Annotated in this window: 58 protein-coding genes and 1 tRNA gene (2 of these 59 running past the window's edge); 29 read left to right on the top strand and 30 right to left on the bottom strand. The window is 56.6% G+C overall.

The window, feature by feature from the left end; translation table 11 throughout:
* A protein-coding gene (glmM, locus tag RUM8411_RS05955; RefSeq protein WP_085821773.1) for a phosphoglucosamine mutase crosses the window boundary here: on the top strand, window positions 1-1,279 show its 3' portion. 65 nt of this gene lie to the left of the window's left edge; 1,279 of the gene's 1,344 nt are visible here — the last part of the coding sequence; its start codon lies beyond the left edge, outside the window; the stop codon is at window positions 1,277-1,279.
* Here the strand turns inward: glmM and RUM8411_RS05950 are convergent.
* Together RUM8411_RS05950 and ilvC are read right to left on the bottom strand one after the other, a co-directional pair.
* Complete coding sequence (locus RUM8411_RS05950; RefSeq protein ID WP_085821772.1) at window positions 1,276-2,178, bottom strand: DMT family transporter; 903 nt, start codon at window positions 2,176-2,178, stop codon at window positions 1,276-1,278. The two genes, glmM and RUM8411_RS05950, sit on opposite strands and share 4 nt — an antisense overlap.
* Before the next feature lie 69 nt (window positions 2,179-2,247).
* Window positions 2,248-3,270: a ketol-acid reductoisomerase gene (ilvC, locus tag RUM8411_RS05945; RefSeq protein WP_085821771.1), complete on the bottom strand. Its 1,023-nt coding sequence runs from the start codon at window positions 3,268-3,270 to the stop codon at window positions 2,248-2,250.
* Window positions 3,271-3,402: 132 nt separating this feature from the next.
* Here ilvC and RUM8411_RS05940 point away from each other — a divergent pair, with 132 nt between their 5' ends.
* Both RUM8411_RS05940 and RUM8411_RS05935 read left to right on the top strand, forming a co-directional pair.
* Window positions 3,403-3,858: an Lrp/AsnC family transcriptional regulator gene (locus RUM8411_RS05940; RefSeq protein WP_085821770.1), complete on the top strand. Its 456-nt coding sequence runs from the start codon at window positions 3,403-3,405 to the stop codon at window positions 3,856-3,858.
* Window positions 3,855-4,313: an Lrp/AsnC family transcriptional regulator gene (locus RUM8411_RS05935; RefSeq protein ID WP_085821769.1), complete on the top strand. Its 459-nt coding sequence runs from the start codon at window positions 3,855-3,857 to the stop codon at window positions 4,311-4,313. The genes RUM8411_RS05940 and RUM8411_RS05935 overlap by 4 nt, the downstream gene beginning before the upstream one ends.
* 6 nt (window positions 4,314-4,319) lie before the next feature.
* Here RUM8411_RS05935 and hutC read toward each other — a convergent pair whose 3' ends face one another.
* A complete protein-coding gene (hutC, locus tag RUM8411_RS05930) occupies window positions 4,320-5,021 on the bottom strand; it encodes a histidine utilization transcriptional repressor HutC (RefSeq protein ID WP_200818538.1) in 702 nt (233 codons plus the stop codon).
* 231 nt (window positions 5,022-5,252) lie between these two features.
* Between hutC and RUM8411_RS05925 the strand changes: the two genes are divergently transcribed.
* Entirely contained in the window at window positions 5,253-6,380 is a 1,128-nt protein-coding gene (locus RUM8411_RS05925) for an aminotransferase class V-fold PLP-dependent enzyme (RefSeq protein WP_085821767.1), read from the top strand.
* Between the two features lie 13 nt (window positions 6,381-6,393).
* Here RUM8411_RS05925 and RUM8411_RS05920 read toward each other — a convergent pair whose 3' ends face one another.
* The 3 genes from RUM8411_RS05920 to RUM8411_RS05910 form a co-directional block, all read right to left on the bottom strand.
* Window positions 6,394-7,590 (bottom strand): UbiH/UbiF family hydroxylase, encoded by a 1,197-nt coding sequence (locus tag RUM8411_RS05920; RefSeq protein ID WP_085822009.1) that lies wholly within the window; start codon window positions 7,588-7,590, stop codon window positions 6,394-6,396.
* 74 nt (window positions 7,591-7,664) lie between these two features.
* Window positions 7,665-7,838, bottom strand: coding sequence for a hypothetical protein (locus RUM8411_RS05915; protein WP_234995138.1), 174 nt, complete (start codon window positions 7,836-7,838; stop codon window positions 7,665-7,667).
* Window positions 7,839-7,995: 157 nt separating this feature from the next.
* Window positions 7,996-8,640 (bottom strand): pyrimidine 5'-nucleotidase, encoded by a 645-nt coding sequence (locus RUM8411_RS05910; protein WP_085821765.1) that lies wholly within the window; start codon window positions 8,638-8,640, stop codon window positions 7,996-7,998.
* Window positions 8,641-8,740: 100 nt separating this feature from the next.
* Between RUM8411_RS05910 and RUM8411_RS05905 the strand changes: the two genes are divergently transcribed.
* The gene (locus RUM8411_RS05905; RefSeq protein ID WP_085821764.1) at window positions 8,741-9,388 is read left to right on the top strand and encodes a GntR family transcriptional regulator; all 648 of its coding nucleotides are present in this window, start codon (window positions 8,741-8,743) and stop codon (window positions 9,386-9,388) included.
* 3 nt (window positions 9,389-9,391) lie between these two features.
* On the opposite strand, the gene RUM8411_RS05900 is transcribed toward RUM8411_RS05905, so the two are convergent.
* Window positions 9,392-11,266, bottom strand: a complete 1,875-nt coding sequence (locus RUM8411_RS05900; protein ID WP_085821763.1) for a glycosyltransferase — start codon at window positions 11,264-11,266, stop codon at window positions 9,392-9,394.
* Between the two features lie 83 nt (window positions 11,267-11,349).
* Window positions 11,350-12,516: a glutamine-hydrolyzing carbamoyl-phosphate synthase small subunit gene (gene carA / locus RUM8411_RS05895; RefSeq protein WP_085822008.1), complete on the bottom strand. Its 1,167-nt coding sequence runs from the start codon at window positions 12,514-12,516 to the stop codon at window positions 11,350-11,352.
* A gap of 183 nt (window positions 12,517-12,699) precedes the next feature.
* Here carA and RUM8411_RS05890 point away from each other — a divergent pair, with 183 nt between their 5' ends.
* Window positions 12,700-13,182, top strand: coding sequence for a GatB/YqeY domain-containing protein (locus RUM8411_RS05890; RefSeq protein WP_085821762.1), 483 nt, complete (start codon window positions 12,700-12,702; stop codon window positions 13,180-13,182).
* A 23-nt stretch (window positions 13,183-13,205) separates the two neighbouring features.
* Here the strand turns inward: RUM8411_RS05890 and RUM8411_RS05885 are convergent, their stop codons facing one another.
* From RUM8411_RS05885 to ctaD, 3 genes are all read right to left on the bottom strand, one after another.
* On the bottom strand, window positions 13,206-13,697 hold the full coding sequence (locus RUM8411_RS05885; RefSeq protein WP_085821761.1) for a DUF2244 domain-containing protein: 492 nt from the start codon (window positions 13,695-13,697) through the stop codon (window positions 13,206-13,208).
* 45 nt (window positions 13,698-13,742) lie between these two features.
* Window positions 13,743-14,342: a 2-hydroxychromene-2-carboxylate isomerase gene (locus tag RUM8411_RS05880; protein WP_085821760.1), complete on the bottom strand. Its 600-nt coding sequence runs from the start codon at window positions 14,340-14,342 to the stop codon at window positions 13,743-13,745.
* 153 nt (window positions 14,343-14,495) lie between these two features.
* Entirely contained in the window at window positions 14,496-16,154 is a 1,659-nt protein-coding gene (gene ctaD, locus RUM8411_RS05875; RefSeq protein ID WP_085821759.1) for a cytochrome c oxidase subunit I, read from the bottom strand.
* Window positions 16,155-16,443: 289 nt separating this feature from the next.
* Here ctaD and RUM8411_RS05870 point away from each other — a divergent pair, with 289 nt between their 5' ends.
* Window positions 16,444-16,863, top strand: coding sequence for an HIT family protein (locus tag RUM8411_RS05870; RefSeq protein WP_085821758.1), 420 nt, complete (start codon window positions 16,444-16,446; stop codon window positions 16,861-16,863).
* Here RUM8411_RS05870 and RUM8411_RS05865 read toward each other — a convergent pair whose 3' ends face one another.
* Entirely contained in the window at window positions 16,864-17,289 is a 426-nt protein-coding gene (locus RUM8411_RS05865) for a MerR family transcriptional regulator (RefSeq protein WP_085821757.1), read from the bottom strand. It abuts the gene before it with no gap.
* Between the two features lie 81 nt (window positions 17,290-17,370).
* Between RUM8411_RS05865 and RUM8411_RS05860 the strand changes: the two genes are divergently transcribed.
* Entirely contained in the window at window positions 17,371-18,315 is a 945-nt protein-coding gene (locus tag RUM8411_RS05860) for a cation diffusion facilitator family transporter (RefSeq protein ID WP_085821756.1), read from the top strand.
* A gap of 323 nt (window positions 18,316-18,638) precedes the next feature.
* Here the strand turns inward: RUM8411_RS05860 and lipB are convergent, their stop codons facing one another.
* Both lipB and RUM8411_RS05850 read right to left on the bottom strand, forming a co-directional pair.
* Window positions 18,639-19,295, bottom strand: a complete 657-nt coding sequence (gene lipB / locus RUM8411_RS05855; protein ID WP_085821755.1) for a lipoyl(octanoyl) transferase LipB — start codon at window positions 19,293-19,295, stop codon at window positions 18,639-18,641.
* A gap of 39 nt (window positions 19,296-19,334) precedes the next feature.
* Window positions 19,335-19,994: a DsbA family oxidoreductase gene (locus RUM8411_RS05850; RefSeq protein ID WP_085821754.1), complete on the bottom strand. Its 660-nt coding sequence runs from the start codon at window positions 19,992-19,994 to the stop codon at window positions 19,335-19,337.
* 143 nt (window positions 19,995-20,137) lie between these two features.
* Here RUM8411_RS05850 and RUM8411_RS05845 point away from each other — a divergent pair.
* Window positions 20,138-20,224: transfer RNA gene (locus tag RUM8411_RS05845), tRNA-Leu, on the top strand.
* A 100-nt stretch (window positions 20,225-20,324) separates the two neighbouring features.
* The gene (locus tag RUM8411_RS05840; RefSeq protein ID WP_085821753.1) at window positions 20,325-21,662 is read left to right on the top strand and encodes a tyrosine-type recombinase/integrase; all 1,338 of its coding nucleotides are present in this window, start codon (window positions 20,325-20,327) and stop codon (window positions 21,660-21,662) included.
* A 98-nt stretch (window positions 21,663-21,760) separates the two neighbouring features.
* Here the strand turns inward: RUM8411_RS05840 and RUM8411_RS05835 are convergent, their stop codons facing one another.
* The 3 genes from RUM8411_RS05835 to radC form a co-directional block, all read right to left on the bottom strand.
* Window positions 21,761-22,225, bottom strand: coding sequence for a hypothetical protein (locus RUM8411_RS05835; RefSeq protein WP_143534833.1), 465 nt, complete (start codon window positions 22,223-22,225; stop codon window positions 21,761-21,763).
* 231 nt (window positions 22,226-22,456) lie between these two features.
* Complete coding sequence (locus RUM8411_RS05825) at window positions 22,457-22,852, bottom strand: thermonuclease family protein (protein ID WP_085821751.1); 396 nt, start codon at window positions 22,850-22,852, stop codon at window positions 22,457-22,459.
* A gap of 49 nt (window positions 22,853-22,901) precedes the next feature.
* Window positions 22,902-23,840 (bottom strand): RadC family protein, encoded by a 939-nt coding sequence (radC, locus tag RUM8411_RS05820; protein ID WP_085821750.1) that lies wholly within the window; start codon window positions 23,838-23,840, stop codon window positions 22,902-22,904.
* 122 nt (window positions 23,841-23,962) lie between these two features.
* Between radC and RUM8411_RS05815 the strand changes: the two genes are divergently transcribed.
* The gene (locus RUM8411_RS05815; protein ID WP_200818537.1) at window positions 23,963-25,345 is read left to right on the top strand and encodes an HNH endonuclease; all 1,383 of its coding nucleotides are present in this window, start codon (window positions 23,963-23,965) and stop codon (window positions 25,343-25,345) included.
* Window positions 25,346-25,455: 110 nt separating this feature from the next.
* On the opposite strand, the gene rnhA is transcribed toward RUM8411_RS05815, so the two are convergent.
* The 5 genes from rnhA to RUM8411_RS05790 form a co-directional block, all read right to left on the bottom strand.
* Window positions 25,456-25,917 carry a ribonuclease HI gene (gene rnhA / locus RUM8411_RS05810; protein WP_085821749.1) on the bottom strand — a complete coding sequence of 154 codons (462 nt, stop codon included), beginning with the start codon at window positions 25,915-25,917 and terminating at the stop codon, window positions 25,456-25,458.
* Window positions 25,914-26,270 (bottom strand): hypothetical protein, encoded by a 357-nt coding sequence (locus RUM8411_RS05805; RefSeq protein WP_085821748.1) that lies wholly within the window; start codon window positions 26,268-26,270, stop codon window positions 25,914-25,916. Before RUM8411_RS05805 ends, rnhA begins: the two co-directional genes overlap by 4 nt.
* A 74-nt stretch (window positions 26,271-26,344) precedes the next feature.
* Complete coding sequence (locus RUM8411_RS22465) at window positions 26,345-26,599, bottom strand: hypothetical protein (protein ID WP_143534832.1); 255 nt, start codon at window positions 26,597-26,599, stop codon at window positions 26,345-26,347.
* Window positions 26,600-27,551: 952 nt separating this feature from the next.
* Window positions 27,552-28,103 carry a recombinase family protein gene (locus tag RUM8411_RS05795; protein WP_085821746.1) on the bottom strand — a complete coding sequence of 184 codons (552 nt, stop codon included), beginning with the start codon at window positions 28,101-28,103 and terminating at the stop codon, window positions 27,552-27,554.
* Between the two features lie 637 nt (window positions 28,104-28,740).
* A complete protein-coding gene (locus RUM8411_RS05790) occupies window positions 28,741-29,640 on the bottom strand; it encodes a DUF3800 domain-containing protein (protein WP_085821745.1) in 900 nt (299 codons plus the stop codon).
* Window positions 29,641-30,033: 393 nt separating this feature from the next.
* Between RUM8411_RS05790 and RUM8411_RS05785 the strand changes: the two genes are divergently transcribed.
* From RUM8411_RS05785 to RUM8411_RS05765, 5 genes are all read left to right on the top strand, one after another.
* Window positions 30,034-31,017 (top strand): glycosyltransferase family 2 protein, encoded by a 984-nt coding sequence (locus RUM8411_RS05785; RefSeq protein WP_085821744.1) that lies wholly within the window; start codon window positions 30,034-30,036, stop codon window positions 31,015-31,017.
* Window positions 31,018-31,022: 5 nt separating this feature from the next.
* On the top strand, window positions 31,023-31,964 hold the full coding sequence (locus RUM8411_RS05780; RefSeq protein ID WP_085821743.1) for a hypothetical protein: 942 nt from the start codon (window positions 31,023-31,025) through the stop codon (window positions 31,962-31,964).
* Window positions 31,961-33,976 (top strand): tetratricopeptide repeat protein, encoded by a 2,016-nt coding sequence (locus RUM8411_RS05775; protein ID WP_085821742.1) that lies wholly within the window; start codon window positions 31,961-31,963, stop codon window positions 33,974-33,976. Before RUM8411_RS05780 ends, RUM8411_RS05775 begins: the two co-directional genes overlap by 4 nt.
* A gap of 113 nt (window positions 33,977-34,089) precedes the next feature.
* Window positions 34,090-35,088, top strand: a complete 999-nt coding sequence (locus RUM8411_RS05770) for a glycosyltransferase family 2 protein (RefSeq protein WP_085821741.1) — start codon at window positions 34,090-34,092, stop codon at window positions 35,086-35,088.
* A 31-nt stretch (window positions 35,089-35,119) separates the two neighbouring features.
* Window positions 35,120-36,103 (top strand): hypothetical protein, encoded by a 984-nt coding sequence (locus RUM8411_RS05765; protein ID WP_085821740.1) that lies wholly within the window; start codon window positions 35,120-35,122, stop codon window positions 36,101-36,103.
* 3 nt (window positions 36,104-36,106) lie between these two features.
* Here the strand turns inward: RUM8411_RS05765 and RUM8411_RS05760 are convergent, their stop codons facing one another.
* The gene (locus RUM8411_RS05760; RefSeq protein WP_085821739.1) at window positions 36,107-36,412 is read right to left on the bottom strand and encodes a DUF6476 family protein; all 306 of its coding nucleotides are present in this window, start codon (window positions 36,410-36,412) and stop codon (window positions 36,107-36,109) included.
* Between RUM8411_RS05760 and RUM8411_RS05755 the strand changes: the two genes are divergently transcribed.
* From RUM8411_RS05755 to RUM8411_RS05735, 5 genes are all read left to right on the top strand, one after another.
* On the top strand, window positions 36,411-37,445 hold the full coding sequence (locus tag RUM8411_RS05755) for an RluA family pseudouridine synthase (protein WP_085821738.1): 1,035 nt from the start codon (window positions 36,411-36,413) through the stop codon (window positions 37,443-37,445). The genes RUM8411_RS05760 and RUM8411_RS05755 overlap by 2 nt on opposite strands.
* Before the next feature lie 146 nt (window positions 37,446-37,591).
* Window positions 37,592-38,488 carry an RNA polymerase sigma factor RpoH gene (gene rpoH / locus RUM8411_RS05750; RefSeq protein WP_085821737.1) on the top strand — a complete coding sequence of 299 codons (897 nt, stop codon included), beginning with the start codon at window positions 37,592-37,594 and terminating at the stop codon, window positions 38,486-38,488.
* A 214-nt stretch (window positions 38,489-38,702) separates the two neighbouring features.
* The gene (locus tag RUM8411_RS05745) at window positions 38,703-39,677 is read left to right on the top strand and encodes a Gfo/Idh/MocA family protein (RefSeq protein WP_085822005.1); all 975 of its coding nucleotides are present in this window, start codon (window positions 38,703-38,705) and stop codon (window positions 39,675-39,677) included.
* 58 nt (window positions 39,678-39,735) lie between these two features.
* The gene (locus tag RUM8411_RS05740; RefSeq protein ID WP_085821736.1) at window positions 39,736-40,005 is read left to right on the top strand and encodes a DksA/TraR family C4-type zinc finger protein; all 270 of its coding nucleotides are present in this window, start codon (window positions 39,736-39,738) and stop codon (window positions 40,003-40,005) included.
* 13 nt (window positions 40,006-40,018) lie between these two features.
* Complete coding sequence (locus RUM8411_RS05735; RefSeq protein WP_085821735.1) at window positions 40,019-40,906, top strand: DMT family transporter; 888 nt, start codon at window positions 40,019-40,021, stop codon at window positions 40,904-40,906.
* On the opposite strand, the gene RUM8411_RS05730 is transcribed toward RUM8411_RS05735, so the two are convergent.
* The 3 genes from RUM8411_RS05730 to RUM8411_RS05720 form a co-directional block, all read right to left on the bottom strand.
* Window positions 40,907-42,727 carry a M3 family oligoendopeptidase gene (locus RUM8411_RS05730; RefSeq protein ID WP_085821734.1) on the bottom strand — a complete coding sequence of 607 codons (1,821 nt, stop codon included), beginning with the start codon at window positions 42,725-42,727 and terminating at the stop codon, window positions 40,907-40,909.
* Between the two features lie 90 nt (window positions 42,728-42,817).
* The gene (locus RUM8411_RS05725; protein ID WP_085821733.1) at window positions 42,818-43,795 is read right to left on the bottom strand and encodes an alpha/beta fold hydrolase; all 978 of its coding nucleotides are present in this window, start codon (window positions 43,793-43,795) and stop codon (window positions 42,818-42,820) included.
* Window positions 43,795-44,085, bottom strand: coding sequence for an SCP2 sterol-binding domain-containing protein (locus tag RUM8411_RS05720; RefSeq protein WP_085821732.1), 291 nt, complete (start codon window positions 44,083-44,085; stop codon window positions 43,795-43,797). The genes RUM8411_RS05725 and RUM8411_RS05720 overlap by 1 nt, the downstream gene beginning before the upstream one ends.
* A 31-nt stretch (window positions 44,086-44,116) precedes the next feature.
* On the opposite strand from RUM8411_RS05720, the gene RUM8411_RS05715 reads away from it, so the two are divergent.
* The 6 genes from RUM8411_RS05715 (at window position 44,117) to RUM8411_RS05690 (ending at window position 50,029) form a co-directional block, all read left to right on the top strand.
* A complete protein-coding gene (locus RUM8411_RS05715; protein ID WP_085821731.1) occupies window positions 44,117-44,725 on the top strand; it encodes a tetratricopeptide repeat protein in 609 nt (202 codons plus the stop codon).
* Between the two features lie 22 nt (window positions 44,726-44,747).
* On the top strand, window positions 44,748-47,561 hold the full coding sequence (locus tag RUM8411_RS05710; RefSeq protein ID WP_085821730.1) for a helicase-related protein: 2,814 nt from the start codon (window positions 44,748-44,750) through the stop codon (window positions 47,559-47,561).
* 6 nt (window positions 47,562-47,567) lie between these two features.
* Window positions 47,568-47,936, top strand: a complete 369-nt coding sequence (locus tag RUM8411_RS05705) for an RNA-binding S4 domain-containing protein (protein WP_085821729.1) — start codon at window positions 47,568-47,570, stop codon at window positions 47,934-47,936.
* Between the two features lie 65 nt (window positions 47,937-48,001).
* Window positions 48,002-48,340, top strand: a complete 339-nt coding sequence (gene fdxA, locus RUM8411_RS05700; RefSeq protein WP_085821728.1) for a ferredoxin FdxA — start codon at window positions 48,002-48,004, stop codon at window positions 48,338-48,340.
* A gap of 283 nt (window positions 48,341-48,623) precedes the next feature.
* Complete coding sequence (locus RUM8411_RS05695; RefSeq protein WP_085821727.1) at window positions 48,624-49,142, top strand: CarD family transcriptional regulator; 519 nt, start codon at window positions 48,624-48,626, stop codon at window positions 49,140-49,142.
* A gap of 116 nt (window positions 49,143-49,258) precedes the next feature.
* On the top strand, window positions 49,259-50,029 hold the full coding sequence (locus tag RUM8411_RS05690) for an ion channel (RefSeq protein ID WP_085821726.1): 771 nt from the start codon (window positions 49,259-49,261) through the stop codon (window positions 50,027-50,029).
* Here RUM8411_RS05690 and cobS read toward each other — a convergent pair.
* Window positions 50,026-50,790, bottom strand: coding sequence for an adenosylcobinamide-GDP ribazoletransferase (cobS, locus tag RUM8411_RS05685; RefSeq protein ID WP_085822004.1), 765 nt, complete (start codon window positions 50,788-50,790; stop codon window positions 50,026-50,028). The two genes, RUM8411_RS05690 and cobS, sit on opposite strands and share 4 nt — an antisense overlap.
* A 79-nt stretch (window positions 50,791-50,869) precedes the next feature.
* Here cobS and cobT point away from each other — a divergent pair, with 79 nt between their 5' ends.
* On the top strand, window positions 50,870-51,883 hold the full coding sequence (gene cobT / locus RUM8411_RS05680) for a nicotinate-nucleotide--dimethylbenzimidazole phosphoribosyltransferase (RefSeq protein WP_085821725.1): 1,014 nt from the start codon (window positions 50,870-50,872) through the stop codon (window positions 51,881-51,883).
* 30 nt (window positions 51,884-51,913) lie between these two features.
* On the opposite strand, the gene RUM8411_RS05675 is transcribed toward cobT, so the two are convergent.
* Together RUM8411_RS05675 and RUM8411_RS05670 are read right to left on the bottom strand one after the other, a co-directional pair.
* Window positions 51,914-53,794 carry a monovalent cation:proton antiporter-2 (CPA2) family protein gene (locus tag RUM8411_RS05675; protein ID WP_085821724.1) on the bottom strand — a complete coding sequence of 627 codons (1,881 nt, stop codon included), beginning with the start codon at window positions 53,792-53,794 and terminating at the stop codon, window positions 51,914-51,916.
* Window positions 53,795-53,813: 19 nt separating this feature from the next.
* Window positions 53,814-54,269, bottom strand: a complete 456-nt coding sequence (locus tag RUM8411_RS05670; RefSeq protein ID WP_085821723.1) for an Lrp/AsnC family transcriptional regulator — start codon at window positions 54,267-54,269, stop codon at window positions 53,814-53,816.
* A 146-nt stretch (window positions 54,270-54,415) separates the two neighbouring features.
* Here RUM8411_RS05670 and hppD point away from each other — a divergent pair, with 146 nt between their 5' ends.
* On the top strand, window positions 54,416-55,513 hold the full coding sequence (hppD, locus tag RUM8411_RS05665) for a 4-hydroxyphenylpyruvate dioxygenase (protein WP_085821722.1): 1,098 nt from the start codon (window positions 54,416-54,418) through the stop codon (window positions 55,511-55,513).
* A gap of 45 nt (window positions 55,514-55,558) precedes the next feature.
* On the opposite strand, the gene RUM8411_RS05660 is transcribed toward hppD, so the two are convergent.
* Window positions 55,559-55,573, bottom strand: partial view of a hypothetical protein gene (locus RUM8411_RS05660; protein WP_085821721.1) — the final stretch only. Its footprint extends 1,911 nt past the window's final position; the window shows 15 of its 1,926 coding nt (coding positions 1,912-1,926); its start codon lies beyond the right edge, outside the window — the gene reads right to left on this strand; its stop codon occupies window positions 55,559-55,561.

Below are 55,573 nucleotides of genomic sequence, written 5' to 3'. Positions count from 1 at the left end.
GATGGCCTTGCGCATCGGGGCCGCTGTTGGCCGTTACTTCCGCCGGGATGCATCCAGCGTGCACCGTGTGGTGATTGGCAAAGATACGCGCCTGTCCGGGTACATGTTAGAGAACGCTCTGACAGCAGGTTTGACCTCGACCGGTATGAACGTGCTGCTACTGGGTCCGGTACCGACCCCGGCAGTGGGTCTGATGACCCGCTCCATGCGGGCGGACTTGGGTGTGATGATCTCGGCCAGTCATAACCCGGCCGAGGATAACGGCATCAAGTTCTTTGGTCCTGACGGTTACAAGCTGTCGGATCAGGCAGAGATCGAGATTGAACGGCTGATCGAAGAGGGCGTCAAACCTGCACAGGCGCAGAATATCGGACGCGCCCGCCGGGTGGACGATGCCCGTTTCCGCTATGGTGAGCGGGTCAAATCCTCGCTGTCGCGCGATCTGCGACTGGATGGGCTGAAAGTGGTGGTCGATTGCGCCAACGGGGCTGCCCACCGCACTGCGCCCGAGGTTCTTTGGGAATTGGGGGCTGAGGTTATCCCGGTTGGCGTCGCGCCAAACGGTAAGAACATTAACCTTAATTGCGGCTCGACCAAGCCTCAGCTGGCCGCAGAAACGGTTGTGGCCCACGGGGCTGACGTTGGCATTTGTCTGGACGGAGACGCCGATCGCGTGGTCATGGTGGACGAGCATGGGCAGGTGGCTGACGGCGATCAGCTGATGGCGTTGCTGGCGACCAGCTGGGCCAAGGCGGACCGTCTGACCGGCGGTGCGTTGGTTGCCACGGTGATGTCCAACCTCGGGCTCGAGCGGCATCTGGCCCGAGTCGGGTTGCGCCTTGAACGGACGGCAGTAGGTGATCGCTATGTCGTTGAGCGGATGCGTGACGGCGGGTTCAATCTGGGCGGAGAGCAATCGGGCCACATCGTCATGAGCGATTATGCGACAACCGGCGATGGCCTGATGGCCGGACTGCATTTCCTGGCCGAGATGGTGCATACGGGCCGCAAAGCCTCTGAACTGTCGGTGCAGTTCGAAACCGTACCTCAACTGTTGAAAAACGTGCGCTACGGCGAAGGGCAGACCCCGCTTGAAGCCGCCAAGGTTCAGGCTGCCATTGCCGATGCCGAGGCGCGTTTGACCGGGCAGGGGCGTCTGCTGATCCGCAAATCAGGGACCGAACCTTTGATCCGCGTGATGGCAGAATGCGAAGACGACGCCCTTTTGACGCAGGTCGTGGATGGCATCGTGGCCGAGGTCGAAGCGGTTGCCGGTTAACGCCCTGTCAACATTTTACGCAGACTGAACCACTGGCTGATCGCCAACCCGGTCAGGATCATCGCCAGTGCGATGTAAAACCGTATGGGCAGAGCCTCGGACAGAATCCACGCGCCGAACACCATCGACCAGATTGGCACCTGGTAGTTGACCAACGTCAGGAATACAGACCCGGCGCTGCGAATGATGGACACGCGCAGCAATGTGGCAAAGGCCGTAGGCACAAGGCCCAAGACCAGAATGGCCAGACCGGGGCGTGTCCCCTCCCAACCGGGGATACCCTCGGTCACCAGCATGATCGGCACAAGGATAACGGCACCAACCACCAGGGTCAGGGCCGCCAAGGTCACCGGGTCGATGGGTGGGCACCGTCGGGTGAAAATCGACGCACAGGAATAGCAGAACGCCGCCCCGATACAGGCCAGTTGCGCCAATGGCTCTGCGCCTGTTCCCAGCTGCGCCAGGCCCGGTCCGATCAGCACCAAGGCACCAGAAAACCCAAGTGACACGCCCAACAGCCTGCGCAGGTTCATGGGTTCGTCCGAGAAAAAATGCGCAAGCGGCAGGACCATCAACGGAATCGCCGCCATCGACAGACCTGCAAAGGCTGACGGAACATATTGCTGCCCCCAGCTTAGCAGTACAAAGGGCAGCGCCGTGGACAGAATACCAATGATAACAATGAACCCCCAAAGCCCGGCAGAGGGGCTGGGCATTCTACGGTGGGTGACTGCCATCAGGCCCAACAGCGTCACCGCACCCAGCGTAGTGCGCGCAGTGGCGACGGTCACCGGTCCGTAGCCTTCTAAAGCCATGGCAACGACCATAAAGGTGCCGCCCCAGATCAGGCCCAGCGTGATAACGCCGCTCCAATCGCGGGAGGTGGGTTGATGGACCATGTGCGCCTCAGATAGCAGGACGAAAAAGGGCGGCCTTTTGGGCCGCCCCTACGCTGACTCCTGTCAGACTTAGTTCTTTTCTTTGTCGACCATTTTACCGGCCGAAATCCATGGCATCATGCCGCGCAACTTGGCGCCGGTTTCTTCGATCATATGCTCATCATTGGCGCGACGTGACGCTTTGATGGTCGGCTGACCCACAGCGTTTTCCAGCATGAAGTCACGGACGAACTTGCCCTGCTGAATGTCGTTCAGCACTTCTTTCATGCGGGCTTTGGTTTCGTCGTATTTCAGGATGCGCGGGCCGGTCACGTACTGGCCGTATTCTGCTGTGTTCGAGATCGAGTAATCCATGTTGGCGATGCCGCCTTCATAGATCAGGTCAACGATCAGCTTTACTTCGTGCAGGCATTCGAAATAGGCCATTTCAGGCGCGTAGCCCGCTTCGACCAGGGTCTCAAAGCCGCAGCGGATCAACTCAACCAGACCGCCACACAGAACGGCCTGTTCGCCGAACAGATCGGTTTCGCATTCTTCGCGGAAGTTGGTCTCGATGATGCCGGAGCGGCCGCCACCGATGGCCGAGCAGTAGGACAGGCCGATTTCCAGCGCCTTACCAGTCGCGTCGCTGTTGACGGCGACCAGACAGGGCACGCCGCCGCCTTTGGCATATTCGCCACGCACGGTGTGGCCGGGGCCTTTGGGGGCCATCATGATGACGTCGACGCCTTCTTTCGGCTCGATCAGGCCAAAGTGAACGTTCAGGCCGTGCGCGAATGCGATGGCTGCGCCGGGCTTGATGTTGTCATGTACGTATTTCTTGTAGGTTTCTGCCTGCAATTCGTCGGGCATGGTGAACATGATGACGTCACACCAGGCCGCCGCTTCTGCGATACCCATGACCTGCAGACCTTCGGCCTCGGCTTTCTTGGTCGAGCCCGAGCCTTCGCGCAGCGCAACGACCAAGTTCTTTGCGCCCGAGTCGCGCAGGTTCAGCGCATGGGCGTGGCCCTGGCTGCCATAGCCCAGGATTGCCACTTTTTTGTCTTTGATCAGGTTGATGTCGCAATCGCGATCGTAATAGACGCGCATGTCGCTGGTCCTTTCTGTTTCGATTGAGCAAGGTTCTACTGCGACTTTCCAAGGAATGCGATGGCACTATCCTTGAAATATCGGCAAGAGTGTGAGTATTTATTCGCGAATTACCGTAGAAGTGAAAAATTCATGCTTGATGATATCGACCGGCGAATCCTGCGCCATTTTCAGGCCGACCCCACTCTGTCGACTTCCGAATTGGCCGAACGCTCTCGGATCAGTGCCAGCGTCTGCTGGCGGCGGATTGAAAAAATGCAGGAGGCGGGTGTCATTCAAGGGCAAGAGGCCGTGATCGACTGGACCGCGCTGGGATATGCGGTCGAAGTTTCGTTGCGCGTGACGCTGGACAAGACTCAACCGCGTGCATTTGACGAGTTTACCGCCGCCGCCCGGCAAGTGGCCGAAGTCATCGAATTGCAGACCTTTCTGGGACGTGTTGACGTCCGCCTGTCGGTGTTGGCCAGGGATATGAAGCATTACCAACAGCTATATCGAGACCGCATTCTGACCTTGCCTCATATCGCTGATATCGAAGCGCTGATGCATATCGCGCGCGTCAAAAGCGACGAGGTTTTGCCCGTATGATAGAGCTTGATGAGATCGACAGGCAAATTCTCCACAACCTCGCCACGGATGCCACGCAAAGCGCTGGGGCGTTGGGGCGAAAGCTGAACTTGTCGCAGCCCGCGACCTGGCGGCGCATCAGGCGGCTGGAAACCGCAGGTATCATCAAAGGTCGCCGCCTGCGCCTGAACGCCGAGGCGCTTGGGTTCGGGGTGACGGTTTTCCTTGGTGTGAAGCTGGCGCGCAAGGGGCAGATCAGTCTGGAAGACTTTGAACGCGCCGTTAGTGCCATTCCCGAAGTCCAGACGGTCGAGCATGTTTTAGGCTTGTATGACTATCGCCTGCGTGTTGTGGCGCGCGACCTGTCAGACTTCGAGCGCGTCTTGCGCCGACGGATCATGACCCTGCCGGGAGCAGGCGATGTTGAAGCCAACGTGTTGCTAAGCGAAGAGCGTTTGCCCGGTCCGATTGGTTAGGGCAGGTCAGTATTTTGTGCGAATGCGGAACCCGGGATGATGTGTCATCCGGGAAAACGTCATCGGTTCACCGTCTTTCCAGGTGATCCGTTCAAGCTGCATCATCGAAGTACCGGCGGTCGTACCCATGAATTCAGCCAATCGGCCATCGGCAGAGATCGCACAAAAAGCCACTTCGGCCTCGGTAAAGGGGGCGGCATTTAAAAGCCACTCGTGGGGGCCGTGGCTGTTGAGGTCGGCATGTTCCACCTCGGGCACGGCTGCAATGTTGATCCAGCGCTCTTCCAGCTGAAAGGGAAGGTTGTCGGCGTAATGCATGCACACGAGGTGCAGTACCCGCGCGTCCGGTGACACGCTGAGTTGTGAGGCCAGCCAACCGGGGCTTGCGACCACGTTGCGTTCCACCAGCGCATATCGATAGATAGAGTTCTGGTTTTCTACGGTTTGCCGCGTCAGCGTAAACTCAAGCTTGGCGTGTTTGCTGGGCTCTTTTTTGACCCGCGTCCCGCTTTTGCGCTTTCGTTCCACAAAACCCTGATCCGCAAGTTCCCTGAGGGCGCGATTCACGGTGGCACGTGCGCAATTGAATTCTTCGGCAAGTTGGGTTTCCGTTGGCAGCAGAGATCCTTGCGGCCAGATACGGGTTTCAATACGTCTTTTGACCTCGTCACGTACAACTTGGAAACTGATCCGCTTATGCGCAGTCACGGGAGGAAAAACCTTTCTTCTACAAAGTGAATGCATCTGTTCAGAAACACGTCAGGGTGTAAAGGGGCGGTGACACTGTTTGGCGTCAACTACCTGAATATTGACGCTTTCAGGAGTTAATATTCTGTTAGGAACCTGTATTCCCTCGCGTCAACTGCGCTGCGGAAAGAGCGTTTGACCATTTCCCCGATTGGGGTCAGAAATCTCTGAGATAGTTTGAAAGGACACATCATGCCGGCGCTTTTGGAGACTATTGATCCCAACGGGCTCGAAGAATTTTCGGTTGTTTTCACGGATCGGTCACTGAACCACATGTCCGCCCAGTTTCAGCAGGTTATGCGGGATGTCTCGGGTATGTTGCGCGATGTGTATCAGGCGGACGGTGTTGCGGTCATTCCTGGCGGCGGCACTTACGGCATGGAAGCTGTCGCCCGGCAGTTTGCGCGCAATGCCAATGTGCTGGTGGTTCGGAACGGGTGGTTTTCCTACCGTTGGAGCCAGATCATCGAATCCGGAGGGTTGACGGCGTCGGCAACGGTTCTGAAGGCGCGGCAGACCGGAAACTCCAGCCCGTCACCATTTGCCCCGGCCCCGATCGAAGAGGTCGTGGCGACGATCCGGGAACAGCGCCCGGATGTTGTCTTTGCCCCGCATGTGGAAACCTCGGCTGGTCTGATACTGCCGGACGCCTATGTGACCGCGATGGCCACCGCCGCGCATGAGGTTGGGGCGTTAATGGTGCTGGACTGCATCGCATCGGGTTGTGCCTGGGTCGATATGAAGGCCACCGGTGTGGACGTTCTGATCTCGGCGCCCCAGAAAGGGTGGAGTGCATCGCCCTGCGCGGGCCTTGTCATGCTTTCTGAGCGTGCCGAGGCGCGGTTGGAGGAGACTACTTCGGACAGCTTTGCCGTTGATTTGAAGAAGTGGCGGCAGATCATGCAGGCCTATGAAAATGGCGGGCATGCGTATCACGCGACCATGCCCACAGATGCGTTGAAGGCATTCCGCGATACGATGGTCGAGACCCGCGATTATGGGTTTGAAAAGCTGCGTGACGCCCAATGGGCGTTGGGCGATGGTGTGCGGGCGATGCTGCGGGACAAAGGCATCGTTTCGGTTGCGGCAGGCGGATTTGGCGCGCCGGGTGTCGTGGTCAGCTATACGGCGGACCCGGATGTTCAGAATGGCAAGAAGTTTGCCGCTTTGGGCATGCAGATCGCAGCAGGTGTGCCGTTGCAATGTGATGAGCCTGAAGGGTTCAGCACCTTCCGCCTTGGTCTGTTCGGTTTGGACAAATTGTATGACGTTGACGGCACTATCGGGCGGCTCAAGCGCGTGCTGGATCAGGTTCTGTGAAACCGTTCGGGCCTTAGCGTACGCCGAGGCCCATTTGCATCAAGGTCTTGCGAACAGCCGGTAGAGAATAGAGCGCATTTAGCCCCATTGCCCGGACGTCCCTTAACGGCCGCGCCTCGATCATCGAGGCGCGGTTCAACAGATCGATGCCTTTGACCCGCATCTCGATCTCGGTATGGCGGGCTTTGTGATAGGCATCGAGCATCTGCGCATCGCCCAGACCTTCAGGACGGGCCTGCGCCAGTTCCAGCAGACTGCTCAGATCGCCCAGCGACATGTTCAATCCCTGGGCTCCAATTGGCGGCACCACATGGGCGGCCTCGGCCATTAGCGCGACTCGCTCGCCAGCCAGACGTTCTGCTGACTGGCTGATGATCGGCCAGATGGTCCGGCGCGAGGCCAGTTTTAACGGTCCGAACAACCCACAGGACCGTTCGGTCATCAGCGCCTCAAACACTTCGGGCTCGGTGTTGAGCAACTCAACCGCGCGGGGTCCGCGCTCCATCCACACAATCGCCGAAGACGGCTGCCCCTGCCAGTCTGGCAGGGGGACCAGGGTGAAGGGCCCGCCCGAGCGGTGAATTTCGGTCGAAACATTGTCATGCGGGATGGGATGTGTGACGGCAAAAGCCAGCGCCTTTTGGCCATAGCGCGTGGTGTGGACATTGATCCCCGCGGCCTCGCGCATGGGCGAATTGCGGCCATCTGCGGCGATCACCAGCTTGCAGTGAATGCGGCTGCCATCGCTCAGGCCCACGCGGGCTTCGGCGGTGCGGGTGAACAGGCTGGCGGTGCCGGTGCCAGGACGGAAATCGACATTCGGCAATTCGGCCAGACGGGCGACCATCTCGCGCCGCAAAAGCCAATTGGGCAGATTCCAGCCAAAGGGCTGGTCCGAGATATCAGCCGCGTTGAAATCACGCACCACGCGCGGTTCCGGCACATCTCCGCCGGCATCCACAATGCGCATGATCTGCAAGGGGGCCGCGTGTGCGTCCAGCCGTTGCCACAGCCCGCATTGCTCTAAAAGCCCATGCGCGGGTTGCAGAAAGGCAGTGGTCCGCAGGTCGGACCCGTCGACATCGCGTTCGGTGATCGGTGGGGTCGGGTCGACGCAGATCACGTCGAACCCGGCGGTGCCAAAAGCCGCTGCAGCGGTCAGTCCGGCGATTCCGCCGCCGGAAATCAGGATGTCACACTGGTCTGCCATGGCGCCTCTTTCGGTTTTGGGCAAACCCTAGAGTGCTTCTGTCTCAAGTGCCAAGTGACATCCTGTCCCGTGTCTCAGCCGCGCGATATCCGCAGCAGGATCAGGAACATCACTGGCACCATGGCCACGGCTGGCATGTACAGACCTGGCAGGCCGAACAAAAGGATCAATACCCCCCACAGAAGGAACAGACCAACAGCCGAGTATGCCCAGTCCCTCGTCGTGACATCTTCTGCATCGCAAAACATTATTCCGAGCATGGGTATTGCAAACAACAGTCGTTGCAACTGAGTTCGGCGTCGGGGAATCACGTTCGCGCACATGGGGGTCTCCTATCCGTTTGTGTTGCGCTGCATACACCAAAATGCTGCAATGCAGCAAAGGCAAGTTGCCGCAGGCGTTAGGTCATTTCAGCCGCGCAAGAAACGCGGCCAGATCGTCGGTGTGGTGATGAATGTGTTCAGCTTGGTGTGGCTCGGGCGCGACGTGGACAGTGCGCATGCCCATCGCGTGCGGAGCGGCCAGGTTGCGGGGATCGTCTTCGAACATCGCAGCTTTGGCCGGGTCAATCCCATCCTGGGCAAAGATCGCCTGAAACGCGGCTTTTTCCGGTTTGGGCAGATAGCCTGCGTGTTCCACCCCATAAATCGCATCGAACAATCCACTGAGGCCTCGCGCTGCAAGCACACGTTCGGCATACGGCGCACTGCCGTTGGTATAGACAATGCGACGTCCGGGCAGGGTCCGGATGTGATCAGCTAGCTCGGCATCGGGGTCCATGTGGCTCATGTCGACCTGGTGAACCGCGTACAGATAGGGGTCAGGGTCTAGATCATGCTCGGCCATCAACCCCGCCAGCGTGGTGCCGTATTGCCGCCAATAAAGGGATCGCAGGCGATCCGCCTCGGCACGGTCGACGCCAATTGCCTGTACCACGTAATCAGTCATCAGCACCTCGATCTGGTCGAACAGGCGCATATGCGGCGGGTACAGCGTGTTGTCGAGGTCGAACACCCATTGGGTGACGTGAGCAAAGGCAGGTTTGACCATGGTATGGGTTTAGGCCGCAACAGCACGGTTTTCAATGCTACACTTGATTGCAATGGCCCGACCCGGATAGACATGTCCGAACGAGGAGACAAACCACCCAATGCCCCAATCCAGACAGCCCAACAAAGACGCCTACAGCCTTATTCTCGAAGCGATTGATGTTGGCGTTTACAAGCCCGGCGACCGTCTGGTCGAAAGCGAATTGGCAGAACGGTTTGGGGTGTCTCGCACGCCAATCCGTGAGGCGCTGCAGCGGCTGGAAACCCAGTCCCTGCTGGAACGGGATGGGCGGTCGTTGATCGTGGCGTCGCTGGACCACAACCAGATGGCCGAGCTTTATGTGGTTCGGCGCGAGTTGGAAGGTTTGGCGGCAAAACTGGCTGCCAAACATGCAACTGAAGAAGAGATCAAGGTACTTCAGGACATGGTCGCGGCTGATGATGCGCTGGTGGACGATCCCTCCGCCCTGTCGCGTGCCAACAGGCGGTTTCATGAGCAGATACACTTAGCCTCGCACAATCGCTATCTGGTGCAGCAGCTCAACCTGGTTCATCGCACAATGGCGTTGATGGCTACCACTTCGCTGGCCGTTCAGGGGCGCGGCGAGATTGCCCAAAGCGAGCATAAGGGCATTGTCGAAGCGATTGCAGCCCGAAATGAAGAGGCCGCCGAACGCGCCCTGAAGGAACATATCTCGGTCGCCTTCATGACCCGCCTGAAACAGGATGCGGTTTTGCGTGAGAAATAAGCGTTAGGGCACCAGCCCTTCGTCACTGGCCTGTCCGTGTTGTGTTTTATCCCAGAAGAACGGATTGGTCGCCAGCTCCCAAAGGGCTTTGTATGCGGCCAAAACCCCCAGAGGAAAGTACAGGGGCATCGTCAGGACCCACGGCAACAGAAACCGCCGCTCGGGCGCGGAAACGACAACTAAGGCCGCTGCGACGTTTGTAACTTCTGCTGCAAGGAACAGAAGGATCAGCCCGGTCAGCATGTTGTAGGGGATGATCACATCCAAAACGCTGGGCAGGCCGAATGCCTTCATCCAAAACAACCAAAGCACCGGGGCCAGTAGGAACTGTCCGACAGTGCCCAGAAAAAAGGCCTGGAACCCCAGAAACCTCAGCAGGCCCAGATCTTTCAGCAGACGCAACGGCGCGCGCATGTGAACCAGATAGGTAACCATGAACCCTTTGAGCCAGCGCGAGCGCTGCCGGACCCAGGGCCAAGCGCGAAAGTTCGCCTCTTCAAAGGTTGTTGTATCAACCATTTCCGTGCGATAACCCGCCCGGCTGAGACAAACCCCAAGATCAGCATCTTCGGTCACGTTATGCGCGTCCCAACCGCCCAATTCCAGCAGCTTGTCCCGGCGGAAGAAAAACGTGGTTCCACCCAAAGGCACGACAAGCCCGAGGCGTGCGATGCCCTGAAGGATGACGCGGAACCAGCTGTTGTATTCGATAGTAAAGCAGCGCGACCGCCAGTTGGTACGCGGGTTGTAATAGTCCAGAACGCCCTGCAGGCACACGACATCTTCATCCGCCTGCGCAAAGTGCCTCGCAACGCGTTCGATCTGATCGGGTTGCGGTGCGTCTTCGGCATCCCAAACGCCCAAAATCTCACCGCGGCAGAAATCCAAGGCATAGTTCATGGCGCGGGGCTTTGTGGTTAGGCCGTTCAGTTCGGGAACCTCAACCATTCTGATCCAGCTTGGCAGGTCAACGGATGCCAGAGTGGATCGGGTCACGTCGTCGGATTCTTCCAGTACCAGAATGACATCCAGCAACGCCTTGGGATAGGTCAATCGCCGCAGCCGATCTATCAATGCGTCCGCGATTTCCCGTTCTTTATAGAGCGGCACCAATATTGAAACGCCGGGCAAGACGTGCGGGGCGTGAACCGCCGCTGAATCCGGGGCAGGGGCAGGCGGCTTCCAGACATGTCCAAGCAGCCCGGCCAAACGCAATGTCATGAACAGAACCAACGTGGTCACAGCTGCAGCGATCAGCACTGTAAATCCGGTCATGGGGACGGCTGCAAATACGCCGACCAGAGCGATCAGCGCAATCTTTGGGCCAGCGTGGGACCGCTTCGTCCAAGACCGACAGCTGTGATCCGGGGTGACACGCGTTTCTGCGGCCTCTGCCAGAGGCCTTGAGAACACGCGGGCAATGGTGCTGTCAATTTGATCCGAGGACGCGAGCACAGGCGCCACCGCATACCCGTTGCCTTCCATTTCGGCGCGGACTGCAGGAAAGAGATCGGGCCGGGCTGTTGCCACCAGGACAATTGGCCCCAGACGCATCCACGGAATGACGTTATGAGCCAGCCAGAACTCAACTGGTTTGAGGTTATACAGATCCTGTGGTGGAGTGCTGCTGTCCAGATCGGCGATCTGCAATCCGCTTTGGTCGGAAAGCGCGGTCAAGACATCCGAACGCCCAACCCAACCCTCTGCCACCAGAATCTCGCCCAGCGGAGCCTTTTGCCAAGATTGCAGAAACAACGCTTCGTCCAGTTGGGCCCGCGAAATCAGGCCGCGGTCAATCAGGCACGCTCCTAACGGCTTGCGGTCCTGCGCAGATGCCGGCGCGGCATGCGCGAATTGCTGCAGATTAAGCTGGACCATAATGAAAGAACCCTGACACGCTTACCAGGCGTCAGGGTTGCTCAATCAGGGTTAACAGCGAGTTAACTCTGTTCAACAGGTGGTTATGCCTGCGCTTTTCTTCCCACCATGGCCTCGGCAAAACGCTCGAACAGATAGAAACTGTCCTGCGGTCCGGGCGACGCTTCGGGGTGGTGTTGCACCGAGTAGACCGGGCGGTTCGTCATGCGAATACCGCAGTTTGACCCGTCAAACAGAGAACGGTGGGTTTCAACAACACCTTCCGGCAAGGACTGCGCGTCGACGGCAAAGCCGTGGTTCATCGAGGTGATCTCGACCTTGCCGGTCTCCATGTCTTTGACCGGGTGGTTCGCGCCGTGGTGTCCGTGGTTCATCTTGACCGTATGACCGCCCAAAGCCAACGCCAGCATCTGGTGCCCAAGGCAGATGCCGAACACCGGCAGATCGGTGCTGTCCAGAACCTCTTTGATCATTGGCACGGCGTATTCCCCAGTGGCCGCAGGATCGCCGGGACCGTTCGAGAGAAACACACCATCGGGCTCGTGGGCCAGCACTTCGGCGGCTGTGGCGGTGGCGGGCAGGACGGTGACGTCGCAACCGGCCGAAGCCAGGCAGCGCAGGATGTTACGCTTGGCGCCGAAATCCACGGCAACAACCTTATGCACCGGGGCCTTTTGCCGGGTATAGCCATCCGGCCAGGCCCACCGCATCTCATCCCAGCGATAGCTTTGGGCGCAGGTGACGTCCTTGGCCAGGTCCATACCTTCCAGACCGGCGAACCCCCGCGCAGCGGCGACCAGAGCTTCGATATCGAAATTGCCGTCAGGGTCATGGGCCAATGCCACGTGCGGCGCGCCCTGTTGGCGGATTGCGCGGGTCAGGCGCCGGGTATCGACACCACCGATTGCGATGCGACCACGACGGGCCAGCCAGGTCTTCAACTCTTCGACCGAGCGCCAGTTCGAGGGCTCGGTCGGGTCCCACTTGACCACCATTCCAGCCGCAACCGGATCACCGGTTTCGTCATCCTCAGGGTTCACGCCGACATTGCCGATATGGGGAAAGGTGAAGGTTACGATCTGTCCGGCATAAGAGGGATCGGTCATGATCTCCTGATACCCAGTCATGGCAGTGTTAAAGCACAGTTCGGCCACTGTCTGGCCGGTTGCGCCGAAGCCCATCCCGTAGAACAGTGTTCCGTCGGCCAATGCCAGACATGCGGTGGGCTTGGACGGGACGTTCTGGGCCATGGCGCGACTCTCCTGCAGGGTAAACCGGCGCATACCTAAGGGGGTTGTGGCGCTGGGTCAAGCCTGTTCAATTTTTAGGCTATTAAGCAAAATCAATGCCTTAGCTGTATCCACCCCCGGTTGTGTCGCGCTTTTTGTTTCGATATGGTCGGGGTTCCTTTGCCATGGGGATGGACAGATCATATGGATATGCGATCAAGGGTGAACTCTGCCCTGAAGCAAGCAATGAAAGACAAAGATGCCGAGCGTTTGTCGACGCTGCGGTTGATCAATGCCGCGATCAAGGACCGCGATATTGCCTCACGCGCCTCTGACAACGAAGAGGCCAAAGGCTGCGGTGATGCTGAGGTTCTTGAAATCCTTGGAAAAATGACCAAGCAGCGCAAGGAAAGCGCGCGCGCCTATGAAGAAGGTAGCCGCTTGGATCTGGCTGAGCGCGAGCTGCGTGAGGTTGACGTCATCGAGGAATTTCTGCCCAAGCAACTTGACGAAGACGAGGTTGCAAAGGCCATTCAGACCGCAATCAGCTCAACCGGCGCGGGTTCGATCCGAGATATGGGCAAGGTCATGGGCGAGCTCAAGACACGCTATACCGGCCAGATGGATTTCGGGAAAGTCGGTCCTATGGTCAAGGATCATCTCTGCTCGGCCACGAACGGCTGCTGACAATCTCTACATAAATGACCAAATTACTGCGCGACCGGTTCGCGCAGTATTTGTTTCAGATCGTCGTATAGGGCGATGCGTTCGTCCTCGGACAGAAACGCGCCGATTTCCACCTTGCGCCCGTCGCCGGTCAGCGTCACATAGTTTGGAACCGGACCGCCGTGTTTGTGCATCTCGGGCCGTGCCCAATAGCGGTTACAGACCCATTCCTGGCGCCCTTTGCGCGGGTCGTGATGCACCAGAGTGGCCTGCGTCGCGTTAAGTGTCAGAACCTCAAACATGCTGCGAGCACGGTAGTTGGCCTGAATTGCCAGCCATAACCCCACCACTGTGATTAACAAAAACGGCAACAACCCCCACAGTAACGCCGATCCCAACACTGCCATCAGCGGGATCAGGCCAAACAGGAACACCGAGAACACGACGCGCATGGCCCAGCGTGGAGGCAGCGAGTTATGCGGCCAAAGGCGCAGTTCCTGCTCCGATTCAGACGTTTGAGTCCATTTGTAAGGCATAGCCAAATAGTAGCGCAGGACCGCAAATTGGCGAAGGGGGAATGATCAAACGACGTGACCCACACGTGCCCAGGACAGCGCGTCATCCAACCGGTCATCACCCCAAAAAACCTCACCCTGAACAACAAAGCTGGGAGCGCCAAAAACGCCGAGTTTTATGGCCTGCTCGGTTTCAGCCTCAAGCGCGGCAACCGTGTCGGGGCTGCGCGCCCGCGCCAGGATCATGCGCGGGTCCTGCTGGCACCTGTGTAAGGCTTCTGAGATCGCGCTTTCACTGCCAGCTTCGACTTTTTCTTCAAACCAGATGCGATACAAGGCTTGGGTAAAGGCTTTGCCCCAGCCGTCGCCCATGCCCAATAAGGCCACCTGATTGGCCAGCACCAGATCCGAGATAGGGTAGGGAGCAGGCAGCTTTGCGTGAATGTGGTACTTTGCAGCCCGGCGTTCGATATCTCGCCACATATAGGCAGATTTGACCGGTTTTCCTGCAAATGGAATGTTGCGTTGTTCGGACATCACACTGCGCACATTGAATGGTCGCCATGCAACCGAGGCGTCGTGTTCCTCGCACCATTCGTCCAGGCGCATGGCCGTCAGAAAACTGTAGGTGCTGCCAATAGAATACCAAAAATCAAAATCGGGCATTTGAAACCTCCGGGATGCCGGATGTGGTGCCGTGCCAGAATAGCTGATTTTTGTGGCTCTGGCGACTTTCTACCCAGACCGTGGTCCGGGGATGCGCTTTTGCAAAGAAAAAACCCCGCCGTAATAGGCGGGGTTTTTTTGGGTTTAACAGGATCAGTGCGCGTGGCCCTTGTCCCAGTCTTCCTGCTTAGGCAGCTGCTCGAACGTATGTTCGGGCGGCGGCGAAGGAAGGGTCCATTCCAGCGTGTCCGCGTATTCATTCCATGGGTTGTTGCGCGTCTCTTTCGCGCCCCGCAGCAGAGCGTAGATCACGATGCCGAAGAACAGCAGGAACGAGGCGAAAGACACAAAAGCACCTATCGACGATACAAAGTTCCACTGGGCGAATGCCTCGGGGTAGTCGATGTAACGGCGCGGCATACCCTGGCGGCCCAGGAAGTGCTGTGGGAAGAAGGTCAGGTTGGCGCCAATGAAGAACAGCCAGAAGTGAACCTTGCCCCAGAACTCGGAGTATTGACGACCCGTCATCTTGCTGAAGTAGAAGTAGACACCTGCGAAGATCGCGAACACAGCACCCAAGCTCATCACATAGTGGAAGTGAGCCACCACATAGTACGTGTCGTGATAGGCGCGGTCGATACCGGCCTGCGACAGCACCACGCCTGTCACACCACCAACGGTGAACAGGAACAGGAAACCAAAGGCGAACAGCATCGGCGTCTTGAACTCAATCGAGCCGCCCCACATCGTCGCGATCCAAGAGAAGACCTTGACCCCTGTTGGCACCGCAATGACCATAGTGGCCAGCATGAAGTAGGCCTGCTGACGAAGCGACAGGCCAACGGTGTACATGTGGTGCGCCCACACGACAAAGCCCAGCACACCGATTGCGATGATCGCCCAGACCATCGGCAAGTACCCAAAGACAGGTTTGCGCGAGAAGGTGGCGATCACGTGGCTGATGATGCCGAACCCGGGCAGGATCACGATGTACACTTCCGGGTGGCCAAAGAACCACAGGATGTGCTGATACAGGATCGGGTCACCGCCGCCGGCAGGGTCAAAGAAGGTGAATCCAAAGTTCCGATCCATCAGCAACATGGTGATTGCGCCCGCCAGAACCGGCAAGGACAATAGAATCAGCCACGAGGTGACGAAGATCGACCAGCTGAACAGCGGCACCTTGAACAATGTCATGCCCGGGGCACGCATGTTCAGGAAGGTGGTGATCATGTTGATTGCGCCAAGGATCGAAGAGGCGCCAGATACGTGCACTGCAAAGATTGCAAGGTCCATCGACATGCCGCCTTCGGATGTCGACAGTGGTGGGTACAGAACCCAACCCACGCCAGAGCCAAGCTGGTCATTCCCGCCCGGTGACAGTAACGAGGCCACACCCAGCGACGTACCAGCGACATACAGCCAGAAGGACAGGTTGTTCATCCGCGGGAACGCCATATCCGGCGCACCGATCTGCAACGGCATGAAATAGTTGCCAAATCCGCCGAACAAGGCCGGGATGACCACAAAGAACATCATAAGAACACCATGGTAGGTGATCATCACGTTCCAAAGATGTCCGTTCGGGGTGCATGGGTCGGCCATGAAGCCTTCGAGGCACATGTACTGAACACCGGGGTGCATCAGTTCGAGCCGCATGTAGACGGTCATCAGAACCGAGATCAGTCCGGCAAGTGCCGAAAAGATCAGGTACAGAATACCGATATCCTTGTGGTTGGTCGACATGAACCAGCGGGTAAAGAAACCGCGTTCGTCTTCATGATCGTGACCATGAATGGCTGCGTCCGCCATTATGGGTGCCTCCTGTTGCAACTACACCGCGCAGCCAGACCTCTCTGGTGCGCGGGATTCCTGCCGGTTTTAGAGTGCGAAAGAAGCGCCTTCAATGGTCGAGTTTGATCTGGATCAAGATTAATTGTCGCGGGCAGGCGGATACCCAGCGATTTTCGGACCCCGAACACCAGCGATTTGGGTATTGACGACGGGAATTCAAGAGGACGCCACGCAGGCGCTTTCACCGCTTGACCCGCACCGGGCCGCACCGCAGAACTAAAGGCAACACCGAAACCGGAGCGCTGACATGACTGCTTATGACCCCGACAACATCTTCGCCAAGATCCTGCGCGGAGAAATCCCCTCGACCCGTGTGTACGAGGATGATGACACGTTGGCGTTCATGGACATCATGCCGCGCGCAGATGGGCATTTGTTGGTGATCCCAAAGACACCGTGCCGGAATCTATTGGATGCATCACCCGCGCAATTGGCGGCAGTGATGGCGACGACGCAGAAACTGTCGCATGCTGTGGTCAACGCCTTTGGCGCGGATGGGGTCACGATCCAGCAGTTCAACGAGGCCGCAGGTGGGCAGGAGGTGTTTCATTTGCATTTCCACGTGCTTCCACGGCATGCAGATGTCTCCCTGCGCGCGCCGGGTCAGATGGGCGACTTTGATGTGATCGCCCAGCACGCAGAACAGATCAAAGCCGCGCTGGCCTGATTACGACTTGGCCGCATGCGATCCCAGACAGGCATTGTGGTTGCCAAAGGCATGCAACACCGCGCAGACGTGATCATGCGTGCCGTCACAGTCCGCGGAGATGCGGGTCAGTTCGACCTCAAGCCTGCGCAGCTGAACAATCCGCTGCCGCAGGTCAATCAATTGTCGTTCCGCGATCTCATGCGCGCGGTCCAGATCGGGGCCTTGCGCGCCCTCAAGCGACAGCAATGCCTCGATATCGGTCAGAGGCAGGCCCAGATCCCGGCCATGACGAATGAACTGCAACCGGTTCAGGGCACCGTCATCATACCGGCGCTGATTACCCGCTGTTCGGTGCGGTTTGGGCAACAGGCCCTTGTCCTCGTAAAACCGAATCGTGGGGACTTTGACCCCGGTTCGACGAGATAACTCTCCGATTGAGTGCATTTTCTGAAACTCACCTCTTGAACCTCTAGTGACTAGAGGAATTACATAAGGTGTGCGACCAAAACAAGGAATCAGGCCACAATGGGACAGCACCACGATCACAAAGGGCATAGCCACACTCATATTGACCCGGATGCAGGCGATATGCGCGTCGCAGGGGCGATTGGTGTCAACCTGCTGTTGACCGTGGCGCAGGTCATCGGTGGCATCTTCTCGGGCTCGTTGGCGCTGATTGCGGATGCGCTGCACAATTTCTCGGATGCGATTGCGTTGATCATCGCGTTTTTTGCGCGCAAGATCGCCCGAAGGCCTGCTGATCCGCGTATGAGCTTTGGCTATGGTCGGGCAGAGGTGGTCGCGGCGCTCGTCAACTATACCACGCTGATCGTTCTGTCGGTGTATCTGCTGTATGAAGGCGTGATGCGGTTTTTCGAACCCGAGCCCGTAAACGGCTGGATGGTGGTCTGGATCGCAGCGCTTGCCCTGATCGTTGATCTGATCACTGCGGCGCTGACCTATTCGATGTCAAAAGACAGCATGAATATTCGCGCGGCCTTCATCCACAATGTGGCTGACGCATTGGGATCAGTCGCCGTTATCGTTGCCGGAGCTGCAGTGATCCTGTTCGGTTGGACCTGGGTTGACCCTGCGGTCACGATCCTGATCTCGATCTACATCCTGTGGCATGTCAAATCCGAGATCGGCGAAACGATCCGCGTTTTGATGTTGGGTGCGCCGCCTGAACTGAATCCGGAAGAGGTGGCAACTGCGATCGAACAGGTCGACGGGATTGCCAGCGCACACCACATCCATCTGTGGAGCATGCAGGAACGCGAGCCGGCCCTGACTGCGCATCTGGAAATTGCCGCTCAGGCCTGGTCCGAGGCCGATTCCATTCGTGTCGCTGTGAAAGAAGTTCTGAAATCCAGGTTCGACATCGGGCACACAACGCTGGAGCTTGAGCTTGTGAATCCGATCAGCAAAGCCTCTCCCCGATTTGGGCATGATCATGTGCAGGACGCGTGAAAGGGAGTTGCCTATAGTCAGAATACGAATTGCCGTTCCGATTTGGGGTCGGAACGGCAGACTCGTAACCAAACACTTGTCCGATACCCAGGGCAGCCCGGGATCACCGGTTAACACACCACTCACTCTAGAACGGTAAGAGTAGATTACGCGTTAACAGGCGACTTGTATGTATTTGAGTGAGTATGCCTTGATTAAGGCACCAAAACTGCATGCAAAGTAGGCAATTGCCGTCAGGCTTGGAAACAAAGTCTTGGCTGGTTTGCTATTGTTACGATCACAGTGGTCAGGTGGCGATTCGGTAGACGCGAAATTGTTCGCGCTCAGACCCTGGCTGGTACGAAAACTTCAGCAAATGTCTTATGAAGCGCGGCGTCGATATCAGCCATCGTCACGGGCAGGCCCAGATCGACCAATGAAGTGACTCCGTATTCGGTGATGCCACAGGGTACGATGCCGGAAAAATGGTCCAGCTCGGGTTCGACATTGATCGAGATACCGTGAAAGCTGACCCATTTGCGCAGTCGCAGGCCAATGGCGGCGATCTTGTCCTCGGCGGGTTTGCCGGTCACCGTCAGCGGTTTGTCATCCCGACGGACCCAGACGCCAACCCGGCCATCCCTAATCTCACCATCAACGTTGAATTCCGCCAGTGCGGCAATTACCCATTCTTCAAGCTTCTTAACAAAGCCCCGAACATCCCTGCCACGCTTGTTGAGATCCAGCATGACATAAGCCACCCGCTGACCGGGGCCGTGATACGTGTATTCCCCGCCGCGCTTTGCTTCGAAGACAGGAAACCGGTCCGGGTCTGTCAGATCTTCGATCCGGGCAGAAGTGCCGGCCGTGTAAAGCGGCGGATGTTCCAACAGCCAGACGCATTCCTCAGCTTCGCCATTGGCAATAGCGGCCACGCGCGCCTCCATAAAGGCGATGGCGTCGTTGTATTCGGTAAGCCCGTCAGTGATCTTCCATTCCATGGCGATTCCATATCGCGGGTGCGCGGGCAGGGGAAGGGGTTACGCGGCCTCGGTCAAACACCGTTGCAGGGCCTGCTCATAAGTGTCCGTTCCTTGCGCGCCGGTTAGCAAATACTTACCACCAAAGACCATGGACGGCACGCCCGAGATGCCGCGGCTGGTCCAGAACTGCTGCTTGTCACGGGTCGGCGCGACATGCGTACCTGACTCAAGCGCGGCCCGCGCAGCATCGCGATCCAACCCGGCTGCCTGGACTGCGTCCAGAAGAACATCGGTCTTCGAGACATCCCGTTGATTGGTAAAATAGGCCTCGAACAGAGCCAGCTTCAACGGATGCTGGCGGCCTTGAGCTTCAGCCCAGCCCAACAGTTGATGCGCCGCAAAAGTGTTCACAATCCGGCTGTCGTCGTCAAAATTGAATCTAAAGCCCAGCTCGTCCCCCAGCTGCGTCAGGTGATCTCGTGCCTGTTGGCTTTGAGCAGGAGTCGAGCCGTATTTCTCAGCAATATGTTCGCGCAGGTTCTGACCTTCCGGCGGCATAGTGGGGTTTAGCTCGAACGGGTGCCACCGCAGTTTAGCCAGCACATTCTGTTGCTGAAGGGCCAGATCAAGCTGACGGAACCCAACGATGCACCACGGGCAGACCACATCCGAAACTATGTCGATCTGGACGATGGGGCGGGGATCGGATGAGGCCATGTTCAGGCTCCTGACTGGGGTGTGGGACATACAGTGGTGGTATAGATATGAGCGCCCGACGGGAATTCAAACCGTCGTTGTTTTTGCCTCTTCACATCTCGATCTTCAGCGTCTATACGCCCCTCTACCAAGTCACTGGCAGTGCGGTCGTGGCGGAATTGGTAGACGCGCAGCGTTGAGGTCGCTGTGGGGTAACACCCGTGGAAGTTCGAGTCTTCTCGACCGCACCAGAACTAGCTTGATCAGTTAGTTTTCGGCCTTATAAACAAGGGCATTCAGCATTTTCCGAGTGTGTCGCATAACGCAAACAACACACACGGACAGCACACAATGGCCCTTAGAATGAAGATCAGTTACGTCGACGCAATCAGCGAAACTCAATGGCGCTTTCGCAGAAGGTGGCCAAAGCGAGTGCGTGAAATTCGTGGTGAGGACGCTTACCAGAAGCATATTAAGGCTCGTGATGGGGCAGCTTTTCAGCGCGAGTACCAGTTTCACCTGAGAAATTTTGACGCCATCGTTGAGGACACCCTTAGGCAACACCCTGAGGTTGACACTCGGTCGGCCACTCAGAAGTTCATAGACGCCCAGCGCCTTGCAGAGAATTACATGGCAGGCGTTCAAGGATTGGACCCTGACGATAGTTGGACCCGTGGGATAGTGGGGCACGGTCTGGCTGCCCGTGGAGAGGCCCCCGAAGTTGTAGCTGCAGTCCTGAACCCTGATCAGGAGCCTCCGAAGCCAACGCTGGCTGACATGCGGGACATTTATGCGAAAGACAACGGGCTTGCTGATGACCGGAAAGAGATGGTCAGAATTGACCGCACCTTTGGCCGACTAAGTGACGCCTTAAGGAAATCTCTGGACGATGTGACTATTGAGAGTATCGACCGACTGACGGCGCGCGCCTTCAAGGACCACCTATTAGGGCTTAAGAAAGCTAACGGGAAACCGCTGGCACTCAAGTCGTGTCAGCGTGAGATGATTATTGTAGCCGCCGCATATCGGCATGCAGTCAGGGAACTGGAGATACCGGCGGGTCGCGACCCCTTCGAGCGACTGTCGTGGCCGAAGGAACAAGTAAGCTCACTGGACAAGAACGTCCCGCTCCCAGACAGTGTTGTCGACGCTGTGCAGATGACCTTAGAGGGCGGTCGAAGCAAAGACCTTCCTGATATGTGGCGGGTACTGAAAGGTACTGGAATGCGCCTAGGAGAAGCGTGTGGTCTGCGCATCAGCGATGTTGACCTTAAAGGGGAAACCCCGTCTATCCTGATCACTCCGAACGAAATCAACGGCATCAAGAACAGCAATAGTGACAGGTACGTTCCAATAGCCTCAGACAGCCTCAGGGAATCCCTCAGGGCGCGTGTAGAGGGGCGCAAGGGTGAGGAGCCTCTGTTCCATTCTTATGGCCGTGACGGAGGACCTACGGCTGCCTCTGCGGCTCTGATGAAAGCGGTCAGAAAGAACACTGACGACAAGCGCATGAAAGTCCACGGGCTGCGCCACAGGGCAAGCGATAAGCTGAGGGATGCAGGGGCACCTGTAGAAGTACGTCACGGGTATCTAGGGCATTCCGCTCAGTCAGTTGCTGAAAATACTTATGGTGGACGTGACGCTCGGCTCAGAGAGTTCGCTAGGTGGGGCGTTAAGGCTGGGCTTTGAAATACCGCTTCCTCGCTAGAGAAGAGCCGAGGGGTGAAAATACAAAGTAACCCAAATACTTTCTGACCAAGGCGTTTTTGCCTGGTGGTGGGCTACCTCTATTCCATCAGCGAGGATGCCAAAGCATCGGATGAGATCGTCGCTTTGACCTGATAGGCTCCGAGCACAAAAAGCCCTATCGCCGAAACTGTGGCTAGAAATGCCAAAACGTGAGATGAAACATTGGCAATACGACTCAGGCGATCACTTTTCCCCTCAGTTCTCTTATTCAAGATCGCCAGCATTGAGTAGTGGGTCAAATAGGCCAAAGCTAACGCAATAACCGAAGCAGCAACGCCCCACGCGAAGTACATCAGTGCAAACGCAACACCTTCCAATAGTGCCGTTAAGTCGCCGTTGTCTTTAACTATCGAGGCAACAAAACCAAGCACGGCAACAGCCGCACCACCGTTGATAAGCAGCGCACTTTTCAGTACAATATTTGAGGTATCAATAGCTTTTTCGTTTATCATCTGGAACTCTTCAAAGTTCCTTTGATGCTGGGCTTCGTTAGGGACTGCCACCTGTGGTTCCTTCTCGTTTGCCTGAATTACGAATTTCGCTTGGCCCACCAGTTGGCTAAGTCAGGCCCTGCACTGAACCCCCAACCAGCCCCAATAGAGGTGAAAACCGAAACTCCGGCTATGGCGACAAATGGCCCGCCGACAATGCCTGTACCGCTGCCCACTAAAAACCCGAGCAGCCCCCCAGCGGCGGCTCCTAGCAGTCTTGATTTTCTCAATTTGAGGGTCCTTCTATCTGCAATATCCCGCACGTTTCAGCCGTGATTTGGCTGCGGCTGTTTCCAACTTCCTGTATCTGCCACCTGAGTACCGAGGGCAATCTAGTGCGTGGCCAGCGGCAATCACAGCGGCACCCACGTCCTGACCATCCGCATAGCAAACACCGACCCAGCGGTCATAGGTACGTTCTCCGTTCAAGTCGCACGTTACAGTCTTCCCGCGAAGATAGTTGACCATCCACCGTTTAGCATTCCGACCAGATCGAGTGCCCAACTCAGGCGCATCGACGCCGTTTAAGCGCACAGGAGTGCCATCGACAACGATGGTGTCGGCATCTCGGACGTATGTGCCACCCGCCAGAGCAGTTGTTGCGAGGATGAAAGAGGCGGCTGTAAGTATGCGTTTCATGATTGGAAAACTGTTCGATAGGGCAAAGGTCTAACTGTCAGGTATGCCGTTAACCTCTTGTTAGCAACCCGTTAGTGCTGAACGAGTACTCTTCCTTCTTTCCGACAATAACGTGGTCGTGGACGGTGATGCCCATTGTGTCGCAAGCATCCTGAATGCGCTCTGTCATAAGGACGTCCGAAGTACTCGGCGAAGGGTCACCTGAAGGATGGTTGTGGACGAGGATGAGGGAACTCGCGTTCAGTTCTAGAGCGCGTTTGACGATCTCGCGGGGATACACCGGCACATGGTCAACAGTACCTTTTGCCTGTTCCTCGTCAGCTATCAGAACATTCTTGCGGTCCAGATACAGGACACGGAACTGTTCCACCTCTCGGTGCGCCATTGCGGTCCTGCAGTAGGTGACCAAGGCTTCCCAAGATGAAACCACATCCCGCTTCAATACCTGAGCCTGTGCCATTCTGTGCCCAAACGCTTCGACCACTCTGAGGTGATAGTATACCCAGTCGTTTGCGCCATCGACTTGGAGTATTCGATGCCTTGATGCTGCAATGACCCCGTTTAGGTCGCCAAATTCTGCCAGTAGACGTTTCGCAAGAGGTTTAACGTCAATTCTTTGGATGGCGTTGAACAGAAGGAGTTCCAGTAGTTCGTACTCGGGCATTGGTCGGTGACCGCCTTTTAAGAAGCGATCTCTTAGGCGCTGGCGGTGCCCCCAATAGTGAGGTCGTTTGGCTCCGTCATCACCCGTAACGAGGCCACCCCCGGCTGCGTTCTTTGGCGATAGACGGTCACGATAAACATAACTGGGTGAATGGGCTGGTTCGCTGATTGCGTCCGGTGGGGGAATTCGCGCGTCGAGGTCTTTAAGCCCCTTCATCGCATCCTCTGAGAAGCCGTATTGCCCGTCGTATTTGACTAGCTTGCCGAACTTCTTTCTGTCTCCCGCTATCACCCCTTTGAGGTGGTCTATGATCTGGCTTTTCATACCCGCGCCCGCTGTTGAACTCCTTCCGTAGAAATTGGCAGGACGTTGGTTAACGATACGTAAATGAACGGATTTCCGCGATCTGGTCTTGCTTTGCGTCACGCTAGCAGCAAGATGTCGTCATGAGTTTATCTGACATTACTACAGCATCAATCATAGCCGCATGTGACGAATACGACGAGCTTGGCAAAACCAGGTTTCTCAAAAAGTATGGCTTCGGTAGTTCGAAGAAGTACCACCTTCTCCACAACGGGAAATACTACGATTCTAAGGCTATCGTGGGGGCCGCGCATGGATATGTTGGGCCGGGATTTGTTCCGCTTAATGCTAAGAACTCATCTGGTGGGCAAGGGCGCGCCGTGCAGGTCTTAGAGAACCTAAGATTTGAAGTGGTTGAGAATCCGCCGCCAACACGAAATCCGGACTGGTCGCGCGACGAACTTATCCTCGCAACTGAGTTCTATCTTCGACACGCGCCGAGTATTCCCAGCAAAACATCTAAACCGTTGACTGCACTCGCGGACGAAATACGTGCGACAGCAGTTATGCAGGGGCTTAGCGGCAACGACACCTTCCGTAACCCAAACGGTGTTTACATGAAGCTTATGGAGTTGCGGAAGTATGATGAAAATTACAAAGGTATTGGGCTTGGGCACGAGCGTGTTCGTGACGTTGAACTTGAAGTCTTTACGTTGCCAGAGCGCGAATTATTGTTGGCTGCGTATGACATAAGAAACCGCATTCAGGCTTTTCGTGAAAGCGGGGGGCAGGTTCCGAAAGTCGAAAGGCCGCTGCCAAAATCAGAAGTGCTACGGGAGCTACTGGCAAGCGATAAGCCATTGGAGAACCAGCTAGCGGAAGTTCTGATTGATTGGCAGGATACCAAACGTGACTTCGGACGGTTCCCGGGGCTTGGTCGAGAACCGAGCCAAATTCGGAAACACGGTGCTGTGCATGTCATTGAAAAGCGCGTGCGCTCTCGTGCCAGTGGGTTCGATGAAGTATCGGCATCCGGTAAGTCTTACGAACAAATTGTAGTCGATCACTTCGAGCAATTCCCAAATGAAGTCGTTGAAACCGCGAAGAAACGGCTCGCGGATTTCGACTTGGCAATGCCGACTGACAACCGGGATGAGTTGGAGAAAAAGACCAAGGCTATACTTTCGCGGCCTGAAATGCTCTCAGAACCGCCTGCTGGTAATCCGTCACCAAAGAAAGAGCTAGCACTCGGGACGGTCTACGTCCGCGACCCACGCGTCGTTGCGTACACACAGCAAAGGGCAAATGGCGTGTGCGAACTGTGTCAACAAAAAGCACCTTTCCGCAGACCAGATGGCACAGGTTATCTCGAAACACACCACATATTGCCTCTAGCAGAGGGTGGTCCCGACACCGTAGAAAACTGCGCTGCTGTCTGTCCAAACTGCCACCGTGCGTTGCACTCAGCGAACGACAAAGAAGGCTTAGCGGAGGTTTTGAAGAAGCGCCTGAGCGATACGGTTTGACTCGTCGTGCCACTGCAAACGAGCCTTTGGAGCCTCTATGCCAAACCCATCTGCCCCGGAAGAATACCGCCGGGGTAAACGTGGTGTTCTCGGGACAATATGCCCCGAACTCAGGCCGCTTTGTAGGCAGCGTCAGCAGCCATTGCGTCTACTTCTTCATTTCTTCGGTCTCCTGCGTGGCCCCGAACCCATTCCCATTGCACGTTAAGCTCGTCAGTCACTGTGAGTAGTTCCTCCCAAAGGTCGCGGTTTTCGACGGGCTTACCGCCCGCTTTACGCCAGCCGTTAGTCTGCCATTTGTGGTGCCAATCAGTCATTCCTTGGATGAGCAACCGGCTGTCAGAGTAAACGGTGATCTGAGCTTTTTCGCCTTTCTTGATCTTTTTTAGGCCCTGAATGGCGGCTGTCATTTCCATCCTGTTGTTGGTGGTGTGTTTGACGCCGCCATTGATGGACCGCTTCTTGACCTCTTTGCCGCCTTCGTATCGTCGGAGAGTTGCAGCCCAGCCGCCGCGACCGGGGTTTCCAAGGCATGAGCCATCAGTGTGAATAGTGATTTCAGTGTTTGTCATTTGGGCTTCTTCTTCGTTCGTTTGGGGGCTGTGGTTTGTTTGCGGTCGGTCATGGCGACCACGCCAAGCTCAACCAAGAATGAAAGCGCTTCGCTCTGTGAGACCTCACGCTCCAACTGTTTGACCATGCGCTCACGCACGGTGTTGACTGCAACCACCACTTCAGGGCGCACTCTCATGCTGGCCCAATGGCTTGGTCGGTCGGCCCAAGGGGCAAGCTGGTCATCAATCTTATCGTGGCCCAGACGGGCACGTGCGGTTGACCTCAGGCGTTTCGTGAATGCTCGTCGCTTGTCATAGCCGATACGGCGTAACCGTTTGTCAGCCACGCGGTTCTGTTCATTCAGTTCCATTGTGTTTCTCCAAAAATGAATAAAGACGCCCGTTATGGACGTCCTGATCGCTGGTTGGGGTGATTATGCCCCCGCTACGTTATCGCAATGCCTTCAATCTCATTCCCGGCTTGCACCCTGCGGACATACGTTTGGATGGATAGACCATAGAACTTACGGGTGTAGCTGCTGGCGGCTTGAGCGATGTTCTTACGCCCCGACATTCTGGGCGGCTCTCGCAATAGCCTCAGGTCACACAGAATGTTCCTGAGACCAGCATCCACGCAGATGTAAGTCAGTATTTGCTGCATGACGCCGAGGCGTTCTGACGGAGCGACGGAGTAGACCATGCGTTCCAAGTCCATAGCGCGAATATAATGCGTCCTAGACCGCACCTTGTTCTCCACGGCACGGGCACCTCTTGTGCTGTTCTTACTCCCCGCCTTCTTGCATTTGACTGAGCAGTACTTTTGGTCGGACCTTCTAGGTTCAAACGTATGGCTGCACCTAGTGCACGCCTTAAGGTTCCCCTGAAGGGATGTGACGATGTTCATTTTCGAGGGTTCCTTACGATGGGATTGTGGTGTGATGAATGACGATCATCATCACTTGGTCTCTCCACGAGCGGAGCGAGCCATGGGGGGCACCTGAACGTGTTGGCAGTGAAACTGCATTACCTTCAGGGGAAGACTTTATTGGGTTGATTTTGATGAAGGAGACGAAGGTCGACGCACCTTAAGGATAGCCTGTAGGGTTACTATTACATATGCGGAGGGACCTTTTACCGACACCACCCCGTGCTACACTGTGTGCAAGGTGGATTTTTAACGGATGACGCCCTGATGCAGAGACGCGCTGGAATGATCTGACGGGACCTAAGCCCCGCCATCTCAAGACAACAAAGATCGGAAATACACATGAAGTGCCCGATAGGTTCCGCTTCAGGGAAACCCACGGGGCAACTCACGGGGAATGCTTGGGTGAGACATCCAGCACACAGGACGCCCCACCACAGATGGTCTGCTATCAGCCTTCCTTGTCGGTCGGTGATAACGCCATGCTGACATCGCCTCGCACTTCCACGAAACGAGGCAATTCGGAAATTCTGTGTACGGCTATAGTGTGGGTGAATTGACCCTGTCCGGCCGTCAGGTAGGGCTATTATGGGGGATGACTGCCGCTAGCTGATCGTTCTGTGGGGGCTCGTATGGGGGTCAACTTGCCTCTGGGGTCACTCAAGTCACCGCCAGCTATCCATTTAGGCAGTAAAACAAGGGGCCTGCGGGTTACAAAATCCGCGTCTTACGCCGCCTCTTTGGCAAGCCTGTAAACCGTCGCTCTACTGACCCCATAGTCCCTTGCGATCTGGGTTGGCTTCTCACCATTTTGGAACGCCTCACGAATGGCTGCGGCCTTAGTCTCGTCCATAGCTGGGCGCCCTTTGAATTTCCCCTCGGCCTTGGCCTTCGCAATCCCTTCACGCTGCCTTTCAAGCATCACCTCACGTTCAAACTGAGCAACGGCCCCGAGGATTGTCTCAAGCATCTGTGCAGTGGCGCTATCGTTCATCATTGGCATGTTCATGATGTGTAGTCGAACGCCTTTGGCTGAAAGCCGCTTGCGAATATCGATGAGGTCAGGGACCGAGCGCGCCAGACGGTCCAGCTTAGTGACCACCAGAGTGTCACCTTCACGGGAAAAGTCTATGGCGGCCTCAAGATGGTCTCTCTGCTTCACACTACTGACCTGCTCAGCAAACACCTTCTCACAACCATGGTCTTTCAACTCACGCTGCTGCGCCTCAAACCCTGCGATCTGGTCTGCTGTCGACGTCCGCGCGTATCCAATTAGCATGTGCCTGTCTCCGAGTGTGTATCATTAACCTCTTTAGGTTAAGTAAGAAAGTGCGCTTTAAATGTCAACCCCACTTAAATGAGACAGTATCTGAGGGGTTGGCACCTGTCTTGTTACACTCCGGTCAAATGAGACCCATGCGTTCAGGACGCCTTGGGGCACCTTCTGTGGTTCGTGAACGTCAGGCGGTGGCGGCCAACGTTAACGAAAGTCTCGCCCGGTCCCTCACGGGTCACCTTGAAGGGGACTGAACGGGTCTCACGCTCGACGAGCAAGTCAAAGGGGCCGAGGCAAAAGTCAAAGACGATCATTCTACTATTCCTATTCTTGGTGGTACTGCATCAGTGCGATGCAACGCCTAGATGATTCATGCCGAGACAATCGTCAACTCATTGTTTTTATTGTATTAAAGGGAATTTCTTGCAGGTGGAGAGAGTTGGTCCTGATGTGGCCCCACCGGGGGGTCTGCGCGGCACTATGTATAATCTCGGGCACTCAGATTTTTTTGCCGAAATAATTGCGGCATCAATCAGCAACCACGTTTGCAGATCATAGTGCCGAGCCGACGGTACCGGTGGTGGTTGGAACTCACAGCGCGCTGAGATTTCTTATCTGAGTTGGATATGGCCGATCAGCTTTACTTTGCCTTCTTCTTCTCACTGAGCTTCTTCAAAAAAGCGCGGTCGTAGCCGAATGTCTCAAAAAAACTCCACTGCTCTTCTGAAAGCGTATCTACCAACTGAGCGGCCTTATACAACGTCATTCCCACATTGGACGCCTTGCTTGGGAACCACGGGCTGTGCTTCTTTTTTGCGACGATGTTTTCCAAGTGGAGGGCAGGGTGGTCTGAATAATGTGGGGACGACCGTTCGATTGATTGAAAAGTCGCGCTAACTACGGTGTCGGCAAGTTGGAGGCCGGGAAGCGTGGAAGCCGGGGCGCGCTCAATTTGGTCGTACCGTAGTACTTCATGCTTGATCTCGCGGGTATCCAAGTAAGTCGTGCCTTCCTTGGCTTGTTCCAGCAGCGTCTGAACATACTCTTTGAAGTGACCAAAATGATGCCCCTTTCGGCTAGCCATTATGATCTTCAACACAGGGTCTTTGTGACCCTGCTTCAACGCGTCGTTGTGAACAAACTCGGTCACTCTTTCGAGAAGTAATCGGGTCACAAAGTTATAAAGGATTTGGCGCTCATCACCCCCCGCTGTAGCTGCGCGGGGATTGGAGTGTCCAATCATGGTCTCCTTGAAAGAACATACGACAAAAGCTCTTGCACGATACGTCGCCAATTTCTTGCAGACTTTTATGCGGTTGCGTGGCTTGTAGTTCCGGTAGTGGAGGACGCCCCCGTCTTGCCCTCCGATCTCTCTGAGAAGCGCGTTCCTTCTTTCCTCTAGCTCAGCCTCCACGCTTTTGCGCACAACGTACCCACCCAAGCAGAGCCACTCTGAGTTGCCGTCTGGGTTATGTGGTTTCAGGTCATGTGCTTTATCGTCGCCTGCTTCATCGACGTAGAGAATATACTGGTAAGACATTGAAATGCTTTTGGTAGTAGTTAGATGCTATCGCTTTACATTAGGTTGAGTGTTTCGGGGCTGCAATGCGGTTGTGACCTACTACCGTTCCCTATGGGTGACTTGACAGGCACGACAGCACACAATACGCCTTGGGGCAGCACACATTTGGGGAAACCTGAAGTCTGCCCTAGGGCGCTTTGCCCATAAAAATAAGGGGTTGTCGGCGCTAGTTCGATTGTTCTAGATGCTTCTCGACCGCACCAAACTATTCCCACTATTGCAAAACGGCTGTTCTCTCGAAGTGTAGGGTTGCACCAGTTTACCGGGGATTATTGATATGTGGATTTCCAGTCTCGCCCGTGCCCGCGGGGTTGTGTATGACGATGGTCAACGCAACTGAGGAAGGTCTTAATGTCTCAGGCCATTACCGTATTCACGACGATGAAGAACGAAGGCCCCTATATGCTGGAATGGGTCGCGTTCCATAAGGCGCTGGGGATTGATCACTTTGTGATTTTCACCAACGACTGTGAAGACGGCACGGATGATATCGCGCGCAGGCTGCAAGAACTGGGGATCGCCACCCATGTGCCAAACGAGGTGAAAGAGGGCGGCAATCCACAGCATCAGATGCTGCGACGCGCGCGGCGGCAAGCAAAGGTCAAAGCGGCCGATTGGCTGCTTTGTCTGGATGTGGACGAGTTTTGGAACATCCGTCACGGGGATAACAGCTTTGACGCGTTGATTACCGAGGTCGAACATCGCGCCGGACAGCCGGTTGACGCAATCTCGTTTGCGTGGAAACTGTTTGGCAGTTCGGGCAACCTCAGCTTTGAAGACAGGCCAGTGACCGAAACGTTTTCGATGGGGGATCAGGAATTTCCCTATCATTCCAGCCGGGCCTCGGGTCTGAAGACACTGTTTCGCAACAATGGCAAGTTCACCCGATTTGGCCCCCATCGCCCCAAAGGCGTGGAAGAGGGGAAAGAGGCCGAGATTGCCTGGTCGGATGCCGGCGGCAAGCTGTTTCCAAGCGAAAAGGTCGGCTGGCGGGCCTGGCGCGGGTTTGATCATTCGCTTGGTCGTTTGCATCACTACTCGGTGCGGTCGCTGGATGGCTTTCTGATCAAACGCGACCGGGGGCGGACAAATCACATCAAGGTGGATCAGGGGCAGTCATACTGGCAGGACATGAATGCCAACAAAGAAACTGATCAAACTATCCTGCCCACCGCCCGGCGCGCGGCCCCGCTGTTGGATGAGTTGAAAGCGGATGAGGTTCTAGGGCCGCTCCACACCCAGGCTTGCGACTGGCACCGTGCCAAGATCGCCGAGATCAAGATGCGCCCGGACTGGGTGGACTTTCGGGTGTGGCTGGTGGACAATCTTGTTTGAGAACCATGGCAGACGACCTTTCAAAAGAGCAGTTGAAACCCGAACACCCCGATCGCAAGACCGGGTATGAACGGATTTTGACCGACCCCGCACCGCCGTGGTTTGTCGAGCTTTACCCCGGCGGCGACGGTGCCGGATACCTGCAAAAGCTTGAACGTCATTCGGTGCTGTTCCATCAGCGCTCGGCGTCGCAACTGGTTGTCAGCTTCGACAATATCGCCAACGCCAATGACCTGTCCTTTGCGCGCGAACCCTGGGGGTGGAAGTTTTTCCGGGATGCAGGCTGGTCGCATATGGGGGTCTTTGCGAGGACCAAGGCGTGGTATCGCGACCCCGAGATCATTTCGTATTTTCAGGATCGCGCTGCCGAAGGATTCTTTGACAAATATGACCGTGTGGTGTTCGCCGGTGCCTCAATGGGCGGCTTTGGGGCGCTGACTTTTTCTGGCCTGGTTCCCGGTTCGCATGTGATTGCCTTCAATCCGCAAACCACGCTGGATGCGCGTCTGGTGCCGTGGGAGACCCGATATCGCTTTGGTCAGGTTCAGGATTGGGATCTACCTTTGGGGGATGCGGCCCAGACGGTACGGACAGCGGGCAAAGTCTACGTCTTCTATGATCCATTCTTTGACCTTGATCGCCAACAGGTTCAGCGGCTGAGCGGAGAGAATGTGCTGCTGCTCAAGACATGGTTTGCGAACCACTTTGCAGCGCCGATGCTGCGTAAGCTGGATATTCTAAAGCCGGTCATGCTGAAGGCGATGGATGGGACGCTAGCGCCCATCGAGTATTACCAAATGATGCGGGCCCGCCGTCAATTGCCCATGGTCATGCGCGGGATCGAAGGTTTTGCGGAAGACCGCCATCCAAAACTGGTACAGCAGGCGCGCCGACGGTTCCGGGTTCTGCGACGCGCTGCAATGGCCGAGGTCGAGGGGTCCTCATGACCCCACCCAAAGGTGTGTTCATCGGCCAGCGCAAGGATCGCATGGGCGCACGATTGCTGATGATGCTGACCTGCATCCGCCTGGCCGAGGATTTTGATACCGATTACCGGGTGAACTGGTTCCCGCAAGGAGCCGACGCGCCGGAACTGGACCAACCGCAGGATCTGTTCACGAAAGACTGGATGGACGCCTATTTCCTCAGCACCAAGGATTTCGATGCGCTGTCAAAGCAGGCCCTGCCGATCTGGAAGTTTCAGAACGACAAGTCTCCGGACCGTCTGATCGCACATCTGAACTCTGGCCGGTCCGTTCTGGTCGAAGAGGGATTCGAGGTGTTTGCCTTTCCATGGGAGGATATCGAAACGATCCGTCCAAGGTATCGCGAGTTTATCTACCGAATTGGCTTTACAGAGGAAATCCGCGCCATCATGGACCGAGCGGATGCCAAACTGTCGGGGCAGGGGGTGTCGGCCTATCACATACGGCGGGGCGATATCCTGAACGGGTTGCCCTGGAAGCACACGACTTGGCCTGCCAAGATCGAGCCGGAAGAGCTGTATGAGGCACATCTTGAAAAAACCGCCGGGCAAACGGCCATTATGTTTTCGGATCAACCCGAACTGATCGCGCGCTTTCAGTCGCGGTTCCCCAACTTGTTGGGAATGGGCGACATTGCCGACGTTTCCGGCATGACCCGGGCTCAGCGAGACTTTCTCGAATTGTATACGATGTCACGAGCGGATCTCGTGATCGCGCCGTTTATCTCTGCGTTTTCAATGGCGGCTGCCCGGATTTCGGGGCAGCAGCGCAAAGTATTTCGGGATGTTCTGTCCGAGGATGAAATCAAACAATCGAACGAACAAATGATTGACCGACTCCGTGGCGGACCAAGTGGTTTCTTGAATCCTTCCGAAGCTGCGCATGTTTACGCGAAGGCATCCTTTGTATTGCATGGCCTTGACGGTGGTGATCGCGCTGAAGAAGCCAGGAAACTGGTCGAGCCACTTCTGGAAGCAAAGGCAGACAATGCGTTCCTGCCGCTTTTGCAGGCACTGAACTTGTTCTACTTGAAAAAGTGGCCCGAAGCACTGGAACTGACGGAACAAGCGCTGGCGCATTCTGGCCTTTGGCCAGAGGATCATGCCGTTGCCACCGCTTTGCAGGCTGCGATTTTCGGAGGTCAAAAAAAGCGGTGGAAAGCTGCCCTGTCTTTTAGTCGCGCATTTTGGGCTAAGCCCATGCGGCCGGACGTTACAATATTCGGGTCGAGGTTGGTGTATCGCGATCAGATTGCCCATCGGGCGATGCCTCCGATGGATTGGGTCGTTTTAAGGGCAATCAGGCGTCCATGGTTCAACTACAATGCTCATGTCGCGCAACGGAAAGTGTTGGGCCGTTTGCCATGCAATTTGGATCTGATTTTGTTGGATTGGTCTCAACTCGCCATTGACCAACGTGCGCGTCGCCTCGTGTCGAACAGCACGCGTCTGAGCTTGATTTTTGAGGGTTTAAAAAACTCGACACAGCTTCCTCCGGAAGCCCGGTTGTCGGCAGAAGAACCTGGCTACCAGAGTCTGCGTACACTTCTTGAAGTTCGTTTAGGTGAAAAACCTTTGTCTGCTGCAATTGATGATGCACGAAGAACGGTGCGGGTTTTTCCCGATAGCGCGTTCTATTTTAAACGGCTTGCAGACTACTATGAAATGGATGGAGATTTTGCGAATGGTCGTTTGGTCATGGCGGATGCTCTGGCCTGTGATCCGGGAAACCCCTTTCTGATCTTCGCTATGGGGCAGTACCTGGAAAGGAATGGCGCTGTTGAGCAAGGTCAAAACCAGATCATTCAAGCGGCGGAGTTAGACGAAAACACGGCACTTATACAAGGTGAAGCCGGGCGAATACTTCTTCAGCGTGGTGACAAGAAAGAGGCGCGTAAGTACCTCAGACAGGCTCATGTTCTTTGCCCGACCCTCAAGAAGTTTTCCAATCAACTAAAACGAGCTGGTGGGTAAGTGTGTTTGATTTTCCCTTGGTCACGCAATCAAAAACACTTAGTTTGCTTTCAAAGCCCGGATGCCGTTTTTGGTAACCTCGGGCCAACAATAAACCGACAGGGCAGTCAGTCATGACCGAACAGGATCCCCGATACATCAGTGTTACCCCGATGAAGAACGAAGGCCCCTTTGTTCTGGAGTGGGTGGCGCATAACCTAGCGATCGGCGTCGACGATATTGTCGTGATGACTAACGATTGTACCGACGGCACGGATGTCTTGCTGCAGAGGCTGCACGACAGGGGGATCGTGACCCATGTCGACAACAACTCGCGCCGCCAGACCAGCCCGCAAAAGCGCGCCTACAAAAAGTTCCTCCGGATGGAGGTTGCGCGGCCACAGGACTGGGTCATCGTGATTGACGCCGACGAGCATATCAATGTGAAAACCGGCGACCACACCCTGCAGGCTCTGACCGAGGCTATTCCGGACGCAAAAACGATCTCGATGACGTGGAGGCTGTTCGGAAATGCAGGTGTCATCCGGTATGAGGACCGGTTCCTGTCGGATCAGTTTCAGCGTGCGGCGCAGGAACAGAAACCCCGCCCTCCGCAGGCTTGGGGTTTCAAGACGATGTTCCAACGTCAGCTGTGGGATGCGCTGGGCGTTCACCGACCCAAACGGCCCACTGTCGAGACGATGGAGGAATGCCATTGGTACAACGGGTCGGCGCAAAAGATGCCGGAACGCTACTACACCAGCAGTTGGCGGTCGGCGCGGGATTCCATCGGATATGATCTGGTGCAGGTCAATCATTACGCGCTGAAATCGTGCGAGAGTTATCTGGTCAAGAAAATGCGTGGGCGGGCCCATCATCTTGGGGAAAGCCTCGGGATGGAATACTGGAACATGATGAACCAGAACGCTGAACGGGACAGCTCAATTGATGTTATTCTGGACCGCAAGCGCGAACATTTCTACGAATTGATGTCAGACCCGGAAACGGCGCGTCTGCACCATGTGTCTTGTGACCTGCACCGCGAGCATATCGCGGCGCTGCGTGAACAGCCCGAAATGCAGGATCTCATGCAGCAGATGACATCCGGCTTTGTCGCTCAGCACCAGGAATGAGCGGGTCCAGCTCTGACTCAGGAGGTATCTGATGCTTTGGCTGCATATGGGGATGCCCAAGACGGGCACCACTGCGCTGCAGGGGTACGTGCGCAATAATGCAGATCAACTTGCAGATGTCGGATTGCGCTACATGGAAGCGGGGCGGCGCAGGCTGGAAGGCAGCACGCGCCTTGCGATCAGCCACAACATCATCGCGTTTCACATCAACCAGAATCAGCATCCAATGGACCCGTTTCGCGAAATGATGACCCGCGAATACGAGGCGCATCACGATCAGACCTGCCTTGTGTCATCGGAAATGTTCTATTCCTGCGATCTGACCAAGTTGGCTCAGGTTTTTACGGAAATACCGTCGCGAGAATTGCGGATTACCTTCTATTGCCGCCGCTATTCAGACTTTTTTGAAGCGGATTACAAGCAACGCGCCAAGAATGGCCGGTTGAACAGCAGCCCATCGGATTTCGTGCGGAATCGGTTGGACAGAATTAAAGCCAACCCTCAAAGCTACAGTTTTTCGGCAAAGCTGGCGCAAATCCGTCAGTCCTTTCCCGGCGTGCAGGTTATCCCGACCTTATACGAGCGCGCTGAGATGGTGCGGGGACATGTGGTGGACGATTTCATGGCGCAGGTCGGTGTGCCGTTGCCTGAAGGGGGGGCAATAGATCGCCCTTCGAACCCGTCGCAATCACGCGCGGCCAGCGAGGCTTTTGGCGTCGTTTCGCGCGCAATAGGTCGGCGAGAAAGCCGACGCCTGCGGCGGCGTGTGGTCGATGATCTGGTCATGGTTCGGCGGCATGACGTTCTCGAACCGGATGAGCGGGCCTGGTTGGATGCGTTTTTGACTGCGGAAGATGCGCCATTTCAGCAGGAGTTCTTCCCGGATCGACCTCAGTTGTTCTCTCCGGTTGAGCTAAGCGAAGAGGAACAAGCATTCCGAAGGGACACCGCCGAAGAGTATGATGCCCTGCGCAGGGCGTCCGAGATCGTGTTTCGCATGGCTTTGGAAACCTAAAGATCAGGGCTCGACCGTGATTTCCTGGCGCTGGCGCCCGGTCGTCTTGTCGAAGATTAGAATGCGATTGTCGTCCGTTACCACTGCGTACCAATTGCTTCCGATTGTGACAGCCTGGGCTTTTGCGCCGTTCGGCAGTTCGACCTGATCGGGGAGGGTGGGGGTTCTGTCCGATAGTCGGATGACAATCAGTGCGAATGTCACTAGAACCCCGCCAATCATCACCGCGGTCAGCAGCATGACCATTCTCCGCAGCAAGCGTAGCTGTGGCGTTTCCTGCGGTTCCTGGGGTTCGGAAGGGACAGTCATGAGCACCCGTCAGATTGAGTTTCAGATTGCGGCCGATCCGCCGCCACGCCTTGATAAGGCGCTTTCGCGGGATGTGCCAGCCGAGGAGAGCCTGTCTCGTACACGTTTGGCCCGGTTGATCGAAGAAGGAGCCGTTCGGATCAACGGCACAGAACTGCGCGATCCCAGGGCCAAAGTGGTCGAAGGTGCAACGGTGACAGTAACCGTGGCCGAAGCCGAAGACAGCCATATCGGCCCCGAGGATATTCCGCTGCAGGTTGTCTACGAAGACGCGGACCTGATCGTCATTAACAAACCGGCTGGAATGGTCGTGCATCCGGCGCCCGGATCGCCGAACGGGACGCTTGTGAACGCACTGCTGCACCATTGCGGCGATGACCTGTCCGGGGTTGGCGGCGTCAAACGCCCGGGGATCGTGCACCGTATTGACAAGGAAACAAGCGGATTATTGGTTGTTGCGAAATCTGACGCGGCGCATCACGGATTGGCCGCTCAGTTCGAGGCCCACAGTGTCGAACGCTATTATCGGGCGATTTGTTATGGTGTGCCCGATGCTAATGACCCACGTCTGCGCGGGGTTAAGGGCGTCAGCTTTGAGCCCGGCAATATCATGCGATTGACTACACAGTTAGCCCGCCACAAGACCGACCGACAGAGACAGGCTGTGTTGTTTCATGGCGGGCGGCACGCTGTGACCCGCTCTCGGGTGGTTGAGACATTTGGCACTCCGGCTGGTGTGACACTGATCGAATGCTGGCTGGAGACCGGGCGCACCCATCAGATTCGCGTTCACATGGCCCATGCAGGCCACGGGCTGGTGGGCGATCCGGTCTATGGAGGAAAGCGCAAACTAGCCGCAAAAGCCTTCAACACGGACGCTTCTGACGCGGTCCGGTCGTTTCCCAGACAGGCGCTTCACGCTGCGGTTCTTGGCTTTCAACACCCTGTGACAGGTGAAAACCTGAGGTTTGAGGCGGATCTGCCAAAGGACATGGAAAACCTGATTGAACAGCTTCGTGCACCGCTGTCATAATGTGCAAAGACGCGTGAATAACAATTTCTTAGCTTTCCTTTATCGATCGTTAATCCCAAACTGTTAACGGTACCTCTTGAATGGATCGGGAAGGTTTCCCATATCCTATGTTAACGACTTAAACATTTGTCGGAGGGACATGAAACATGGCAAATTACGCAAATCTCCCCGCGCCGACGCCGGAAGGCGGGCTGAACCGCTATATGCAGGAAATTCGCAAGTTTCCCCTGCTGGAGCCAGAAGAAGAGTACATGCTCGCCAAACGTTGGGTGGAAGAGCAAGATACTAAGTCTGCTCATAAAATGGTCACATCGCATCTGCGGTTGGCGGCCAAGATCGCTATGGGTTACCGCGGTTATGGCCTGCCACAGGCCGAAGTGATTTCCGAGGCCAATGTCGGCCTTATGCAGGCGGTCAAGAAGTTCGACCCCGAAAAGGGCTTTCGGCTGGCGACCTACGCGATGTGGTGGATTCGCGCATCGATCCAGGAATACGTTCTGAGATCGTGGTCGATGGTCAAATTGGGTACCACATCGGCGCAGAAAAAGCTGTTTTTCAACTTGCGCAAGGCCAAAGCCCGTATCGGCGCGTTGGAAGAGGGGGATTTGCGCCCTGAAAACGTGGCACGGATCGCAAATGACCTTGGAGTGACTGAAACTGAGGTGATCAGCATGAACCGCCGGATGTCCGGTGGCGATGCCTCGCTGAATGCGACGGTCGGATCCGAAGGCGAAGGGACCATGCAGTGGCAGGATTGGCTTGAGGATGAAGATGCCGACCAGGCTGGCGATTATGAGGCGCGCGACGAACTTGATGCGCGGCGTGAATTGCTGGCGGCGGCGCTGGACGTTCTGAACGACCGGGAAAAGGATATCCTGACCCAGCGCCGCTTGATGGATCAGGCTGTCACTCTGGAAGAGCTGAGTACCCAGTACAATGTTAGCCGCGAGCGCATTCGTCAGATCGAAGTGCGCGCTTTTGAGAAACTGCAAAAAAAGATGCGCGAGCTTGCGCGTGAAAAGGGTATGCTCAGCACGGTCTGAGGATATTCAGTCGAAACGAATAGGCCCGCCAAATCTGGCGGGCTTTTTTGTAACAAAATCGGACGACTCCTCGGTTCTGATGCCGGTTTTTCGTTGGCCAAGGTCAGAGAAAAGCCTGACTTCGCAGCGGTTGATTGATACAGATGTCATGACGCAGAACTGTTAGCGGTAACTTGCGGGTTTCGGCATACGGGAACCAATGGCGGAGGAGATGATGCATAAACCAGTAGAATGGGGTGTTCTTGGGGCTGCGAAGTTTGCGCGCCAATTCATGGCTCCGGCAATCCACGCCGCAAATGGAGCACGCCTGGCCGGGTTGGCCACTTCAAATGTGGGCAAGGCTGAACCGTTTCAGGCATTTTGTCCGGATTTGACCATCTATGACAGTTACGAAGCGCTGCTGGCGGATCCCGCGATTGAGGCCGTCTATATCCCGCTACCCAATCACCTGCATGTGGAATGGAGTCTAAAGGCGTTGGACGCCGGCAAGCACGTGTTGTGCGAAAAGCCGATGACCATGGCCGCGACTGAGTTCGAATCTTTGATCCAAAAGCGCGATGCGACCGGGTTGCTGGCGGCTGAGGCGTATATGATCGTGCACCATCCGCAGTGGCAGTTTGTCCGCAAGCTGATCGCTGACGGGATCATCGGGAAACTGGTGCATGTCACAGGGGCGTTCAGTTTCGACAACCGGACGGATGTTACAAACATTCGTAACAAGGCAGAAACTGGCGGCGGCGGTCTGCGGGATATCGGCGTCTATGTGATTGGCGGTGTGCGCTTTGCAACCGGGCAAGAGCCGGTTTCTGTCGAATCCGCCATTCGGTGGGAGGACGGAATTGATGCGTTCAGCGAAATTCGGGCTCGGTTTCCGGATTTTACGTATTCCAGCTATGTCTCGATCCGCATGCATCCGTACCAAGAGATGGTGTTTCACGGGGAAGGGGGTGTCATCCGTCTGACCACGCCGTTCAACGCGCGGGTCTTTGGCGAAGCGCGGGTTGAACTGCACCGTCCGGGTCTTGAGGTTCAGGTCACGCGATTTCCCGGTGACGACCATTATAAGCTGCAGGTCGAGGCGTTTTGCCGGTCGGTCCGCGAAGGGGACGAATATCTGTGCCCGCTGGAGTTTGCGCGCGGGACGCAAGAGATGATCGATCTGGTTTTTGACAAAGCCGTTGCGCTCTGACTTGCCACGCCGCGCCCGGCTCGGCTAACCTGACGGGCATCTGATCAGGAGGAGACCGATGGCAGGCGGCTGGGCGCGAGATGGCGCGGTAAGTGAACAGATTGAGGCATCCATTTCGGATGAGCTCGCCCGGATGCAGTCAAAAAAACGCCCGATGGGCGAAAGCCTGACCCATTGCGCTGAATGCGAGGAACCAATTCCGGAAAAGCGACGCATGGCGCTGCCTGGCGTCAAATTGTGCCTTGAATGCCAGCAGGAACGCGACGGAGCTTTTAAATCCCGTGCGGGCTTTAACCGGCGCGGGTCCAAAGACAGTCAGCTGAAGTAACCAGGTCAGGAAGATGGCGGCAACTCAGTCGAAACGGCCGCTATTACAAAACGGGCTGGTTCTTGGGTTCGTTGCTGCGTTTCTCTGGGGCACGCACAGTGTCATTGTCCGCTATCTGACCAGCGATTTGGGTGGGCTTCAGATCGCAGTGACCCGCTTGTTTATCGCGGCACTGGCCATTTACTGCATGTTGCGGGTGATGCGGGTTTCGGTGTCGATCCGATTGAGCGACTGGAACTTTCGACTGGCCGTTTTGTCCACGGTCGTCAATTACATCCTGTTCCATATCGGGCTTGAACACACAGGTGCCGCGAATGCGATGGTGCTTGAGAATACAGCTCCGTTCTTTGTTCTGGTCTTCCTGTATTTCTTTGCTGATACGCCAGTTACGCGCACCGACGTTCTGGCCACCACTTTGGCAATCCTGGGTGTCTTTCTGACTGTCTTCCGCGACTTTCAGGGGGGCGGAGAGCCTTTGTTCGGAGATCTGCTTGAAATCGGTGCCGGCCTGAGTTGGGCGGTGTTCCTGATTTCCAGCAGCCGGGCGATGCACAGCTCGGAATCAACCGCCGAGCGATTGAGTTTCCTATTCGGGATATTCTTGTGCTCGGGCTTGCTTTTGGTTCCACTGGCCGCTTTTACGCTGCAGGTTCCGACAGTCAACGATGTGGTGTTCCTGATCCTGCTAGGGGTGCTACCGACCGCCTTGGCCTATTACCTGTGGTACGAGGCCGCCGCGCGGGTCTCGACGCTGACGGCGACCTTGATGTTCGCCGCGTCCGTGGTGTTCACCTTTATCAACTCAGCCCTGTTTCTGGGGGCCGCAATCACACCGGTTGCGGCCCTTGGGGCCGTACTGATCGTGGCCGCCATCTTCCTGACGACCAAAAGCCAGATGTGATCAGTCTTCCATCGCTTCCAACTCGTCGATGAAGCCCGAGATCATCGACAGGCCCTTGTCCCAGAATTTCGGATCGCTTGCATCCAGCCCGAATGGAGCCAACAGCTCTTTGTGGTGCTTTGATCCGCCCGCGCGCAGCATCTCGAAATACTTATCCTCGAACCCGTCCGAACCGCTTTCGTAAACCGAGTAAAGCGCGTTCACCAATCCGTCGCCAAAGGCATAGGCATAAACATAGAAGGGCGAGTGGACGAAATGTGGGATGTAGGACCAGAATGTCTCATACCCGTCCATGTATTCAAACGCGGGCCCAAGGCTTTCGGCCTGGACGCTCATCCACAGGGCGTTGATGTCATCAGGGGTCAGCTCGCCCTCGCGGCGGGCGGCGTGAAGCTTGCATTCAAAGTCATAGAAGGCGATCTGGCGCACGACCGTGTTGATCATGTCCTCGACCTTGCCTGCCAGCAGAACTTTACGCTGTTCGGGCGTTTCAGCCTGATCCAGCATTTTGCGGAAGGTCAACATTTCGCCGAACACGGATGCAGTTTCGGCCAGCGTCAGAGGCGTCGATGACAACATCTCGCCCTGATCGGCGGCCAGCACCTGGTGCACGCCATGGCCCAGCTCATGCGCCAGGGTCATTACGTCGCGCGGTTTGCCAAGGTAGTTCAGCATCACATAGGGGTGCACTTCGGTCACAGTGGGGTGTGCAAATGCGCCGGGGGCCTTGCCCGGTTTTACCGCCGCGTCGATCCAGCCTTTGGTAAAGAACGGCGACGCGATGTCGCCCATACGGGGGTCGAATGCGTTATAGGCATCCATCACCATCTTTTCGGCCTCATCCCAACCGACGACACGAGTGTCTTCCATCGGCAATGGCGCGTTGCGGTCCCAGACCTGCATGACGTCCAACCCAAGCCATTTACGCTTTAGCTCATAATATCGGTGGCTCAGCTTGGGGTAGGCGGCGACAACGGCGTCGCGCAGGGCTTCAACAACTTCGGGCTCGACATCGTTGGACAGGTGGCGACCGGTTTGCGGTGTTGGCACGTTGCGCCAGCGGTCTTCGATTTCCTTTTCCTTGGCCTGCGTGTTGTGAACGCGGGCAAAGATCTTGATGTTGTCGGAAAAGACCGCCGCCATCTCGCGCGCCGCGGCCTCACGGACCGAGCGGTCCTGTTCGGTTAGCAAATTGGCAGTGGCTTCAAAATTCAGCTCTTCGCCATCAACGGTAAAGGTCAGGCCAGCGATGGTTTCATCGAACAGGCGTTCCCATGCGTCGCCGACAACGCCCATGTCATGCAGGAATTTCTCTAGCTCGTCGGACAGTTGATAGGGCTTCATCGCACGGACGCGGCGGAATACAGGCTCGTAGCGCGCCAGCGCGGCGTCGCTGTTGAAATGGGCTTTCAGAACGTCATCGTCGATGCGGTTGATCTCAAGCGTAAAGAACACCAAGGGTGTGGTGAAGATCGTGATCTTTTCCTGCATGTCCGACAGGAATTTGGCGCGCTCGGCATCTGTCGTCATCTGGTAATAACGCAGGCCCGCGAAGGACATGATGCGGCCCGCGATGGTGTTGATCTTTTCGTTACGCTCAACGCAGGTCAGCAGTTCACCAGCATCCAGATCGGCCAATTTACCTTCGTAGTCGGCGGCAAATGCGGCGCATTCGCCTGCAAGCCAGTTTAGATCGCGATCCAGTTCGGGTGCGTCTTCCGATGCATACAGATCGGTCAGGTCCCACTCTGGAAGGTTGCCGAGATTATCGGCCCCGCCAATTGCATTTGCGTCACGGGCTGGAAAGGGAAGGTCGCGCATGGATCACCTCGGAAAATCTGCTTTGGCAAACATCTAGGCGTGGGCGGCGTGGATCACAAGCCGCCTTTGTTCGGGTATCCTGTCAGCCTGTCAGCTTGTCAGCGCAGGCTGTGGGCTTGGATTTTTCTGGGTCGCCAGAAAATGGGCTGCCAACTGGTCGAACACAGGTCCGCGTACATCTGGCGCTTCCATCATGACCTCGTGTTCACCATCGGGGATTTCGACCAAGGTACCATTCGGCCAATTCGCCATCCGTGCCCGGATCGCCTTGCGGTCGACGATTTGTTCGTGACTTCCCAGAAAAGTCAGGCAGGGCGTTGCAGGCGCGGTCTGATCCATCAGCCACGCGCATTCGTCCAATGCTTCGCGCAGCCAGATCGTTGACGGGGCGCCTAGCGCCAGTTCGGGATGCGCCGCCAACTGGTCCTGCATCATTTTATACATTGCCGGATCACGGGTCAGCATGTTGCCTTTAAACGGTTGCGCCAACACATAGCTTTCCAGCGTCGTGGTCGGGGGGGTCTTTTCGCCCAGGCCGATCCTTGGGCCCCAATAGGCCGTCAGGCGGCTGAGCGGTTTCATGATCGGCGTAAAGAATATGCCCCACATCGGGCCGGTAAAGGCGCAGGCCGCAAAGCAATCGTGTTCCAGCACGGCCCGCAGACCGATGGCCCCACCCATCGAATGACCAATCACATACCAGGGCTGTGGAAGGTCCAGTTCGGTTGCCAAATCCAGCGTAGCCTGAACGTCTTTCTGATAGTCCGCAAAGCTGTCCACGTGACCGACGCGCGGGTCATCCAGCAGGCGATCCGCCAGCCCCTGTCCCCGCCAATCAACGGAAAGGCAGGCAAACCCTCTGCCTACGAACTCGGACGCTGTGCCGCCGTACTTTTCGATGTATTCGGTGCGGCCCGGGAACATCATTATCGTTCCACAAGCCTCCTCTTCGGGCAGCCAATGGGCCACGCGAATTCGTGTATTGTCCGAGGTGTTCAGCCAATGGGCCTGACCACCGGCAGGAGCGCCGGCCACGTCTTCAAACAAAGGGGCCGGCGAAAAACCCATCAGGCCAGTGCCGATGCCAGTTGCATGGCGACACCCATGTCACCGTCCACAGTCAGTTTGCCGGACATGAAAGCACCGGTCGGGTTCAGTTCACCGCTGAGGATTTGCTCGAACGTGTCGGCATCTGCGCTCATGGTTACATCAGCGTCGTCTTCGCTGACGCGTGCGCCGTTTGCGTCCACAATGATTGATCCCATACCGGCGATTGCGAATTTGGCCGATGCGCCAAAATCACCGCCCGACAGTTTTTCGTTCAGCGCTGCTGCGGCTTTTTCCAGGGTTTCGCTCATGGTTATCCTCACTTTGATTTGTGCGCAGGGAATGGACATCCCTTGGCGCTACGCTACACTGAACGTTGTTATGGGCATTGCAAGCAACAATCTCAAATGTATCGTCGCGGCAACGGCGCTGCTAGTCACGTTTTCCATTCCTTGTCTTGCGCAACAGGCAGATTCTCGGGATGAGATAGAGCTATTGCAGCAACTGGTGCAATCAACTCCGGATCAGGCGATCAGCATTGATCGGCAACTCAAGGCGCTGTGGTCGCTTTCTGGTTCGGCCTCAGCGGATCTTCTATTGGAACGCGGGCGCGAGGCGCTTGATGATGGGGACGCCACGGCCGCGATCGAACACCTGACCGCGCTGACCGATCACGCCCCCGATTTTGCCGAAGGCTGGCACCTGCGCGCATCAGCCTTTTTTGGTGTCGAGCGCTTTGGTATGGCCGCAGCCGACTTGGAGCACGCGTTGACGCTGAACCCGAATAATTACGAGGCAATCTACGGATTGGGTTTGATTTTCGAAATAGTCGGGCAGCCTGATAAAGCGTTCCAGGCCTATGAGCGCGCGCTGTCTATACATCCCCATCACGAAGAAGTAACCAATGCTGTGAATCGACTGAAGCCTCAGGTCGAGGGCTCGGCCCTCTGAAGAACCGGGGCAGGGGGCAAAGGTGAGCGGGTCATCCCGAATCGTGGCCGTTCTTGGCCCAACCAACACAGGTAAAACCCATTACGCGATCGAGCGCATGCTGGGGCACCGGACGGGTGTGATCGGTCTGCCGCTGCGCCTTTTGGCGCGCGAGGTCTATGACAAGATCGTCGCCATTCGCGGCCCGTCTGTGGTGGCCCTTGTCACCGGCGAAGAACGGATCGTGCCGCCGCGTGCCCAATACTGGGTCTGCACGGTCGAGGCGATGCCCGAGGGCATGGGGGCCGATTTCCTGGCCATCGACGAAATCCAGCTGTGCGCTGATCCTGAGCGTGGCCATGTGTTCACCGACCGCCTGCTGCGGTCGCGCGGCACCAATGAAACGCTGTTTCTAGGCTCTGACACTATGCGAGGCCCGATTGCAGCGCTGGTTCCTGAGGCGCAGTTTGTGCGTCGCGAACGGATGTCGCAGCTGGTCTATTCTGGTTCGAAAAAGATAAGCCGCATGCCCGCGCGCAGTGCCATTGTCGGGTTCTCGGTCGATAACGTCTATGCCATTGCCGAGCTTCTACGTCGCCAGAAAGGCGGGGCGGCTGTAGTTATGGGCGCACTCAGCCCCCGGACACGGAACGCGCAGGTCGATCTGTATCAGAACGGCGAGGTTGACTATCTGGTCGCCACAGACGCCATTGGCATGGGGCTGAACCTGGATGTGGATCACGTAGCGTTTTCGGCGCTCAGCAAGTTTGATGGCCGCCGGATGCGTCCTTTGGCTCCGAATGAATTGGCTCAGATTGCCGGGCGGGCCGGGCGTGGCATGTCGGATGGCACCTTCGGCGTGACAGGTGAAGCTCCGCCGTTGGATGATGGTGTTGCGCAGGCGATCATGGACAGCCGCTTTACGCCGATGAAAAAGCTGAACTGGCGGAATGCCGCTTTGCGCTTTGGCTCAATTGACGCCCTGATCGACTCGCTCGAGGTCAGCCCGCAGGGCGAGCATCTGATCAAAGCGCGCCCCGCGGACGACCTGAACGTGCTGAAATCCCTGTCGCAAGTGACCGAGATCATGGCGCGCGCCAGCGACGGCCCATCCGTCCGGATGCTGTGGAATGTGTGCCGTATCCCCGATTTTCGCGGTATCAGCCACGCTGAACACGCCAGTCTGCTCGAGGTGATCTACGGCCACCTGCACGAGAGCGGTACGATCCCCGATGACTTCATGGCGCGACAAATTCGCCGGATCGACCGCACCGATGGCGATATTGATGCATTGTCCAAAAGGTTGGCATATATTCGCACCTGGACATATGTTGCGCAACGAAACGGCTGGGTGCGTGACGAATCCCATTGGCGCGCTGAAACCCGCGCTGTAGAAGACAGAGTGTCAGACGCGTTACACGACCGTTTGACTCAGCGATTTGTGGACCGGCGCACGTCTGTGTTGCTGCGCCGGCTCAAACAGAAGGAGGCCCTTTTGGCCGAAGTAAATGACAAGGGTGAAGTGACCGTCGAAGGCGAATTCGTCGGTCGTTTGGAAGGGTTCCGGTTTACCCCGGACAAAAGCGCGCAGGGAACCGAGGCGAAAGCTTTGAAATCGGCATCGCTGCAAGCACTCGCGCCGCAATTCCATCTGCGTGCCGACCGCTTCTATAATGCGCCCGATACCGAAATTGATTTTACCGATCAGGGTGGCCTGATGTGGGGCGAATATGCCGTCGGCAAACTGGTTGCCGCGGCCGAACCTCTCAAGCCGATGGTCGAAGTGTTTGTGGATGAGGCCGCTGGGCCGGATGTTGAACAGAAGGTTCAGCGCCGTTTGCAGCATTTCATCGACCGCAAAGTAGCCGCGCTGTTCGAGCCGCTGCTTACCTTGTCGCGGGACGAAGAGCTTTCGGGCCTGGCGAAGGGATTTGCGTTCCGCATGGTCGAAGGGCTGGGCATTCTGCCCCGCGCTGGCGTTGCGCAAGATGTCAAAGATCTGGATCAGGATGCCCGTGGCGCACTGCGCAAGCACGGTATTCGGTTCGGTCAGTTCACAATCTTCATGCCGTTGCTGCTCAAGCCCGCCCCGACGCGTCTGCGCTTGGTGCTGTGGGCTCTCACCAATGGACTGCAGGAATTCCCTGACGCACCGCCTCCGGGTCTGGTGACGGTGCCAGTCGCCAAGGATGCGCCGCAAGGCTACGACACTATGTGCGGATATCGCGACGCCGGTGAGCGTTCGATCCGCATCGACATGCTGGAACGTTTGGCTGATATGCTGCGTGCCGAAGACAGCAGGGGCGGTTTTGAAGCCAAGCCCGACATGCTGTCCATTACCGGTATGACGCTGGAGCAGTTCGCGGACCTGATGCAAGGGCTGGGCTACAAGGCCGAGCGTGGCGAGCGCGAAAAGGTCAAGGTAGCTCTGGTCGAGGCCGAAAAGCCAGCGACAGAGGCCTCAGCGCAGCCAGCCGCCGAAGAAACCACCGTGCCCGAGGCCGAACCCGAAGAGGTCGCCGCACCCGCCGAGGCGCCAGCCGAGGCCACCGCAAGCACCGAGGCGGCAGCCGAGGCTTCCGGATCGGACGAGCCCGAAGTTGAAGTGTTCTATTCCTTTACCTGGGGCCGTCAGCGTCAGGCCAATAGGGGTCCGCGTCGCGAGCCGCGGCAAGGGCAGGCCAAAGGCAAGCCACGTGGTAAACCTCAGGACGGGCGCGGAAAGCCACAAGGCAAGAAGGGTGGCAAACCGCAAGGTGCCAAGTCCTTCTCCTCTCGGCCTCCGAAAAAGGAAAAGGCCATCGATCCGGATAACCCGTTTGCTGCCGCGCTGATGGGTTTGAAGGACGGTAGCTGATCGCAGATGGCTGATGCGGCCAAGCTGCGGATCGACAAATGGTTGTGGCAGGCGCGGTTCTTCAAGACCCGCAGCCTGGCCGCCAAACAGGTCAGCAGTGGTCACGTCAGGCTGAACGGACACCGGGTCTTGAAACCGGCGCAAGTGGTTGGATCCGGTGATGTTCTGACTTTCCCTCAGGGGCGTGTTGTTCGCGTCGTTCGCATTGAAAAGCTTGGTGAACGGCGCGGTCCGGCGCCCGAGGCGCAAACACTGTATTTCGATATGTCTGAAAAACAGGACACACCGCCGCGAAATCCGGGTTTCGAAGGAAAAGGTCGCCCTACCAAGAAGGATCGGCGCGCGCTTGATCTTTCTCGCACGTCAGGGGACTGATCCTACCTTGAAGATAGCGCAATACTGGACTAGCTAAACGACAAAGCGCAAACGGGAAACCAATTATGACCTACGTCGTCACCGAAAACTGCATCGCCTGCAAATACACCGACTGTGTCGAAGTGTGTCCGGTGGACTGTTTTTACGAAGGTGAGAACACGCTGGTTATTCATCCTGACGAGTGCATCGACTGCGGTGTGTGCGAACCGGAATGCCCCGCCGATGCGATCCGCCCAGACACCGAACCAGGAATGGACCAGTGGGTCGAATTCAACCGTAAATTCTCGGAACAATGGCCGGTGATCGTGACTAAGAAAGACCCGTTGCCCGACGCCGAAGAGCGCGACGGCGAAGAGGGCAAGATGGAAAAGTATTTCTCAGAAGCGCCCGGCGAAGGCGGCTAAGCGATTCGCGCTCTGAACTTGCTGGTTCAGATGTAAAAACATGCCTTATTGCCTTGAAATTCCTGATGTTTCAGGATCTCGGAATGGCCTGCGCTTTTAAGTGTCGCAATTTTGTGATATACTCAAAAGCTGAATGATGAATGAGATGGGGATGTACTCCGTAAGTATGATTACTTTGGAGTTCTGATTTTTTGGAAAACCAAACACCTGACGGGGCCGGGGATGGCACCGGCTTGTGTGTTTTGTTGTCCACGCCTCGCTCTGTAAACAAGGATGAACCTGTATGTCTAAGTCGAAAAAGCTTGAGTTCCGCCCGAATGACTATGTTGTTTACCCCGCGCATGGCGTGGGTCAGATCATTTCGATCGAAGAGCAAGAAGTCGCGGGATACTCACTCGAGCTGTTCGTCATCTCTTTTGAAAAAGACAAAATGACCCTGCGGGTACCGACCAACAAGGTGACTGAATCCGGTCTGCGGTCGCTCAGCTCGCCGGATGTCATCAGTCAGGCGATGAAAACGCTGAAGGGTAAGGCTAAGGTGAAACGCGCCATGTGGTCGCGCCGGGCGCAGGAGTATGAGCAAAAGATCAACTCAGGCGACCTGATCTCGATCGCGGAAGTGGTTCGTGACCTGCACCGTACGGACGATCAGCGCGAGCAGAGCTATTCTGAGCGCCAGCTCTATGAGGCGGCGCTGGAACGTCTGACCCGCGAAGTCGCGGCCGTTTCTGGCGCAGGAGAGGTTTCGGCCGCCAAGCAGGTGGATGAGGTTCTGGTCTCACGTGCACCCGCCGCCGCCTGATTGCAGAGAATTGTGGATTTGAGGCCGCTCCTTCCCGGGGGCGGCCTTTTTTCATGTCTGGTCGCTTGGTGAAATCCGCATTTGCAGCTAATTTCCCAGTAGCTAGAGGCGGGTAGATGGTCAGATTGAAGCAAACCGTTAAGTTTCTGTACGTCGCGCACGACCCTGTCTCGGTTTGGTTCCGGTACGGCCTGATCGTGTTTGACGCGGTTTCTATCGTGTTCTTCATCGCCACTGCCAACGTGACACATGGGCCGGGAATTACATTTGCCAGCTTATGCATCGGATTGGTGATCCTTGTGGATTTTTTGGCCCGGCTGTGGATCGCCAAGGATCGTTGGAAACTGCTGCGCAAGGTTTACACGCTGGCGGACATTGTGGTGATTGTCTCGCTGCTGCTGGATCCGTTTTTGCCAGGAAACCTGGCTTTTGTCCGGATCCTGCGCGCCTTGCGCCTGATCCATTCCTATCATTTGCTGCGGGATCTGCGGCGCGACAGTCAGTTCTTTCGCACCCATGAAGATGCGGTAATTGCCGCGATCAATCTGATGGTGTTTGTCTTTGCGACCTCTACGGCAGTTTTGGTCTTCTTCATTCCGGACAGCAGCCAAACCGCCTATATCGATGCGCTTTACTTTACCATGGCCACGCTGACCACAACCGGGTTTGGCGACATTACTTTGGACACACCGGGGGGAAAGCTGTTTTCGGTGTTTATTATGGTGGTAGGGGTGGCGCTGTTTGTGCGATTGGCCCAAGCGATCTTTATGCCGCAGAAGGTGCGCCATAAATGCCCCAGCTGCGGGTTGTACCGCCATGATCCCGATGCGGTACATTGCAAGCACTGCGGCGAAGTCCTGAAGATCGAAACCGGCGGAACGGTCTAAAGCGCTGCGACAGCAACGGCGAGGAACGAAAGCTCTGCCAGTTGTTGTGTTGCACCCAGAACGTCGCCGGTCTGGCCGCTGATCTTGGTTTTTGCCAAACCGGCCAAACCAGCAATAGTCACCGAGGCGATCAGTATAGCGATCAAAGCTCCGGATCCCATCAGAACTAAGGCGCAAACAACCGCCAAAACCATCCCAACAAGGACGGTTCTGACACTTGGTCCGCCGACCGTGTGGCTCAGCCCAGTATTGCGGGCATTGGGCAAGGCCGCCATCAGCACCGGCATAAAGGCGCGCGAGATGATGCAGGCGGCAAGGATCGCCCCATAGAGACCGGCCGTCAGCAAGGCCCCCATCAGGATTACCCGCAGCACTTGTGAAAAGATCAGCGCCAGAACGCCATAGGTCCCGATATGGCTGTCCTTCATGATTTCCAGCCGACGTTCGGGCGTGAAACCACCCCAAAACCCATCAACCGTATCGGCCAGCCCGTCCTCGTGCATGGCACCGGTGCTGATCACCAAAGTTGCAATCAGCAGAACCGCACCAGCCGTCGGGGGCAGGGTAAGCGCCATTGCAGCCCAGCCCACACCACAGGCCAACAGCCCGACAACCATTCCGACTACCGGAAAGGCCCAAGCGGCGTCGGCCTGCCGGGCAAACACATTCTCGGGCAGGCGCGGCACGGGCAAGCGGGTCAGCAGGACCAGCGCCAGCGGAATATCCCACACGGAAAAGGGTTTGGTGTCGTTTTTATGCACTCCCGCGCCTTTCGGGGTCTTGTTGGTCTGGACGGTTCGGTTAAACACACAGGACCACTCTGATGCAACGAGGCTTTGAATGCTGCCCGAACTTAGTGACATGAAAACCTTTCGTGAGGCTCTTAATGGGGATTCGGGGCCGGATGAGGCCGCGCTGCAAGGAGCGGCTGACCGCAACGGGCAGCTGACCAAACCGCCCGGGGCGCTTGGTCGGCTTGAGGACCTAGCGATCTGGTATGCAGGCTGGCGTGGGGATGCCCGACCGCTAATATCTGCACCGCAGGTCATTGTGTTCGCTGGAAATCACGGCGTGACAGCGCAGGGTGTTTCAGCCTTTCCGCCAGAAGTGACCGTGCAGATGGTCATGAACTTTGAACATGGCGGCGCGGCGATCAATCAACTGGCCAAAGCGGCGGGCGCGACAATGGACGTGCACGCGCTGGAACTGGACCGCCCGACTGCAGATTTCACCACAGGTCCCGCAATGACCGAGACCGAACTTGTGCAGGCCCTGCGCGTCGGATGGACGGCCGTGGACCCCAATGCCGATCTTTTGGTAGTCGGAGAGATGGGCATCGGCAACACCACCCCGGCAGCTGCCATTGCCTGTGCCCTGTATGGTGGTGATGCCGCTGACTGGACCGGGCGTGGAACCGGTGTAGACGATGCCGGGCTGGCCAACAAAACCCGTGTGGTGGCCGAGGGCGTTACTTTGCACGCAGATTCTGGTGACGGGCTGGATATTCTACGCTGCCTGGGCGGACGAGAGATTGCGGCTATGGCCGGTGCGATAGCAGCAGCGCGTATCCTACGCATTCCGGTTGTTCTGGACGGCTTCATCTGCTCGGCGGCTGCGGCCTGTCTGGCGAATGTGCGCTCGGATGCTCTGGATCACGCGGTGGCAGGCCATCAAAGTGCCGAGGGTGCGCACGGCGCTGTTCTGGCGCAGCTTGGCAAGAAACCCTTGCTTGATCTGGGCCTGCGGTTGGGCGAAGGCTCGGGCGGGGCGTTGGCGATCAACATCCTCAAAAGCGCCGTGGCGTGCCATTCGGGGATGGCGACCTTTGCCGAGGCAGGTGTCTCGGACGGGTAAACAATGCCTCCTGATCCGGGTTTGACCAGATCAGGCAGACTTTTTGGCGTGTTTTTCAGCCAGCTCTAAAAGCTCTGTTTCCAGATCCTTTTCAAGCTGTTGCGCCCGTTCGATGTATTTCTTGTTTTCCCCTGTGGGCATTCCGGGAATCCACAATTCAGCCAGTTCGCGAACCGAGGTCCGGTCGTGATGGTAAAAGGTCTGTTCGGCCTGCGCGGCCTCGTATTCGCTTAGACCCGTATTTTCCAGAACATAGCGACCAGCCCGGAGCGAGCTGTCAAACATCTCGCGCACGATATCGTTAGCCCCGGCCTGGTACAGCTCGTAGACATGTGTCCGGTCGCGCGCACGCGCAACGATATGCAGGTCCGGGCGCTGACGCCGGGCGTAGCTTACCAAACGGGTAACTTGTTTCGGATCATCCATCGCAGCAACCAGCACGGTAGCTTTTTCAAGCCCTGCCGCCCTCAGCAATTCCGGGCGGGTGGGATCGCCCAGAAACCCTTTGACGCCAAAGCGGCGCATCAGCTGAACTGTCTCGATGTCGTGATCCAGAACTACGGTTTTTAACCCGCTGGCGCGAACAAGGCGGTTCACGATCTGACCAAAGCGCCCAATACCCGCGATGATCACCGGCCCTTTCTCATCAATCTCGTCGGGTTCAGGGGTAGGTGTGCCATCGCCGATACGGCGGGACAACACATCGTAGATGATGAACAAAAGCGGTGTGATCAGCATGGTCAGTGCGATGATCATCAGCAGTTTTTGCGACAGGTCGGGGGGAATGACATTCTGTTGTGTTGAAAAGGCCAGCAGAACAAATCCGAACTCGCCGGCCTGCGCCAACCCAAGCGCAAACAGCCATTGGTCACGCCCACGCAGGTTAAAAGCGCGCCCGACTACGTATAGAATAATCCCCTTGGTCAGGATCACCAAAAGCGCCAACCCGATCAGCTCTAACGGGTCGTTGAAGAAATAGGCGACGTCGATTCCGGCCCCGACGGTGATAAAGAACAGGCCCAGAAACAGGCCCTTGAAGGGTTCAAGGTCGCTTTCCATCTCATGCCGGAATTCCGAACTGGCCAGAACAACGCCAGCCAGAAACGCGCCCAAAGCGGGGGACAGGCCCACAAGGGTCATCAGGAAGGAAATCCCGACAACGATCATCAAGGCCAGAGCGGTGTACATCTCGCGCAGGCGGGTTGCGTGGATAAACCGGAATAGGGGGCGGGTCAGGTAGACGCCCGCCAGAATGACAAAGGCAATGGCGCCAAGGGTAACCAGCGTGACCGCCCAGCCGGGCAGGCCTTCGACCAAAGACAGGCTGTGGTGTCCGGCGCCGTGCAGGTCCTTTGCAGCGCGGTCGATCGATCCGTCGTTTTCGATATGGGGAATGGCGGGCAAGGCCAGCAGCGGCAGAAAAGCCAGAATGGGAATGACCGCGATATCCTGTGTCAACAGCACCGAAAAGGTCGCGCGACCGCCATTGGTACGCATCAGGCCCTTTTCCGACAGTGTTTGCAGAACAATCGCAGTGGAGGACAGTGACAACGTTAAACCAACAGCCAGCGCCACTGACCAGGGATGGTTCGCATACATGGCTACACCGGCAATCGCGGCGGTCGACAAACCAACCTGCAATCCGCCGAGTCCCAATAGCCGGTCACGCATATCCCATAAAGCGCGTGGCTCAAGCTCTAGCCCGATCAGGAACAGCATCATCACCACGCCGAACTCGGCCACGTGCTGCAGGCTTTCAGTTTCAGCGCCCACAAGGCCAAAAACCGGGCCGATGACGATGCCAGCGGCCAAATACCCCAACACAGATCCCAACCCCAGACGTGCCGATAAGGGCACGGCGATCACGGCAGCTGCCAGATAGATCGAAGCCTGGTAGAGGAAGTCGTCCATTTTCGTCCTTTCGGTCGGGTTACGTCGGCAATGGCGCGTCGCGTTTAAGTTGATCCATCACGATCTGGCTTTGAATCCGTGCCACGGCAGGATGCGGCAGGATCACCTGATGAAGCAAGCGATTGAGCCCGGATAGATCGTCGCAATAGACATGTAGCAGGTAATCTGCTTCGCCGGTCATCGTCCATGCGCTGGTGATCTCAGCGCGGGTATCGACCAGACGGGCAAAGCTCTCGGATTGCTCTGGCCCATGGGTGCCCAGATGCACCTGAATGAACCCTTGCACGTGCAGCCCCAGCTTTAGCGGGTCCAGCCGAGCGGCATAGCCGGTGATGTACCCCTCGGCCTCTAGCCTCTGTCGGCGCCGACCAGCCTGACTGGGCGACAGGTTGAGCAATTCGCCTAATTGGTGCGCGGTCAGATGGGCATCCTTTTGCAATGCGGACAGCAGGCGCGTGTCGGTGGAATCCAGCATATGCGGAAGTTCTCCAGATTTCGTCTAAACGATGCGGGTTTTGCGCGTTTGAACGCAGCTTACACGAAAACAATGCGCAGAAACAGCGGCGGTTAAGGCGTATTTTGGAATCAGCAAAGAAATTCCTGTTTTTGAGGAGACGCGCCATGGGTCCTTTCCCGCATACCGCCCCGAAATCTGTCATCAGTCCCGAAAACCCCGCCGGCACCGACGGGTTTGAGTTTGTCGAATTCGCCCATCCGGAACCACAGGAGCTGCGCGATCTGTTTGCCAAAATGGGGTACGATCTCGTCGGTCACCACACGGATAAACCAGCGATTGAGCTATGGCAGCAGGGTGATGTGACATACATCCTCAACGCCGATCCCGACAGCTTTGCTGCGCGCTTTGCAGCCGAGCACGGCCCATGCGCGCCCGCGATGGGCTGGCGTGTGGTGGATGCGCAAAAGGCCTATGACCACGCGGTCGCCCAAGGGGCCGAGCCGTATGATGCGGCGGACAAGACATTGGACGTTCCGGCAATCAAAGGCATCGGGGGGTCGCTGATCTATTTTATTGACCAGTATCACGACACCTCGCCCTATAACCACGAATTCACCTGGACCCAGCAATCCAAACCACACGGCGACGGGTTCTATTACCTCGATCACCTGACGCATAACGTCTACAAAGGAAATATGGACAAGTGGTTCAAGTTCTACGAGAAATTGTTCAACTTCCGTGAAATCCGGTTTTTCGACATTCAGGGAAAGTTTACCGGTCTGTTCAGCCGGGCTCTGACCTCGCCCTGCGGACGTATACGTATTCCGATCAACGAAGATCGCGGCGAGACCGGGCAGATCGTGTCATACCTTAACAAGTACAAAGGCGAGGGAATTCAGCATATCGCGGTGGGCAGTGAAGATATCTATGCCTCGACCGATGCGATTGCTGAAAAAGGCCTGAAGTTCATGCCGGGGCCGAACGAGGCCTATTATGGCATGTCCAAAGAGCGCGTTGTCGACCACGAGGAGCCGCTGGACCGGATGATGAAGCACGGCATCCTGATCGACGGAGAAGGTGTTCTGGATGGGGGGGAGACCAGAATTCTGCTGCAGATCTTCTCAAAAACCGTAATCGGACCGATCTTTTTTGAGTTCATCCAACGCAAGGGTGACGATGGGTTTGGTGAGGGGAACTTTAAGGCTTTGTTCGAATCTATCGAACGTGAGCAGATCGAAAGCGGTGATATTTCAGCTGCTTAGTGAGTTAACCTAAGGTGGGGTGACCTCAATGGCTTGCCCCATCCCTTATCCACGCGGCAT

This window comes from Ruegeria meonggei (genome assembly GCF_900172215.1).
Classification (GTDB): Bacteria; Pseudomonadota; Alphaproteobacteria; order Rhodobacterales; family Rhodobacteraceae; genus Ruegeria; species Ruegeria meonggei.
Note: the sequence above shows the minus strand (reverse complement) of the source record. Positions and strands in the feature narration are given on the sequence as shown.

Coding starts and splice junctions, on each gene's coding strand:
- RUM8411_RS05670 (WP_085821723.1), bottom strand. CDS start 54,269: ATGCTGGATTCCACCGACACGCGCCTGCTGTCCGCATTGCAAAAGGAT.
- RUM8411_RS05675 (WP_085821724.1), bottom strand. CDS start 53,794: ATGGACGACTTCCTCTACCAGGCTTCGATCTATCTGGCAGCTGCCGTG.
- RUM8411_RS05915 (WP_234995138.1), bottom strand. CDS start 7,838: ATGTTTTGCGATGCAGAAGATGTCACGACGAGGGACTGGGCATACTCG.
- RUM8411_RS05885 (WP_085821761.1), bottom strand. CDS start 13,697: ATGCCTTACAAATGGACTCAAACGTCTGAATCGGAGCAGGAACTGCGC.
- RUM8411_RS05890 (WP_085821762.1), top strand. CDS start 12,700: ATGGATATGCGATCAAGGGTGAACTCTGCCCTGAAGCAAGCAATGAAA.
- cobT (WP_085821725.1), top strand. CDS start 50,870: ATGCTGCCCGAACTTAGTGACATGAAAACCTTTCGTGAGGCTCTTAAT.
- RUM8411_RS05770 (WP_085821741.1), top strand. CDS start 34,090: ATGACCGAACAGGATCCCCGATACATCAGTGTTACCCCGATGAAGAAC.
- RUM8411_RS05910 (WP_085821765.1), bottom strand. CDS start 8,640: ATGGTCAAACCTGCCTTTGCTCACGTCACCCAATGGGTGTTCGACCTC.
- RUM8411_RS05740 (WP_085821736.1), top strand. CDS start 39,736: ATGGCAGGCGGCTGGGCGCGAGATGGCGCGGTAAGTGAACAGATTGAG.
- RUM8411_RS22465 (WP_143534832.1), bottom strand. CDS start 26,599: ATGGTCTACTCCGTCGCTCCGTCAGAACGCCTCGGCGTCATGCAGCAA.
- ilvC (WP_085821771.1), bottom strand. CDS start 3,270: ATGCGCGTCTATTACGATCGCGATTGCGACATCAACCTGATCAAAGAC.
- RUM8411_RS05860 (WP_085821756.1), top strand. CDS start 17,371: ATGGGACAGCACCACGATCACAAAGGGCATAGCCACACTCATATTGAC.
- rpoH (WP_085821737.1), top strand. CDS start 37,592: ATGGCAAATTACGCAAATCTCCCCGCGCCGACGCCGGAAGGCGGGCTG.
- RUM8411_RS05940 (WP_085821770.1), top strand. CDS start 3,403: ATGCTTGATGATATCGACCGGCGAATCCTGCGCCATTTTCAGGCCGAC.
- RUM8411_RS05935 (WP_085821769.1), top strand. CDS start 3,855: ATGATAGAGCTTGATGAGATCGACAGGCAAATTCTCCACAACCTCGCC.
- RUM8411_RS05870 (WP_085821758.1), top strand. CDS start 16,444: ATGACTGCTTATGACCCCGACAACATCTTCGCCAAGATCCTGCGCGGA.
- RUM8411_RS05840 (WP_085821753.1), top strand. CDS start 20,325: ATGGCCCTTAGAATGAAGATCAGTTACGTCGACGCAATCAGCGAAACT.
- RUM8411_RS05790 (WP_085821745.1), bottom strand. CDS start 29,640: ATGTCTTACCAGTATATTCTCTACGTCGATGAAGCAGGCGACGATAAA.
- RUM8411_RS05745 (WP_085822005.1), top strand. CDS start 38,703: ATGCATAAACCAGTAGAATGGGGTGTTCTTGGGGCTGCGAAGTTTGCG.
- RUM8411_RS05720 (WP_085821732.1), bottom strand. CDS start 44,085: ATGAGCGAAACCCTGGAAAAAGCCGCAGCAGCGCTGAACGAAAAACTG.
- RUM8411_RS05850 (WP_085821754.1), bottom strand. CDS start 19,994: ATGGCCTCATCCGATCCCCGCCCCATCGTCCAGATCGACATAGTTTCG.
- RUM8411_RS05825 (WP_085821751.1), bottom strand. CDS start 22,852: ATGAAACGCATACTTACAGCCGCCTCTTTCATCCTCGCAACAACTGCT.
- lipB (WP_085821755.1), bottom strand. CDS start 19,295: ATGGAATGGAAGATCACTGACGGGCTTACCGAATACAACGACGCCATC.
- RUM8411_RS05865 (WP_085821757.1), bottom strand. CDS start 17,289: ATGCACTCAATCGGAGAGTTATCTCGTCGAACCGGGGTCAAAGTCCCC.
- RUM8411_RS05925 (WP_085821767.1), top strand. CDS start 5,253: ATGCCGGCGCTTTTGGAGACTATTGATCCCAACGGGCTCGAAGAATTT.
- RUM8411_RS05815 (WP_200818537.1), top strand. CDS start 23,963: ATGAGTTTATCTGACATTACTACAGCATCAATCATAGCCGCATGTGAC.
- RUM8411_RS05735 (WP_085821735.1), top strand. CDS start 40,019: ATGGCGGCAACTCAGTCGAAACGGCCGCTATTACAAAACGGGCTGGTT.
- RUM8411_RS05705 (WP_085821729.1), top strand. CDS start 47,568: ATGGCTGATGCGGCCAAGCTGCGGATCGACAAATGGTTGTGGCAGGCG.
- rnhA (WP_085821749.1), bottom strand. CDS start 25,917: ATGACAAACACTGAAATCACTATTCACACTGATGGCTCATGCCTTGGA.
- RUM8411_RS05785 (WP_085821744.1), top strand. CDS start 30,034: ATGTCTCAGGCCATTACCGTATTCACGACGATGAAGAACGAAGGCCCC.
- RUM8411_RS05715 (WP_085821731.1), top strand. CDS start 44,117: ATGGACATCCCTTGGCGCTACGCTACACTGAACGTTGTTATGGGCATT.
- fdxA (WP_085821728.1), top strand. CDS start 48,002: ATGACCTACGTCGTCACCGAAAACTGCATCGCCTGCAAATACACCGAC.
- RUM8411_RS05725 (WP_085821733.1), bottom strand. CDS start 43,795: ATGGGTTTTTCGCCGGCCCCTTTGTTTGAAGACGTGGCCGGCGCTCCT.
- RUM8411_RS05920 (WP_085822009.1), bottom strand. CDS start 7,590: ATGGCAGACCAGTGTGACATCCTGATTTCCGGCGGCGGAATCGCCGGA.
- RUM8411_RS05780 (WP_085821743.1), top strand. CDS start 31,023: ATGGCAGACGACCTTTCAAAAGAGCAGTTGAAACCCGAACACCCCGAT.
- RUM8411_RS05695 (WP_085821727.1), top strand. CDS start 48,624: ATGTCTAAGTCGAAAAAGCTTGAGTTCCGCCCGAATGACTATGTTGTT.
- RUM8411_RS05730 (WP_085821734.1), bottom strand. CDS start 42,727: ATGCGCGACCTTCCCTTTCCAGCCCGTGACGCAAATGCAATTGGCGGG.
- RUM8411_RS05805 (WP_085821748.1), bottom strand. CDS start 26,270: ATGGAACTGAATGAACAGAACCGCGTGGCTGACAAACGGTTACGCCGT.
- RUM8411_RS05900 (WP_085821763.1), bottom strand. CDS start 11,266: ATGGTCCAGCTTAATCTGCAGCAATTCGCGCATGCCGCGCCGGCATCT.
- RUM8411_RS05795 (WP_085821746.1), bottom strand. CDS start 28,103: ATGCTAATTGGATACGCGCGGACGTCGACAGCAGACCAGATCGCAGGG.
- RUM8411_RS05690 (WP_085821726.1), top strand. CDS start 49,259: ATGGTCAGATTGAAGCAAACCGTTAAGTTTCTGTACGTCGCGCACGAC.
- RUM8411_RS05950 (WP_085821772.1), bottom strand. CDS start 2,178: ATGGTCCATCAACCCACCTCCCGCGATTGGAGCGGCGTTATCACGCTG.
- RUM8411_RS05880 (WP_085821760.1), bottom strand. CDS start 14,342: ATGCCCGATTTTGATTTTTGGTATTCTATTGGCAGCACCTACAGTTTT.
- RUM8411_RS05765 (WP_085821740.1), top strand. CDS start 35,120: ATGCTTTGGCTGCATATGGGGATGCCCAAGACGGGCACCACTGCGCTG.
- ctaD (WP_085821759.1), bottom strand. CDS start 16,154: ATGGCGGACGCAGCCATTCATGGTCACGATCATGAAGACGAACGCGGT.
- carA (WP_085822008.1), bottom strand. CDS start 12,516: ATGGCCCAGAACGTCCCGTCCAAGCCCACCGCATGTCTGGCATTGGCC.
- hppD (WP_085821722.1), top strand. CDS start 54,416: ATGGGTCCTTTCCCGCATACCGCCCCGAAATCTGTCATCAGTCCCGAA.
- radC (WP_085821750.1), bottom strand. CDS start 23,840: ATGAAAAGCCAGATCATAGACCACCTCAAAGGGGTGATAGCGGGAGAC.
- RUM8411_RS05775 (WP_085821742.1), top strand. CDS start 31,961: ATGACCCCACCCAAAGGTGTGTTCATCGGCCAGCGCAAGGATCGCATG.
- RUM8411_RS05905 (WP_085821764.1), top strand. CDS start 8,741: ATGCCCCAATCCAGACAGCCCAACAAAGACGCCTACAGCCTTATTCTC.
- RUM8411_RS05755 (WP_085821738.1), top strand. CDS start 36,411: ATGAGCACCCGTCAGATTGAGTTTCAGATTGCGGCCGATCCGCCGCCA.
- RUM8411_RS05760 (WP_085821739.1), bottom strand. CDS start 36,412: ATGACTGTCCCTTCCGAACCCCAGGAACCGCAGGAAACGCCACAGCTA.